The sequence below is a fragment of the Leucobacter sp. 7(1) genome (assembly GCF_900163635.1).
Lineage (GTDB): Bacteria > Actinomycetota > Actinomycetes > Actinomycetales > Microbacteriaceae > Leucobacter.
Window position 1 is genome coordinate 173,015 of record NZ_FUID01000026.1, and the last position, 57,671, is coordinate 230,685.

General features: G+C 67.2%; 40 protein-coding genes and 1 tRNA gene (2 of these 41 running past the window's edge). 29 read left to right on the top strand and 12 right to left on the bottom strand.

What is annotated here, in order from left to right; translation table 11 throughout:
* Nucleotides 1-115, bottom strand: the 5' end (the start) of a protein-coding gene (locus FM113_RS06190) for an amino acid permease (RefSeq protein WP_217895964.1). The gene continues 1,274 nt to the left of window position 1, outside the view; the window shows 115 of its 1,389 coding nt (coding positions 1-115); it begins with the start codon at nt 113-115; the stop codon falls past the left edge of the window.
* A gap of 168 nt (nt 116-283) precedes the next feature.
* Nucleotides 284-2,947 carry an aminotransferase class I/II-fold pyridoxal phosphate-dependent enzyme gene (locus tag FM113_RS06195; protein WP_254908903.1) on the bottom strand — a complete coding sequence of 888 codons (2,664 nt, stop codon included), beginning with the start codon at nt 2,945-2,947 and terminating at the stop codon, nt 284-286.
* Nucleotides 2,948-3,323: 376 nt separating this feature from the next.
* On the opposite strand from FM113_RS06195, the gene FM113_RS06200 reads away from it, so the two are divergent.
* The 3 genes from FM113_RS06200 to FM113_RS06210 are packed head-to-tail and all read left to right on the top strand — an operon-like array spanning nt 3,324 to nt 5,763.
* Entirely contained in the window at nt 3,324-3,821 is a 498-nt protein-coding gene (locus FM113_RS06200; RefSeq protein ID WP_087012583.1) for an SIP domain-containing protein, read from the top strand.
* A gap of 55 nt (nt 3,822-3,876) precedes the next feature.
* Nucleotides 3,877-5,316, top strand: a complete 1,440-nt coding sequence (locus FM113_RS06205; protein WP_087012586.1) for an NAD(P)H-quinone dehydrogenase — start codon at nt 3,877-3,879, stop codon at nt 5,314-5,316.
* 36 nt (nt 5,317-5,352) lie between these two features.
* The gene (locus FM113_RS06210) at nt 5,353-5,763 is read left to right on the top strand and encodes a cupredoxin domain-containing protein (protein WP_087012589.1); all 411 of its coding nucleotides are present in this window, start codon (nt 5,353-5,355) and stop codon (nt 5,761-5,763) included.
* Nucleotides 5,764-5,847: 84 nt separating this feature from the next.
* Here the strand turns inward: FM113_RS06210 and FM113_RS06215 are convergent, their stop codons facing one another.
* Nucleotides 5,848-7,176, bottom strand: coding sequence for a class I SAM-dependent RNA methyltransferase (locus FM113_RS06215; RefSeq protein WP_087012591.1), 1,329 nt, complete (start codon nt 7,174-7,176; stop codon nt 5,848-5,850).
* Nucleotides 7,177-7,291: 115 nt separating this feature from the next.
* Between FM113_RS06215 and FM113_RS06220 the strand changes: the two genes are divergently transcribed.
* Entirely contained in the window at nt 7,292-7,939 is a 648-nt protein-coding gene (locus tag FM113_RS06220) for a nucleoside triphosphate pyrophosphatase (RefSeq protein WP_087012593.1), read from the top strand.
* Between the two features lie 179 nt (nt 7,940-8,118).
* On the opposite strand, the gene FM113_RS06225 is transcribed toward FM113_RS06220, so the two are convergent.
* Nucleotides 8,119-9,780, bottom strand: coding sequence for a PucR family transcriptional regulator (locus tag FM113_RS06225; RefSeq protein ID WP_087012595.1), 1,662 nt, complete (start codon nt 9,778-9,780; stop codon nt 8,119-8,121).
* Nucleotides 9,781-9,941: 161 nt separating this feature from the next.
* Here FM113_RS06225 and FM113_RS06230 point away from each other — a divergent pair, with 161 nt between their 5' ends.
* From FM113_RS06230 to FM113_RS06245, 4 genes are all read left to right on the top strand, one after another.
* On the top strand, nt 9,942-11,426 hold the full coding sequence (locus FM113_RS06230) for a CoA-acylating methylmalonate-semialdehyde dehydrogenase (RefSeq protein ID WP_087012597.1): 1,485 nt from the start codon (nt 9,942-9,944) through the stop codon (nt 11,424-11,426).
* Between the two features lie 14 nt (nt 11,427-11,440).
* Nucleotides 11,441-12,829: an aspartate aminotransferase family protein gene (locus tag FM113_RS06235; RefSeq protein WP_087012598.1), complete on the top strand. Its 1,389-nt coding sequence runs from the start codon at nt 11,441-11,443 to the stop codon at nt 12,827-12,829.
* Between the two features lie 122 nt (nt 12,830-12,951).
* Nucleotides 12,952-13,410 carry a MarR family winged helix-turn-helix transcriptional regulator gene (locus tag FM113_RS06240; protein WP_087012600.1) on the top strand — a complete coding sequence of 153 codons (459 nt, stop codon included), beginning with the start codon at nt 12,952-12,954 and terminating at the stop codon, nt 13,408-13,410.
* A 44-nt stretch (nt 13,411-13,454) separates the two neighbouring features.
* The gene (locus FM113_RS06245) at nt 13,455-14,747 is read left to right on the top strand and encodes an MFS transporter (protein ID WP_087012602.1); all 1,293 of its coding nucleotides are present in this window, start codon (nt 13,455-13,457) and stop codon (nt 14,745-14,747) included.
* A 3-nt stretch (nt 14,748-14,750) separates the two neighbouring features.
* On the opposite strand, the gene FM113_RS06250 is transcribed toward FM113_RS06245, so the two are convergent.
* The 6 genes from FM113_RS06250 to FM113_RS06275 form a co-directional block, all read right to left on the bottom strand.
* Nucleotides 14,751-15,470 carry a hypothetical protein gene (locus tag FM113_RS06250; RefSeq protein WP_087012606.1) on the bottom strand — a complete coding sequence of 240 codons (720 nt, stop codon included), beginning with the start codon at nt 15,468-15,470 and terminating at the stop codon, nt 14,751-14,753.
* Nucleotides 15,471-15,740: 270 nt separating this feature from the next.
* Nucleotides 15,741-16,457 (bottom strand): CE1759 family FMN reductase, encoded by a 717-nt coding sequence (locus FM113_RS06255; RefSeq protein WP_087012608.1) that lies wholly within the window; start codon nt 16,455-16,457, stop codon nt 15,741-15,743.
* Between the two features lie 43 nt (nt 16,458-16,500).
* Nucleotides 16,501-17,001 (bottom strand): MarR family winged helix-turn-helix transcriptional regulator, encoded by a 501-nt coding sequence (locus FM113_RS06260; protein ID WP_087012610.1) that lies wholly within the window; start codon nt 16,999-17,001, stop codon nt 16,501-16,503.
* 69 nt (nt 17,002-17,070) lie between these two features.
* Nucleotides 17,071-18,255: a CE1758 family FMN-dependent luciferase-like monooxygenase gene (locus FM113_RS06265; RefSeq protein ID WP_087012612.1), complete on the bottom strand. Its 1,185-nt coding sequence runs from the start codon at nt 18,253-18,255 to the stop codon at nt 17,071-17,073.
* Nucleotides 18,256-18,512: 257 nt separating this feature from the next.
* On the bottom strand, nt 18,513-19,808 hold the full coding sequence (locus FM113_RS06270; RefSeq protein ID WP_087012614.1) for an MFS transporter: 1,296 nt from the start codon (nt 19,806-19,808) through the stop codon (nt 18,513-18,515).
* 62 nt (nt 19,809-19,870) lie between these two features.
* Nucleotides 19,871-21,085 carry a M20 family metallopeptidase gene (locus FM113_RS06275; RefSeq protein ID WP_087012617.1) on the bottom strand — a complete coding sequence of 405 codons (1,215 nt, stop codon included), beginning with the start codon at nt 21,083-21,085 and terminating at the stop codon, nt 19,871-19,873.
* Nucleotides 21,086-21,196: 111 nt separating this feature from the next.
* Between FM113_RS06275 and FM113_RS06280 the strand changes: the two genes are divergently transcribed.
* Nucleotides 21,197-22,252 carry an Lrp/AsnC family transcriptional regulator gene (locus FM113_RS06280; protein ID WP_176387095.1) on the top strand — a complete coding sequence of 352 codons (1,056 nt, stop codon included), beginning with the start codon at nt 21,197-21,199 and terminating at the stop codon, nt 22,250-22,252.
* Between the two features lie 87 nt (nt 22,253-22,339).
* On the opposite strand, the gene FM113_RS06285 is transcribed toward FM113_RS06280, so the two are convergent.
* Nucleotides 22,340-23,542, bottom strand: a complete 1,203-nt coding sequence (locus FM113_RS06285; RefSeq protein WP_087012621.1) for a pyridoxal phosphate-dependent aminotransferase — start codon at nt 23,540-23,542, stop codon at nt 22,340-22,342.
* A gap of 211 nt (nt 23,543-23,753) precedes the next feature.
* Between FM113_RS06285 and FM113_RS06290 the strand changes: the two genes are divergently transcribed.
* The 14 genes from FM113_RS06290 to FM113_RS06355 all read left to right on the top strand — a co-directional run bounded on the left by FM113_RS06290 (nt 23,754) and on the right by FM113_RS06355 (nt 44,548).
* A complete protein-coding gene (locus tag FM113_RS06290; RefSeq protein ID WP_087012623.1) occupies nt 23,754-26,189 on the top strand; it encodes a chitobiase/beta-hexosaminidase C-terminal domain-containing protein in 2,436 nt (811 codons plus the stop codon).
* 171 nt (nt 26,190-26,360) lie between these two features.
* A tRNA-Trp gene (locus tag FM113_RS06295) sits at nt 26,361-26,436 on the top strand.
* A 51-nt stretch (nt 26,437-26,487) separates the two neighbouring features.
* Nucleotides 26,488-26,760, top strand: a complete 273-nt coding sequence (secE, locus tag FM113_RS06300; RefSeq protein ID WP_087012625.1) for a preprotein translocase subunit SecE — start codon at nt 26,488-26,490, stop codon at nt 26,758-26,760.
* 57 nt (nt 26,761-26,817) lie between these two features.
* Nucleotides 26,818-27,639 (top strand): transcription termination/antitermination protein NusG, encoded by an 822-nt coding sequence (gene nusG / locus FM113_RS06305; RefSeq protein WP_087012627.1) that lies wholly within the window; start codon nt 26,818-26,820, stop codon nt 27,637-27,639.
* A 388-nt stretch (nt 27,640-28,027) separates the two neighbouring features.
* Nucleotides 28,028-28,456, top strand: coding sequence for a 50S ribosomal protein L11 (gene rplK / locus FM113_RS06310; RefSeq protein WP_087012629.1), 429 nt, complete (start codon nt 28,028-28,030; stop codon nt 28,454-28,456).
* Between the two features lie 10 nt (nt 28,457-28,466).
* Entirely contained in the window at nt 28,467-29,156 is a 690-nt protein-coding gene (gene rplA / locus FM113_RS06315; RefSeq protein WP_087012631.1) for a 50S ribosomal protein L1, read from the top strand.
* 216 nt (nt 29,157-29,372) lie between these two features.
* Nucleotides 29,373-30,560: a serine/threonine-protein kinase gene (locus FM113_RS06320; RefSeq protein WP_254908900.1), complete on the top strand. Its 1,188-nt coding sequence runs from the start codon at nt 29,373-29,375 to the stop codon at nt 30,558-30,560.
* Between the two features lie 28 nt (nt 30,561-30,588).
* On the top strand, nt 30,589-36,735 hold the full coding sequence (locus tag FM113_RS06325; protein WP_087012633.1) for an Ig-like domain-containing protein: 6,147 nt from the start codon (nt 30,589-30,591) through the stop codon (nt 36,733-36,735).
* A 46-nt stretch (nt 36,736-36,781) separates the two neighbouring features.
* Complete coding sequence (locus FM113_RS06330) at nt 36,782-37,855, top strand: MoxR family ATPase (protein WP_087012635.1); 1,074 nt, start codon at nt 36,782-36,784, stop codon at nt 37,853-37,855.
* Entirely contained in the window at nt 37,852-39,189 is a 1,338-nt protein-coding gene (locus tag FM113_RS06335; protein WP_254908901.1) for a DUF58 domain-containing protein, read from the top strand. Before FM113_RS06330 ends, FM113_RS06335 begins: the two co-directional genes overlap by 4 nt.
* Before the next feature lie 23 nt (nt 39,190-39,212).
* The gene (locus tag FM113_RS06340) at nt 39,213-41,618 is read left to right on the top strand and encodes a transglutaminase domain-containing protein (RefSeq protein WP_176387096.1); all 2,406 of its coding nucleotides are present in this window, start codon (nt 39,213-39,215) and stop codon (nt 41,616-41,618) included.
* Nucleotides 41,615-42,049, top strand: a complete 435-nt coding sequence (locus FM113_RS06345) for a hypothetical protein (protein WP_087012639.1) — start codon at nt 41,615-41,617, stop codon at nt 42,047-42,049. Before FM113_RS06340 ends, FM113_RS06345 begins: the two co-directional genes overlap by 4 nt.
* Nucleotides 42,050-42,154: 105 nt before the next feature.
* Complete coding sequence (locus tag FM113_RS06350) at nt 42,155-43,708, top strand: DUF5684 domain-containing protein (protein ID WP_087012642.1); 1,554 nt, start codon at nt 42,155-42,157, stop codon at nt 43,706-43,708.
* Nucleotides 43,709-43,855: 147 nt separating this feature from the next.
* On the top strand, nt 43,856-44,548 hold the full coding sequence (locus FM113_RS06355; protein WP_087012645.1) for an endonuclease/exonuclease/phosphatase family protein: 693 nt from the start codon (nt 43,856-43,858) through the stop codon (nt 44,546-44,548).
* Between the two features lie 45 nt (nt 44,549-44,593).
* Here the strand turns inward: FM113_RS06355 and FM113_RS06360 are convergent, their stop codons facing one another.
* Nucleotides 44,594-48,364, bottom strand: coding sequence for a S8 family serine peptidase (locus FM113_RS06360; protein ID WP_087012647.1), 3,771 nt, complete (start codon nt 48,362-48,364; stop codon nt 44,594-44,596).
* Nucleotides 48,365-48,425: 61 nt separating this feature from the next.
* Here FM113_RS06360 and FM113_RS06365 point away from each other — a divergent pair, with 61 nt between their 5' ends.
* From FM113_RS06365 to FM113_RS06390, 6 genes are all read left to right on the top strand, one after another.
* Nucleotides 48,426-49,547, top strand: a complete 1,122-nt coding sequence (locus FM113_RS06365) for a hemin ABC transporter substrate-binding protein (RefSeq protein ID WP_087012649.1) — start codon at nt 48,426-48,428, stop codon at nt 49,545-49,547.
* Complete coding sequence (locus tag FM113_RS06370) at nt 49,544-50,740, top strand: iron ABC transporter permease (RefSeq protein ID WP_087012651.1); 1,197 nt, start codon at nt 49,544-49,546, stop codon at nt 50,738-50,740. Before FM113_RS06365 ends, FM113_RS06370 begins: the two co-directional genes overlap by 4 nt.
* Nucleotides 50,740-51,633: a heme ABC transporter ATP-binding protein gene (locus tag FM113_RS06375; RefSeq protein ID WP_087012653.1), complete on the top strand. Its 894-nt coding sequence runs from the start codon at nt 50,740-50,742 to the stop codon at nt 51,631-51,633. The genes FM113_RS06370 and FM113_RS06375 overlap by 1 nt, the downstream gene beginning before the upstream one ends.
* Nucleotides 51,630-52,736 carry a hypothetical protein gene (locus tag FM113_RS06380; protein WP_087012655.1) on the top strand — a complete coding sequence of 369 codons (1,107 nt, stop codon included), beginning with the start codon at nt 51,630-51,632 and terminating at the stop codon, nt 52,734-52,736. The genes FM113_RS06375 and FM113_RS06380 overlap by 4 nt, the downstream gene beginning before the upstream one ends.
* Entirely contained in the window at nt 52,733-54,847 is a 2,115-nt protein-coding gene (locus FM113_RS06385) for an HtaA domain-containing protein (RefSeq protein ID WP_087012657.1), read from the top strand. Before FM113_RS06380 ends, FM113_RS06385 begins: the two co-directional genes overlap by 4 nt.
* An 88-nt stretch (nt 54,848-54,935) precedes the next feature.
* Nucleotides 54,936-57,671: the 5' portion of an S-layer homology domain-containing protein gene (locus tag FM113_RS06390; RefSeq protein ID WP_087012659.1), read on the top strand. Its footprint extends 192 nt past the window's final position; only the first 2,736 of its 2,928 coding nucleotides appear in the window; it begins with the start codon at nt 54,936-54,938; its stop codon lies off the right edge, out of view.

Here is a 57,671-nt window from a genome sequence, read left to right on the forward strand (position 1 = left end):
TGCCGATCGCGCCGCCGAGCGCGATCATTTGGATGTGTCGGGCCTTGAGGCTCCGTCGCAGCGTGTGCGTGGGTTGCGTGACGGCCTTGCCGGCGGTCGGCGACGTATTGGGCATGAGAACTCCAGTGTTCAGCCCCCACCTGGAGTATGGCAGCTTTCATGCTGAGGAGCCATACCGTGAGCGGTGCGGGACTGAGTGACAAAACGGGCGGGGAAGTACGGAGAGTATTCTCCCACTTCCCCGCCCTGTCGGCGGCACCGGGCCGCGGGCGCTCGCTCGGACCTACTCCGTGGCGTCGCGCAGGATCCGGTAGCCGCGGAGTGCGTCATAGCCGTGGATCTCGCGGGTGTCGAGCACCGCCATGAAATCGAGCACCTCGGCGGTAATCACCTGGCCCGGCACGAGTACCGGGAACCCGGGCGGGTACGGAGTGACAAAGCCCGCGGACACGGGGGCCGCACCCGAGGCGACGCGCGTTCGGAGCTCGTCGTGTCGCACGTGCTCGACGGCTCCGCGCTGCTGGCCGCGGAAGAACGCCGCGCGCAGATCGCCGTCGGGACGCACAGAATCGGTCGCGTAGCCCGGGGCGAACGCACTGAAGTTGGGCAGCGGCGGCATCGGGATCTCCGCGGGGAGGGGGATCTCCGGATCCCGCTGGGCCTGCACCTCTTCGAAGCGCTCCGCAAGCTTGACGAGGACCTCGATGAGATAGGCGATCGCGCTGCGAGAGGTTCCGATATTTGTCATGAACAGCACGGTATTCCGGCTTGTCTTGTTGACCTGGATGCCGTAGCGGTCCATGAGGTGTTCGTGCTTAAACGTGTCCCCGTCGACACCCGTGCGACTGATCTCGATAGTGATCCGACTGGGGTCAATGACAAACTCGTCGGTCGCCCACGTCTGCCACATCGTCGCGAGTCCATCGCGGAGCGGCATGGGCCGCCCGGTTTCGCGGTGCTCGGCCGGAATGAGGTCGTGCGCCGTGAGCACGCGGAAGGTGCGGCGCAGCAGGGGATGCCGAGCGATGGCCTGCGACAGGCTCGTTGCGAGGTCGAGCTGGCGCTGCACGAGCTCGAAGCCCTCGAGTTCGACCTGCCGGCGTCCAATGTCGAGCGACGTGAGGATCTGGTAGTTCGGGGAGGTCGAGGTGTGCGTCATGTACGCCTCGGTGAAGGGTTCTTCGGCGTCGCGCACCCAGTCCTGGTCGTACACGTGAATCATGGACCCCTGGCGCAGCGCGGTCAGGGTCTTGTGAGTGGACTGGCTCGCGTAGACCCGGATCCGTGCCTCGGGTGAGGGGAGGAGACGTTCGGTGAGCCAGACTTCGTCGGCAGCGGGCGTACCCTCCGCGTCGAAAAGCCGCGCCTGCTGTTCGCGGTAGGCCGCGGCGTGCGCCGCGGAGCCGAGCCGCTGCTCAAGGCGCTTCGCGGCCGCCATCGCCGTGCGGCGACGGGTGACCGGGTGGAACGCGGCGAATGCGAACCACGCCTCATCCCACAGGAATACAAGGTCCGGCTTGATCGCCAGGCACTCGGCCATCACACGCTCGGGATCGTAGACGATGCCGTCGAAAGTGCAGTTGGTGAGCGTCACCATCCGCACCTCTTCGAGCCGGCCGGCAGCGCGATAGTCGAGCAGTAGCTGCTTAATCTGGTCGATGGGGACGGCACCGTAGAACGCGAAATCGTTCAGCGGGTATGCCTCGAGATAGGCCGGGCGCGCGCCGGTCAGCATCACCGCGTGGTGGTGCGACTTGTGGCAGTTGCGATCCACCATCACGACGTCGTTCGGGGCCACGAGAGCCTGGTGCACGATCTTGTTTGCCGTCGACGTGCCGTTCGTGACGAAGAAGGTGTGCTTTGCGCCGTAAGCGCGGGCGGCGAGCTCCTGCGCCTTCTTGAGGGTGCGGACCGGGGCAAGGAGCGAATCAAGGCCGCCGGAAGTCGCGCTCGTTTCGGCGAGCAGCAGGTTGAGCCCGTAGAAGTCGGCGAGGTCCCGGATCCACTTCGACGAGACCACCGAGCCGCCGCGCGCCACAGGCAACGCGTGGAAGACTCCGACTGGACGGCGTGCGTGGTGCTGGATCGCAGAGAAGAAGGGCGTGTCATACAGATGGGAGACACGGCGGAGCAGGCTGAGGTGCAGTTCAAGCTGATCTTCGCGGCGGAAGACGCGGCGGAAGCGACGCGTCAAGGCACCGGCGAGGTCCTCAATGTGTGCGCCAGCCATGAGGTACAGATCCAGCTCCGGGCGGATCGCGGCGAGCGTGTCAGCAAGGCCCAGCACACGCTGCACCGACGCAAGCGAGCTGCGAGAGGGGGCCTGGCCCGGGGCGACCTCGGCACGCGCCAGGTCGATGGTTTCACGCAGATCGCGGCTGAGACGCTGGCGGGTGCGTTCGCTGAAGCCGGGGCGCACCACACATGCGAGGATGTTGGGGTTCGTGAGGATCGCCGCCACAGCGTCGTCGGCGGACGGTACAAACACGAACTCGTAGATGAAGTCATCGGCGCTCGCGCGCAGGCGCAGACCTTCCGCGCGCGTCGCGTCGCGCTCGGACGGGGTCGTCTCATCAACGATGAGGACCTCGAATCGGGGTCGCGGGTCGGCGTCAGTGGCGAGCTCGGCGCGTTCCTGCTCCTCGATGAACTCGTCGCGGGGCTCCTCCGGGACTGTATCGCCGCGCAGGCGGTTCACTACTCGACCGATGCGGTCGAGTGCCGTGCGGTAGTCGCCTGCAGCCAACAGATCGCCGATCGATGCGACATAGCGCTGTCCGAATCCTGCCCAGTACATTTCCACGGTTTCCAGGGACCGCAGTGAACGCTGGATCTCGCCGTCCGCGGCAAGTGTCTCGATATCGTCGCTGCCGTACGCCAAGCGCTTGACCGCGAAGCGGAGGTACTCCCAGGCGTCGCTGCGCATCCGCCAGGTACTCGATGGCATGCCAGGATCGCGTTCCAGGGTGGGCCCTGAGCTCGGGCTCAGAGTGGCCTGCGGGCCACGCGTCTCGGCGTGGCCGGGGAGCGGAATCGAGCCGGTGGTGGCCATGTCGATCGTGCCAAGCCCGCGCCGGAACGCGTCGGCAGACATGTCGTAGTCGGATTCGATCCTCGTCATTGGCAGGGTGTCCTTCCGACATCTTCGTTCGCAATTTCAGGTGCCGCGACCCCGGGCACCCTTGCTCGTCGATCATAGGCGTTGCACGATGCCGGCTCAGGTACGTGCTCGCAGGGTGAGAATTTTCGCCCAATATCGGATCGATGCTGATCGTTTCCAGAGAAATCACCCGATGTTGGTAAGGATGCCCTAAGCTGGGCGCGTGAATACTTTCGAACCTGGTGAGCAGCCTGAAGCCGTGACGGTCGTTGACCCCGCTGGCATCGCGTGTGTCCTCGCGGCGGGAGACGCCGCGGATCTGCCGGCCCTGCGCGACTGGCTGCGCACGCTCCCCGAATCCTCGTATGGACAGGTCTTCATTGAGGTATTCGCGCCCATCCAGATCGTCCCGCTTCCGCTCCCCGAGCACATGAGTGTCACCTGGCTCTGCCGGGAGCAGCGCGAAGCAAGCCCGCGTCCCGGGATCGGTCGCGCGCGCGGCGAGGCACTCGCCGCTGCCGTCGACGCCTGGTTCGATGAGTGGCTCTGGGCCGACAGCGATAGCGTCCGCAGTATCGAGCTGTGGACGGGTGCGCGCACGAGCCCCATCATGCAGAACTACTGGTCGGGGCTCGATCGTCGGCTGGAAAAGCGCTGGCCCGGCGGGGTCGAGCAGCGTGAGCACGCAAGCCCGGAACGCAACGCGCGCTCTGCACGCTGAACCGCACACCGCACTGGCGATCCGGCACTCCACCTGAGAGCCGTAGACTATCCGTATGGCGAAAGCGTATGAACGAAAGCATCGCATCGCGGTGCTCGGTGGCGGTCCCGGCGGCTATGAGGCGGCGCTCGCGGGCGCGCAGCTCGGAGCTGAGGTAACGCTGATTGAAAGTGCCGGCGTCGGCGGAGCAGCGGTGCTCACCGATGTGGTGCCCTCGAAGAGTCTGATTGGCACCGCGGGCGCGGTGCAGGCGGTCCGTGACTCCGGCAAGCTCGGCGTGCAGGCGTTCGTGCCGGGCGGGGACGGCAAGCCCGTGCGCCCCGAAATTGCGGTCAACCTCGCTGCGGTGAACAAGCGACTGCTCGCCATGGCGGGCGCGCAGTCCGTTGACATGCTGCGCACACTCGAAGACGCAGGCGTCCGAGTCGTGCAGGGGGAAGGACGCCTCGACGGCCCGAACGCGGTGCTCGTGTCGACCGCGGCCGCGGGCGAGGGCACCGATTTTGATCGCATTGAGGCCGACACCATTGTCGTGGCGGTCGGGGCGAGCCCGCGAGAGCTTGACTCCGCAAAGCCTGACGGCGAGCGCATCCTCACCTGGAAGCAGCTGTATGACCTCTCGGCGATTCCGGAACACCTTGTTGTTGTCGGATCCGGCGTCACCGGAGCTGAGTTTGCGAACGCATACCGTACGCTCGGTGCCGAGGTCACGCTCGTGTCAAGTCGGGAGCAGGTCCTCCCCGGCGAGGACCCCGACGCGGCAGCCGTGATCGAGCGCGAGTTCACCCGCCTCGGGATGAACGTGATGTCGCAATCGCGTGCCTCCACAGTGACGCGCACTGCTGACGGCGTCCTCGTGGAGCTCGAGGACGGCCGCACGATCGAGGCGTCTCACTGCCTCATGGCTGTGGGATCGATCCCGAACACGGCAGACCTCGGGCTTGAAGCGGCCGGCGTGAGCCTCACCGACAGTGGCCACATCCGGGTGAATAAGGTTGCGCGCACCGGGGTTCCCTCGATTTACGCCGCGGGTGATTGCACGGACTTTTACCCGCTCGCTTCCGTCGCCTCCATGCAGGGACGCACGGCGATCATGCACGCACTCGGCGACTTCGTGCGTCCGATTGACCTGCGCAACGTCGCCGCGAACGTGTTCACTTACCCGGAGATCGCGACCGTCGGGTGGAACGAGCGCAGTCTTGCGGATCACACGGACGTCGCAACGGCGATTTCTCACACGATCCCCCTGAGCGTGAATCCCCGAGCCAAGATGATCGGTTTTACCGACGGCTTCGTGAAGCTTTTTGCGTGGGAAGCCTCGGGGACCGTGATCGGCGGTGTCATCGTTGCGCATCGAGCAAGCGAACTGATCTTCCCGCTCGCCCTCGCGGTTGAGCACCGGCTCACCGTTGACCAGGTTGCCTCAGCATTCGCGGTGTACCCGTCTTTGACGGGCGCGATCACCGACGCCGCCCGCGCGCTGCACCGGCACTGAGCCCGATCCGAACGAACACCGAGCGAGGGAGTGGACATGATTCCGGAGGCCGTGCGCACACGCAGCCTGTCCAGGCGGCGGCTGATCAGCGGTTTCGCGGGGATCGTTGGGCTTGGCGCGACAGTTTCGCTGGCCGGGTGCGCCCCCGCCGGGAAACCCGAGCTCGTGCCCTCGGATGACGAAGCGCAGGCCGCGGCGACGGTGCGGGCGTTCGACAACGCCTACGATCCGCCTGAGGTCGAGATCACTGCGAACCAGGCGGTGCGGTGGGACTTCTCAGGCCCCGCAGAGCACGATGTGGTCGCGGACGACGGGAGCTTTGTCAGCGCCCTGCAGACCGAGGGCAGTTACACCCACGTCTTCACCGAGCCGGGGGAGTACCCCTACGATTGCTCGGTTCACCCCGAGATGACCGGCGTGGTCCGGGTGCGAGCGGCAACACCGTAAGTGCGAACCCCCACAGCAAAACAAAAACGGGGCGGGACCGCGATTGCTTGCGGTCCCGCCCCGTTCTTGTGCTGAGCCTGTGGCCTATGCGCGCTCGAACACTGCGAGAGTCTCGAAGTGGTGTGTGTGCGGGAAGATGTCGAAGCCGCGCAGGCTCGTGAGCTCGTAGCCCGCGTCACGCAACGTCTTCGTATCGCGCGCCAGCGCCACGGGGTCGCACGCCACGTACACAATGTTTGCCGGGGCGAGCTGGATGAGCTGCGCGGTGACCTCCCCGCCCGCACCCGAGCGGGGCGGATCGAGCACCACAGTGCCGCGGCTGAGTCGGTCTCGAACCGGTGCCGCTGCTTGCAGCAGCTCCGCGAGGTGGCGATCCACGCGCGCGGTGAGGGCGCGCGCGCCCACGAGCTCGGCGAGATTCTCAGCCGCGTCGTCGGTTGCGGCACCGTCCGACTCGATTGACGTGATCTTCAGGCCGGGACCGGCAGCTTCAGCAACGGCTGCTGCGAGGAGTCCCGCGCCGCCGTAGAGGTCAAGGTTGCCAGCCGCCGGATCAAAGCGACCATCCTCGATGAGGTCGCTCACCGCATCGCGCACCGCTGTGAACAGCAGGGCGGGGGCTTCGCGGTGTACCTGCCAGAAGCCGCCGGCACGCACAAGGAAACCCCGATCCTCAACGAGCTCCTTGACCGCGTCGTTCGCGCCCGCGCGAGTGCGCTCGCCGGCCATGCCGAGCAGCATACGGGGGTCGTCCGCAGAGGGAGCGACAAGGTCGACCGTTGCGACGCCCGGCATCAGATCCCCCAGTGGAGCGATCTGCGCAATGCCATCGTTCGCAAGCGGGAGCGAATCGACCGAGATGATCCGGCGGCTGCGGGCAGCGTACGGGCCGACTGCGCCGGTCTCCGGGTCGACGTGCAGGCGGACCCGGCTGCGGTAGCCGAGCCCGTTGGTCTCGTCGTCGCCCGGTGCCGCCTCGATGAGATCAGCGAGGGCCTCGCTGAGGTCCTCACCCTCGTCCGCAGCGAGCTCAACGCCGCCGAAGCGGCGCATCGCGTCGGTCAGCACCTCGGCCTTCAGCAGTCGCTGCCGTTCGAGCGCAATGTGGCCAAACTCGGCACCACCCGCCCGGTCTTCGGGATCGAGCGCCACACTTGCAGCGTCCCAGATGTGATCGCGACGGTCCGCGGAGGCGTCGATGACCTCGGTGGTGGTAGCGCGGGCGAAGGATTTCTTCTTCGCGTCCGTCACGCGGGCGCGCACACGCTCGCCCGGAATTGCGTCGGAGACGAAGACGACGCGGCCCTCGTGGCGGGCGACACTGATGCCGCCGTGCGCGATGCCGGTGACGTCGAGTTCGATTTCTGCGCCGACCTCGAGGGGGGTGCCGGCAGGGGTGTCAGGGAAAGCCATACTTCTATTCTCCCATCCCTTGAGGAGCAAGCGGTGCATCATGGCATGGACAGCGGGCGAACGGCCGTCACTGCATGAGACCTCACGGTGCGCGGACGCTGCGTAGGATCGATATATGCGCCTCTACCTCGCCTCCACGTCACCCGCCCGCCTCTCAGTGCTGCGGGGCGCGGGCATTGAGCCGATCTGCTTCTCGCCAGACGTCGATGAGGATGCGGCGGTGGCGGCCCGGGAGGCCGAACTGGGTCGTGCGCTCAGCGCTCCCGAGCTGACCGAGTACTTGGGGCGGCTGAAAGCGGAGGACGTTGTGGCCAGGCACGGGCACGAAATCGACGGACTTGTGCTCGGCGGCGACTCGATGTTCCTGCTCGACGGCGAAATCCTGGGCAAGCCGCACCTGCCGGAAGTAGCACTCGCGCGGTCGCGACAGCATCGTGGGCGCACCGGGGTGCTCCATTCGGGGCACTGGGTGATTGACCACACGGGCGGCACCGTGCAGGGGGCTGCGGGAGGCGTCGACACGGCGACTGTGACGCTCGCCGCCGATGTGAGCGACGCCGAGCTCGATGCCTATGTGGCGTCGGGGGAGCCGCTCGAACTGGCCGGGGGCTTTGCGATTGATGGCCTGGCTGGGGCCTTCATTGAGCGCATTGAGGGGGCACCGAGCTGCGTGATCGGCCTGTCCCTGCCGGAGCTGCGGCGCCTTGTTGTGCGCCTGGGCCATTCCTACCCTGAGCTGTGGAACGCGCCGACGGGCCTGTAGTCTGCCCTGCCCCCTGCCCCCTGCCCTGCTCTGCCCTCTGCCCTGCTCTGCCCCAACCGGGCACGCGCCCGCCCAAACTGTGTCAGATTCGCGAGACTGAGGGTTTTTCCCGGGGATTTTCATCGTGTAGGAGAAAACGCCTACCTGTGGGCGGGCGTCGGGCAGCGGTGACGGGCGCGTTACGCGTCGGCGCGAGCGAGGAGGGCGACGGCGAGCGTCGCAATCGTCGTGCCGTCGGCGAGGTCGATGTCGAGCAATTCCTCGATGAGCGCGAGGCGCTGGTAAAACACCGAGCGGGAGAGCCGGGCGCGCTGGGCTGCGAGCGAGCGATTGGTCGGGTGGTCCAGGTAGGCACGCAGCACGTCCAGGAGGTCTCCGCTATGCCCGGGCCCCGCCGCCGCGTCGTGCGCGATCAGCGGTCCGAGCGTGGCTGTCGCATACTCCTGGACTTCGGGGGTCGCCGACAGTCCGCGCACGAGATACGCGAGCGCCTGCCGCTCCGCGATCTGCACGGTCACGCGTCCGGTCCCAGCGGCGGGTCGCAGCCGTCCCGCCGCGCGCACCCGCTCGAGCGAGGTGATGAGCGAGCGGACCCCGCGCCCCGCAGCGCCGAGCCCCAGATGCGCCCGCCACGCTCCCGGAGTCGTTGACGGCAGGAGCATGTCGAGCTCGCGGGCGAGGCGTACCGCGAGTGGCGGCGGCACCTCTCCCCCCGAGGGTGCGACCCGAGGGTCGGCAGTGGGGAACGAGAGGAGGGCAAGCAGCGTGGTGCGGGATCCCGCATCGGTATCACCCTCATCGGGCACGAGAATGACTCGGCCCTCGGGAGCCACGGCGCGGCGTAGAGCCGTCTCAAGTACCGCGCGCTCGAGGGAGTCATGGGCACCGAAATCGGAGGTGCCGCGCAGCGTCGCACCGAGCACGACGCGGTCAGCGATGGGGAGTCCGGCCGCTGTGAGCTGCGTTGCGAGTTCCGTGTCTCGTCGATACCTTCCGCTGAGCAGCGTGTCGAACAGCTGTTTTGAGCTCAGCCTGAGCCAGGTCTCGCCACTGGTGTCGGCGAGCGTACCGAGGGCGAGTGCGAACGCCCCGAGTTCGAGCACCGTGCGCCGACCCGCGGGGTGTTCTGGGCCGCGGAGTGCAACAAGGCGACCAAATCTGCGGCCCTGGGCCTCGACGAACACATGCTCGGCCTCTGCGGGAAGCGTGGCATCTCCGGGGTGCGCCCAGGCGGCGAGAATGCCCTCAGGGTCGCGATCCCGCGCCGCCCACGCCACGACCCGCCCGGTTGAGTCCTCAAGCACAACTGGCGCATCAAGCGTCGCCGAGAGCCGCTCCACCACGTAGTCGACCGGGCTGCGATTGAGCCCCAACTCCGTGAGCATTGTGTGGACCTCGGCCCGCGCGGTGAGCGCCTCGTGCTGGGTCGCGAGCACACGCTGGTGAATCCGCTGAGTCAGCTGCACGAATCGCACTTCTCGATGCAGCGCAATCAGGGGAATCCCGCGCTCGCCGCAGGCGTGCACTAACGGGTCCGGGGCCGCGGTGAAATGGGTTCCGAGTTCAAGGATCACCGCGGCGGGCCCGGCCGCCGCGAGTGCGTTCGACAGCTCCGTGAGGCCCTTCGGGTCCGTCGGCCACCCCGCACCGGTTGTCAGCACAAGCTCGCCGCCATCGAGAAGCGCGATCGCGCCGGTGCCCGCCACGACGTGCGCCCAGCGAAGATGCCGACCGAGCCCGGACTGACCAGTGACGAGTTCCGGTTCGCCGGCGACAAGTTCGGGAAGCGCGAGCGCGTCCGCCACCGTGATGGGAGTGAGATCCGGCACTGAAGTTTCCATGTCATACACAGTGTACGGAAGTTCGGGAATTCCGCGATAGTTTGCCGGTCGTCTTCGTCGAGTGGCCCTGTCAGACTGGAATCACTGGGGCTCGGTGCCTCAAACACATTGCCCGGAATGATCCGGTCGATTCACGATGAGAACAGAAAGCGGGCAAGCGAATGGCACGCATCCCCCACGTAATCGGTGGCGAAAAGGTCGAGGCTGGCGAGCGGTACCAGGCCGTCTTCAACCCGGCAACCGGCGAGGCCCAGCACGAGCTGGGTATCGCGTCGGTGGAGACCGTTGAGCAGGCCATCGCCGCAGCACAGGCAGCGCTCCCGATGTGGCGCAAGACGAGCCTCACCAAGCGTGCGGACGTGTTCTTCAACCTGCGTCAGCTGCTCAAGCAGCGCACCCCCGAGCTCGCAGCGATCGTCACGAGCGAGCACGGCAAGGTGCTCTCGGACGCTGCCGGTGAGATCGCCCGCGGCCTCGAGAACGTGGAGTTCGCCTCCGGCCTGCTGCACCTCCTCAAGGGTGAGCGCGACGAGCAGGTCTCGACCGGCGTCGACGTGCACTCGATCAAGCAGCCCGTGGGTGTTGTTGCAGCGATCACGCCCTTCAACTTCCCCGTCATGGTTCCGCTGTGGATGATCGCCTCGGCAATTGCCTGCGGCAACACCGTGGTCCTGAAGCCCTCCGAGCGTGACCCCTCCGCCTCGGTGTTCATCGCCGACCTCTTCCGTGAGGCCGGCCTGCCCGATGGTGTGCTCAACGTGGTCCACGGCGACAAAGTTGCTGTGGACACGCTGCTCGACAGCCGCGACGTCAAGGCCATCAGCTTCGTGGGATCCACACCCATCGCCAAGTACATCTACGAGCGCGCAGCTGCGAACGGCAAGCGCGTCCAGGCGCTCGGTGGCGCAAAGAACCACATGATCGTGATGCCCGACGCGGATCTCAACATGTCGGCTGACGCGGCGGTCTCCGCGGCGTACGGCTCGGCCGGCGAGCGCTGCATGGCCGTTTCCGTCGTCGTGGCTGTGGGCGACATCGCTGACGAGCTCGTGGGCAAGATCGCCGACCGGATCAAGGACCTCAAGATCGGCGACGGCACTGATCCCGCATCCGAGATGGGCCCGCTCATCACCAAGGAAGCCAAGGAGCGCGTCGAGTCTTACGTCGCGGGTGCCGCGGCAGAGGGTGCCACAGTTGTCGTGGACGGCCGCGAGACCGAGTTCGCTGGCAACGGCTTCTTCACCGGTGTCTCGCTCGTCGACCACGTCAAGACCGACAGCAAGATGTACCTCGACGAGATCTTCGGCCCGGTCCTCGCAGTGGTCCGCGTCGATACCTACGAAGAGGGCGTCCGCATCATCAACGAACACCAGTTCGGCAACGGCACCGCCATCTTCACCCGCGACGGTGGCGTCGCGCGCCAGTTCGAGTTCGAGGTCGAGGCTGGCATGGTCGGCATCAACGTGCCGATCCCCGTGCCCGTCGGATCCTTCTCCTTCGGTGGCTGGAAGGATTCACTGTTCGGCGACGCGCACATCTACGGTCCGGAGTCGATCAACTTCTACACCCGCTCCAAGGTCGTCACCACCCGCTGGCCGAACCCGGACCAGTCCAAGGTCGATCTCGGCTTCCCGAGCAACAGCTAAGCGAGGATCCGGTCATGGCTGATTACATCGATCTGAACGGCGCCGAGCAGGCTTTCGGTGACACCGACGCGCAGCGCGAGGTCCGGGCGAACGACCGCCAGTACGTCTTCCACTCGTGGTCGGCGCAGGGTGCGATCAACCCGCTGCCCATCGCCAAGGGCGAGGGCGTCCGGTTCTGGGACTACGACGGGACCGAGTACCTCGATTTCTCCTCGCAGCTTGTGAACTTGAACCTGGGGCACCAGCACCCGGGCCTCATCAAGGCGATTCAGGAGCAGGCCGGTCGTCTTGCGACAATCCAGCCCGCGATGGCGAATGATGTGCGCGGGGAGCTCGCGAAGCGCATTGTGGAGCACTCCTTTGAGGGTGCGCGCTCGGTGTTCTTCACGAACGGCGGAGCTGACGCGGTCGAGTATGCGGTGCGCATGGCGCGCCACCACACCGGTCGGCAGAAGGTCTTGGCCCGCTACCGCTCGTACCACGGCTCGACCGGCACGGCCATCACCCTCACGGGTGAGCCGCGCCGTTGGGCCAATGGCACGCTCGATGCGGGAGTAGTTCACTTCACTGGCCCCTACCCCTACCGCTCGGCGTTCTACGCCGAGACCCCGGAGCAGGAGACGGAGCGCGCACTTGCGCACCTGCGCCAGACAATCGAGCTCGAGGGCCCCGGCACCATCGCCGCGATCATCCTCGAGTCGGTCACTGGCACGAACGGCATCCTGGTGCCGCCGCCAGGCTATCTCGCGGGCGTACGCGCGCTGTGTGACGAGTTCGGGATCATGCTGATCTGCGACGAGGTCATGGCCGGCTTCGGCCGGACCGGCCACTGGTTCGCCTACCAGGCGTTTGATGTGGCACCCGATCTGGTGACTTTCGCCAAGGGCGTCAACTCGGGCTACGTGCCGCTCGGCGGCGTCGTGATCAGCGAGGCGATCCACGCCACCTTCGAAAACCGTTCGTTCCCCGGCGGCCTGACCTACTCGGGCCACCCGCTGGCGTGCGCCGCTGGCGTCGCGACGTTCGACATCTTCGAGGAGGAGCAGATCCTGGAGCGCGTGCGCGATCTGGGCGAGCGGGTTGTGCGCCCGCGTCTCGAAGCGATCGCCGCGAAGCACGCCTCGGTCGGTGAGGTGCGCGGCACTGGTCTCTTCTGGGCGATTGAGCTTGTGAAGAACCAGGAAACGCGCGAGCCGCTGATCCCGTTCAACGCATCGGGCGAGGCCGCGGCCCCGTTCAACGCCGTTGTCGCAGCGTGCAAGGCCGCGGGTCTGTGGCCGTTTGCCGCGGGCAACCGCCTGCAGGTGGCGCCCCCGCTGATTATCTCCGAAGCGGACCTGATCGCCGGGCTCGACATCATCGACGCTGCGCTCGACGTGGCTGACGGGTACGTCACCGCGTAGTCAGTGGCAGGGTGCTCAGCGCCCCAAATCGCAGGGCCGGATCTCCGCTGGGGATCCGGCCCTGCGTGCTTGGAACTCATTTTACATAGGGTAGCTATGCAAATTGTGCTAGGCTCATCAATATGGCCCGTCAGGACAGCGATATTCCCGCTCAGGTGGATCGCTTGGCTTTGGATATCCTGGTCGCATCCGCTCGGTTCACGCGGACCCTGGGTCGTATTCCTGGGGTTCAGCACTCCACTGTTGCCTGGCGCGTTCTCGCGGAGCTGGCACGTGGCCCCGCATGGATCAGCGAGCTCGCGCTGCAGCAACGCGTCGCGCAGCCCACGATGACGGCGCTCGTGCAGCGCCTTGAAGCGGAGGGCTGGCTCGGGCGAACGCCGGATCCGGCGGACGGGCGAGCGACCCTGGTTTCCGTCACCGCAGCGGGAACCGCCGCGCTCGAGGACTATCGCCACACCGCCGCAGCCGCAGTTGACCCGCACCTCGCAGCGCTCAGCGACTGTGATCGGGCAACGCTCTCACGGGCCGCGGAGCTCCTGCAACAGCTCACCGAACGAATCGAGGATCCCTCCGGATAGGGGGTGGTATTCCGCCATCCCTTCGAATTCAGGAGACCTGTTCCGTGAACACCGCCGCGCCAGCCACTAGCCGTTCCTCGATCCTCCGCCAGCCGACTGCCGTCTGGGCGATCGCGTTCGCGTGCGCCGTGTCCTTTATGGGCATCGGCCTCGTCGACCCGATCCTGCCCGCAATCAGTCGTGAGCTGGGTGCCACCCCGAGTGAGACCATGCTGCTCTTCACGAGTTACCTGTTCATCACCGGGATCGCCATGTTCTTCACGAGCTGGGTATCCAGTCGTATTGGTGTGAAGCGCACACTCCTCGCTGGGCTCGTGCTCGTCGTCGTGTTTGCGGCGCTGGCCGGAACGTCCGGTTCAGTGGACGCGATCATTGGGTTCCGCGCCGGTTGGGGCTTGGGGAACGCGCTGTTCATCTCCACGGCTCTCGCCGCGATTGTCGGAGCTGCTTCCGGCGGCGCGCGGCAGGCCATCGTGCTCTATGAAGCGGCGCTCGGGATCGGGCTCGCGGCTGGGCCGCTCATTGGCGGGGCGCTCGGCGAAGTTTCCTGGCGTGGACCGTTCTTCGGGACCGCCGCGTTGATGGGGATCGCCCTGATCGCGATCCTCGTCCTGCTGCGCCGTCCGGTGCCTGCCGCTGGGACCGAAGCTGGCGGATCACCGGTGACCGAGCAAGTCTCCTTTCTCGCGAGTTTCCACGCTCTCCGAAACCCGGCGCTGCGCTCGCTCGCGCTCGTCGCGCTGTTTTACAACTTCGGTTTCTTCGTGCTGCTCGCTTACAGCCCCTACCCGATGGAGGCGGCTGCGCACGCAGCGGGAGCGGAATTTGGGGCGCATGAACTCGGCCTTGTGTTCTTCGGCTGGGGGTTGGCGCTCGCCATCACCTCGGTCCTTGTCGCGCCCGTGCTGACACGCCGGCTCGGTCTCCGACCGGTGCTGTTTAGCATGTTGGGTGGCTTGACTGTTTGCCTCGCGCTCCTTGGCGTGTTCGTGCACTCGCTGCCCGGCCTTGTGGCTGTCGTGATCGTCAGTGGCCTCCTTCTGGGCGTCATGAACACTGCGCTGACGGAGGCGGTCATGGAGGCAACGGATCTGCCGCGCAACGTCGCTTCCTCCACCTATTCGGGGGTCCGTTTCATGGGCGGTGCCGTGGCTCCGGCCGTTGCTGGACCGCTCGCTGAGGCACTCGGATCCGGTGCTCCATACTGGCTCGGGGCCGGATCCGTGTTCATTGCGATCGCGGTGCTCGCGCTCTCCGGGCGATATCTCATGCACGTGGGCCGCCCGCACGAGTCGGCGCAGCAAGAGGCCGCCGCTATCTCAGCGGGCGACGCCTAGGCACTACCCTGCCCGGGAAGGGTCACTGCCGTTGTGATGTCGCAGATGCTCGGCAATCTGCTGATGGAGACGATCGAACTGCGCCTCCCCGCGGGCGAAGCGCTTAGAGGACGTGACGTCCATGTGATCGACCCGCTCGCGGAGCCCGACGATCTGCTCCTTGAGGCCGCTGAATTCGCCGGTCATCCGAGCATCGAGACTCGCAATACTGTTCGTGTGCTTCAGATCTACCGCGCTGAGTTGAGCGCTGAGTCCCTCGAATCGGTCATGTACCCCGTCAAACCTCTGGTCGATACGGTCGAACTTGGCATCCGTGGCGTCGAACTTGGCGTCGAACTTGGCGTCGAACCGATCGATCTTGGCGTCGATGTCGGTGAATCTATGGTCGATACGTGTGAGCTGGGCATCGATGCGCTCGAACTTGATGTCAACCTCGGTGAACCTCTGGTCAATGCGATCGAACCTAGCATCGACCTCCCTGAATCTCTGGTCAATCTCCTTGAACCTCTGGTCAACCGCATTGAACCTCTGGTCGACCTCGGTGAACCTTTGGTCGACGCGATCGAACCTGGCGTGGATCTCCTCGAACTTTTCGGTCACGCCATCGATCCGAGCGTCGAGCCGCCGGGTCGAACTCCGCAGGTTCGCAATGACGAGCGTGCTGAACGCACCGAGTAGGGCGATGAGTGTTCCGGTTGAAGCGAGATACTCGGACAGGACCACAGACGACTCCTCATAGTGTGTGCGTGACCCCCTGTGAATATCGGTAACGATACGCGGGGCCGCTGTGCGAGGGAAGCGAATGCCTGGGATCTGTGGATAACTCGGGCCTGCGCGGGAAATCGCCGAAACTACGGGAACTGTGAGCGACGGATCTCACTCGAGGTCTGAGGGCGGGGACGACGCCGGGATCCTGCGCCGCGGGAGATGGATCTGCAGGTGATGAACCGCTCGGGGCAGTGAGGCCGAGCGGTGCTGCGAGGTTGAAGTCCGCTACACCCGCCCGCCTGTCGCGAGACGCATCAGATCTGAGTTGAGGTCGATGCCGAGTTCGGTACCGCCCGCGCTGCCGTAGGAGTGCTGGTACGCACCCCAACTCTCGCCGCGCACGGAGCCGCGGAAGTCGCTCGCGACGAGTGCCATGAGCTCCGAAGCCGCGCGCTCGATGCGGGTACCGAAGTCACTCCGGTTCCAGTCGTCCGGGTCCGCGAACAGGGCGGTCGGCACGGTGATTGTGCGGAGGTAGGCGAACAGGCCGCGCATCTGATCGTCCACGACGAGGGCGTGCCGGGCACTGCCAGCGGTTGCTGCCAGCACCACTGGGGTGCCGATGAGCAGGTCGTTGTCGAGCACCTGGAAGAACGCGGTGAAGAGCCCCGAGGCGCCCGCCTTGTACACGGGCGTGGACGCAATAATGCCGTCGGCGTCGCGCATGATGTCGCTCGCCTCCTGCAGCGCTGGTGAGACGTGTTGAGAGACGAGCGCTGTCGTCACATCCGCCGCGAGTGCGCGAAGATCCACCAGACGGGCCTGCACGGTGAGGCCCTGTGCCGCACCGAGGGCTGTGGCCTTCTCCGCGACGCGGCGGGCCAGCATCGTGGTCGTTGAGGGATCGCTCGTCCCAGCGCTCACGATCGCGAGCGACACGGTGCGGGTCTCGGGCTGGGGGAGTTCGGTCGCGTCGAGCGCGCCGTCAAACGGAGTGGTCATGTGTGCTTCCTCACGAGTGGTGGGTGATGTCTGGGGTGGGGCGCTACGCGGCGGGTCGTGGCGCGGGTGCCGGATCGTCGGCGGGGGTCGGTGCAGGATCCGTCACACCGACGAGCTTGCGGCACAGCCGTTCCAGCTCGCGCAGTTCGTCTGCCTCGAGATTGGAGCCGAGCTCCCGGGCGATGCTCTTGGCGTGTGCGCGGCCAATCTCCCGCTGCACCCGCGCTCCCTCGGGTGTGAGGGAGACCCGCACGGCGCGGCCGTCCTGCGCGTCGGCTGCGCGGGAGAGGAGGCCGCGGGTGGCGAGCCGATCCACCATGCGGGACAGCGCCGGCTGGCTCAGCAGGACGCTGTCCTGGATCTCACAGATCCGCATGGGGGCATCGTGTTTTGCGACAGTGTAGAGGACGTCATACTCCCGCACGCTGGCTTCGTCCCAGATGTTCTCCGCACCAAACGTCCCCATAAGGGTCGCGTGGGCGGTCATCAGTGCCTCCCACGCGTCGTTGGTGAGGCGGATATCGGTGCGGACTGCGGGAGTCATGGCGGATTCCTTCCGGATCGCTGGGGAATGCAGAGTGGGGGAGTGCTGCGGTTCGTGCTGCGGTTCGACCTAGAGGCCGAACGCGCTGCCCGGCTTTGCAGCGCTGTCCTGGTAGGGCGAGCCGCCGGTCACGTTGTCGCCGCGGTTTGCGTTCGGCCGGGGCTGACGGGGCTCGGCGTCGCCGTACTTGGCGCGCACCAGGCTCTCGTGGCTGGGAGACTCGGGGACCTCGGGGTCGCGTCCCGCCGCCATTTCGCGGCGAAGCACCGGGATGACCTCGGAGCCCAGCATATCGAGCTGCTCCAGCACAATCTTCAGGGGGAGCCCCGCGTGGTCCACGAGGAACATCTGGCGCTGGTAGTCGCCGAAGGTGTCTCGGAAGGTGAGGGTCTTGTCGATGATCTCCTGCGGGCTGCCCACGGTAAGGGGGGTTTGTTGCGTGAAGTCCTCGAGGCGCGGGCCGTGTCCGTAGACGGGGGCCTCGGCGAAGTACGGCCGGAACTTGTCGATCGCGTCCTGCGACTTCTTCGCGACAAACGCCTGGCCGCCGAGTCCGACGATCGCCTGCTTCTGGGTGCCGTGTCCGTGGTGTTCGAAGCGCTCACGGTAGAAACGAACGAGTCGAAGGAAGTGCTCGGACGGGGCGAAGAGGTGGTTCGCGAAGAATCCGTCACCGTAGTAGGCGGCCTGTTCGGCGATCTCTGGGGTGCGGATGGAGCCGTGCCACACGAAGGGGGGCACATCATCGAGTGGGCGGGGCGTGGACGTGAAGCCCTGCAGCGGGGTACGGAAGTTGCCCTCGTAGTCGACAACGTCCTCGCGCCACAGCCGGTGCAGCAGGTTGTAGTTCTCGAGGGCGAGCGGCAGCGCCGAGCGAATGTCCTTGCCGAACCACGGGTACACGGGCGCGGTATTGCCGCGGCCGAGCATGAGGTCCATCCGGCCCTTGGCCAGGTGCTGCAGCATCGCGTACTCCTCGGCGATGCGCACCGGGTCGTTTGTGGTGATCAGCGTGGTCGAGGTGCTGAGCTTGAGCTTCGAGGTCTGGGCTGCGATGTAGGCCAGGAACGTCGTGGGGCTCGAGGAGAAGAATGGCGGGTTGTGATGCTCGCCGATCGCGAAGACGTCGAAGCCGACCTCTTCGGCGTGCACCGCGATCTTCGCGAGGCCGTCGATGCGCTCGGCCTCACTCGGGGTGTAGTCCGCGACAGGGTCGCGTGTGACGTCGCTGACTGAGAAGATCCCGAATTCCATGGTGCTGCCTCCAAATATATGCGCTTGCATATAAATGTAACACGGCCCAGCTGAATCTATTCCCGAGAACCTGCCGCGGCTGCCAGGGCCTCGCCCATCGAGACGGAGATCCTTCGAAATAGCGCGATCTGGCGCGAAAATCTCCTTGTTTCTCCAGAATCTCCTGCGTTGTGGTGAACGCCGGGCCCCAACGACCGCCGGGGTGGGCCGAACTCTGAAAGTTCGACCCACCCCGGCGGCTAGTGGTACTGGCGGTGCTAGAGCTCGCGCCCCTTGGTCTCCGGCAGCAGGAAGATTGCGGTGGCCGCAGAAATCAGGAGCAGGATCACGCTGTACAGGGAGAACAGCCACGGCAGTTCGAGCTGCGCACCGAACCAGGTCTGCAGGTAGGGGGCCGTGCCGCCGAACAGGGCGACCGCGATGCTGTAGGGCACCGCCGTCCCGACCGTGCGGATGTGCGTGGGGAACAACTCCGCAAACACCGCGGGCAGGATCGCCATCGTCCCCGCGAGGAAGACGAGGACGCTCGCCGTCGCGACAAACAGGGTCCAGGGCTGGTCCGACATAAGTCGCTGCATCGGGAAATAGAGCGCGGCGGTGCCGAGCAGGCTGATCGCGAGCACAGGCTTGCGGCCGATCCGATCGGAGAGGCGGCCCCAGAGCGGAAGTGCCGCGATAAAGATGATGATGCCGCCGGCACCCGCCCAGAGCGCAGCTCCGGGATCCATGCCGAGTGTTGCGGTCGCGACGGCGGGGGCGGTGACGCCCCACACGTAGAAGGAAACCGTGGCGCCCAGCGTGAGGAGGATTACGAGCAGTGCTGCGCGTCGGGCGGGCATCAGTGGGGTCGGGCGCGCATCCGCGAGTGTTTGGAGCTTGCCGGTCTCGAAGGTTTCGGTCTCGTGCATGCCAATCCGCATGACGAGCACAAACAGGCCGAACGCGGCGGCGACAAAGAACGGGATCCGCCAGCCCCACTCCTGCATGGCCTCCACGCTCATTGCGCCGGTGAGCACCGCGCCGAACAGCGTGGCGCAGAGGATACCCGTGGTGCCAGAGATGTAGATCAGCGAGGACCAGAGCCCACGTTTGTTCGGGGCGGCGATCTCGGAGAGGTAGGTCTGGGCGGCGGGCATTTCGCCGCCGTGGGCCAGCCCTTGAACCAATCGGGCGATGAGCAGCAGCACCGCGGCCCAGGCCCCGATTGCCGCGTGGGTGGGGGTGAGGCCGATCAGGAGGCTGCCCGCCGAGGCCGCGGTCACGGCGAGAATGAGCGAGGCCTTGCGGCCGCGGCGGTCCGCGATCAGGCCAAATAGCAGCCCGCCGAGCGGACGCGCGAGGAACCCGACAGCGAAGATCGCGAACGTCTGCAACAGGGACGATACGGGGTTGTCCGCGTTGAACAGCTGCATTGCGATGAATGGGGCGAACGTGGCATAGATCTGCCAGTCAAACCATTCGAGGGCGTTGCCAAAGCTTGTCGCGAAGACAGTGCGCGCCTGAGACTTGGGGGCGGCCTTCCGGGCGGGAGGGGCGGAGGTGGTGGAGCTCATGCGTTCCTTCATTGGAGTGATGCGTGATGGGGGTGTGGGGATGATGTGGGACCCGGGCAGCGTTAGCGGCTGCCATCGGCGCTGTCCGCGTGCAACAGCGCGAGCCGGGTGAGCGCAAACTCGGTATGGAAGCGGGCGCCGTCGCTGAGTACGGCGTCGTCGTAGGCCGCGTGCGGGGAGTGGTTGTACTCGCTGCCCGCGGCGGGGGTCGCGTCAATGAAGGCGAAGACCCCGGGGACACGCTCGAGGATCTCGGCAAAGTCCTCGGAGGCGGTCTTCGGATCCTGCATCTCCTCAACCTGGTCCTCGCCAAACAGTGACTGTGCGAGTTCGAGTGCGATTGCCGCCTCCGACGCGGTATTCACGACGGGCGGGAACTCGGAACGGAATTCAACCTCGGCCCGCTGGCCGTGCGCCTCTGCGATGCCGCGGGCGAGCGCGGGGAGCGCCTCCGAGGCGAGCGCGTGGCTGGCGTGCGAGAAGCCGCGCACTGTCGCCGAGAGCTGCGCGGTGTCGGGGATGATGTTGCTCGCGGTTCCCGCTGACATCTGCCCGACCGTGACGACAACAGGATCGAGGGCGCTGAATCGGCGCGTGGTGGCTGCATGCAGTGCAAGGATCGTCTCGGCGGCGGTGGGGACCGGGTCGCTCGCGAGATGCGGGGCGGATCCGTGCCCGCCTTGGCCTACGATCTCGACGTTGAGGGTCGCAGCGAACGCCATTGCGGTGCCGGATCGAATGCCGATTCGGGCGGGGCGTAGGTCGCCGGTGAAGACGTGCACGCCGAACGCGGAGCTGACGCGCGGGCCTGCCGCATCGAGCACGCCCTCCTCGATCATGATCATGGCCCCACCCCAGCCCTCCTCGCCGGGCTGGAACATGAAGACAACGTCGCCGAGGAGTTCGGCGCGGCGTGCACAGAGTTCGCGTGCAGCGCCGACGAGCATTGCCATGTGCAGGTCGTGGCCGCAGGCATGCATGGCCCCCGCGCGCTCTGAGTGGTAGTCGGAGACCACGGCCTCGGTCACGGGGAGGCCGTCCATGTCGCTGCGGAGGAGCACCGCTGGGGCATCGTCCCTCCGATCCGGGTGTGTGCCGCGCAGCACCGCGGTGATCGAGGTGCACCCGCGCCCCAGAGTGAGTTCGAGTGGCAACCCGTTGAGTTCGTTCAGGAGTTTCCGCTGTGTGTCGGGAAGGTTGAGCCCGACCTCGGGGGCAGTGTGCAGTTCCCGCCGCAGGCGGACTAGCGCGGCTTGCGCGGCGTCATCGATGGCCATGTGTGCTCCGTTGCTCTCACGTCGGTTCGACGGTCAAAGACGCAGATGCGTCGGCCCAAGTCTGCAATATCGAACCTTGCATTCGACAGAAATACAGGATTCAATCACATCATGCGATCAATCTCAGGAAGCGATCACCTATACGAGCCCTCGATCCTTGACGACGAAGATGTGCAGCTCGTGCACGCGCTCCAGATTGCTCCCCGCGCATCCTGGACCAGCCTCGCTCCCATCCTGGGCGTGCACAGCACCACGCTCGCGGCACGGTGGAAGCGACTGTCAGACTCCGGGATCGCGTGGGTTGCGGCCCACTCCGTCAACACTCGGCTGTGCCCGGTCACGGCGTTCATTGAGGTGATGTGTGAGCTCACTCGACGCGACGAGGTGATTCGGGCGCTCACCGCGATCCCTGACGTGGTTTCGCTCGACATCTCGGCCCGACACCGGGATCTGCTCCTGGTGATTTCGGTGCCCACGATCGCGCACCTCTCTGAGCGCACCTTGCCACTCATTGCGGCGGTCGCCGGAGTGGAGCACATCGAGACTTCGATCTGTACTCGGATGCACGTCGCCGGCGACAGCTGGTCTGTGCAGTCCCTCGGTCCGGCACAGGCCCGACTTGTGTCGCAGCTGGCCGCGCGGACGCGTCCGCGAGCGCATGGCTCGGCACCGCGGGTGAGTACCGAGGTCCTGAACGCGCTTGCGATCGACGGGCGGCTCTCTGCCTCTGAGATCGCCCGCCGCCTCGAATTGAGCGAAGCGACGGTGCGACGGCAGATCCGTGCCGCGATCGATCACGGCCTTGTGAACCTGCGCTGCGAACTCGCGCAGGATGTGAGCGGTACCCCCATTACGGCCCAGTGGTTTGCAACAGTCCCGGCGAGTGAGCACGAGGCGCTCGCGCGGCGCGTGGCTCAGATCCCGGGCGTCCGCCTGTGCGCCTCGACCACGGGGCGCACGAATATCCTGCTGACGTTTTGGCTGCGATCGATCTCGGACGTGCCCAGGATCGAGGCGCTCCTCGCGGAGGCCGTCCCAGCGATTGTGTTCCGAGAGAGCGCGATTGCGCTGCGCATCGTCAAGCGCGTCGGCTGGCAGCTCGGCGACGGGGGGCGCGCTACGGGGGAGGTCGTCCCGCCGCCCTGGGATGGAACGGCCCCGCGGTGAGGGGCGAACCGGCGTGCTCGGCCCACAACGCACCGGTGGCGGTGGATCCCTGCGCAGGGATCCACCGCCACCGGTGCGTGAGCGAGGTTACTCTGAGAGCAGCGCCTGGATGCGACGCACGCCCTCGAGGATCGCGTCGTCTCCCAGCGCGTAGCTGAAGCGCAGGTAGCCGGAGGGGCCGAATGCCTCGCCGGGTACCGCGGCGACCTCGGCGTGCTCGAGGATCAGATCAGCGAGCTCGAGTGAAGTTGCCGGGGTGACGCCGCGCACCGGCTTGCCGAGCGCTGCGGACACGTCGACGTAGGCGTAGAACGCGCCCTCCGGCGTGGGGCAGTTGAACCCGGGAACCTTGTTGAGCTCCTCGACAATCAGCTTGCGCCGGCGGTCGAATGCGAGCCGCATCTCCTCGATCGGCTCCTGCGGTCCGGTCAGAGCCGCGATCGCTGCGCGCTGCGCGATGTTGTTGATGTTCGAGGTCATGTGCGACTGCAGGTTCGAGGCACCCTTGATGATGTCGGCGGGGCCGATCATCCAGCCGAGTCGCCAGCCCGTCATCGCGTAAGTCTTGGCGACACCGTTGACGAGGATCGTGCGGTCCTGCAGTGCGGGGGTTGCCTCGGCGATCGAGATCGCGCGGACCCCGTCATACGTGAGGTTCTGGTAGATCTCGTCCGCGACGACCCAGAGGCCGTGTGCCTCGGCCCAGTCGCCGATCGCCTTCGTTTCCTCGGGGGAATACACGGCACCGGTGGGGTTCGACGGCGACACGAAGAGCAGCACCTTGGTGCGCTCCGTGCGGGCGGCCTCGAGCTGCTCAACGGTGACCTTGTAGCCCTGATCCGAGCCGGCAAATACCTCAACAGGCACACCACCGGCGAGCTGCACTGCCTCCGGGTAGGTGGTCCAGAACGGGGCGGGAAGGATGACCTCGTCGCCCGGATCCAGCAGCGCCTGGAACGACTGGTAGACGGCCTGCTTGCCGCCATTCGTCACGATGACCTGAGACGGATCAATGGCCCAGCCCGAATCGCGAGCGGTCTTCTCCGCGATCGCACGCTTCAGTTCAGGAAGCCCTGCGGCGGCGGTGTACCGGAAGTTCTTGGGATCGTCGAGGGCGACGCGCGCCGCATCCACGATGTGAGCGGGGGTCGCGAAATCAGGCTCGCCCGCGGCGAAACTGATCACTGGGCGGCCCTCCGCCTGGAGCGCCTTCGCCTTGGCATCAACCTTGAGCGTGGCGGACTCCGCGATAGCGGCAATCTTTTTTGACAGACGAGAGATGTTGGTCACGAAGGCAAGTCTAGGCGGTGAGAGTGCCCCGCGGCGAATACATTCTCCGGGTGCTCCCGGCACCCAAATTGCGGTCCAGGACCGGGTGGGTAAATCGGGGGTGAAGCAAGGTTCATGGTGTGGTCACGCGCCCGTGTTCCGGCCGTCACGCTGTCTTGACAACTTGGATCGGGTGCCCGGATTTTCGGGTCCCTGCTGAGGAGGAACACGCATGTCGAAACGGAAGATCGCCGCGCTTGCGCTGAGCGGTGTCGCGCTCCTGGGGGCGCAAGCTGTATTCCCCAGTGCGGCCCCGGCCGCCGCTGTGGCCGAAACTGGGCAGGGCGTCCCCGCGGCTCCCGAGATCAGTCTGCTGAGCGGGCGTTACATCGGTCCGCAAACCGTCACACTCACCGCTGCTGCGGGCACCGAAATCAGATACACCCTCGATGGGACCCATCCCACGCGTCACAGCGCGCTGTATTCGGCACCCCTCTCGATCGACGCCAGCGCCAACGTCAGCGCGGTCGCGTTCACGGATCGGACGGCAAGCGTGCCCGCGATCAGTGGGATCCTGATCAAGACCGCCGAGGAGCCGCTTGCGCAGTTCGCGGTCATGAGCGACATCCATCTCTCCACGGGCGACGAGGTGCAGCAGCGCAAATGGGCGGGGTACTTTGACACGCTGCAGCGGATCGCCCCGAGCCCGGACGCGCTGATTTCAAACGGTGATCAGATCAACGACAACTCCTTCAACAGTGCGGCCGATCACCGGTTCCCTCGCGCGATGCTGGAGCAGAACCTCGCGCGGACCGGAATGTCCGACACGCAGGTCATGATGACGTTCGGCAATCACGACGACTACGTCACCCGCATGGCGGAGCAGTACCCCGAGGAATGGTTCCCGGGGACCACGGGCTACTACGAGAGCGCCATTGGAGAGTTTCCGGCGTTTGTCGTTAACACGGAGTCGTGGAGCGCGACGCAAGCGGCGTGGCTGTACGGTCGCCTCTCCGAGATAGCGCAGGATCCCGCGACCCAGCACCTCCCGATCTTTGTGTTTGGGCACCGCCCGATACCTGCGACAGTGTGGGACGGGGCGCAGGCCTCGAACGGCGGCCTGAAGTCCAACCTCTCCGACTTCCCGCAAGTGATGTACTTCTCCGGACACTCGCATCTCAACATCACTGATGAGCGCTCGATTCATCAGGAAGACTTCACCTCGGTCAACGAGGGCTCGATGTCCTACGGCGAGAACGACGGGAAGTTTCAGATATTCGGAGCGGGTCTCGCACGCGATGCGACGATTCCGACCGCGCAATCAGTGGTGGTGGACGTGTACGCGGATCGCGTCGAGATCGACCGCATCAACTACGCGGCGCAGCCTGGTCGCACCTACGACGACGCGGGCAACTGGACGTTCCAGGCCGATCCGCCGTTTGCGTCAACGGGGTCGCTCGCCGGCCCGAGCTGGGTGGTTGCTCGCGGCGCGACCCCCGCGGAGGTGCGGGCCAAGTTCACGTACACGAGCGCGAACCGCAACACCTCGGCACCCGCCTGGGGCGAGGGCCAGCCGACGGTGCGTCAGACGGAGTCTGGCCCTGTACTGCGGCTGCCGCAGGCTGCGGACGACCAGTTCGCGGCGGAGTACACGCTCAGCGTGCGAGACGTCGCGACGGACGAGATCACCGACCTTGTGCCCGTGAACGGGCGCATCTACTCGGACTACGTCGTCGCTCCGAAACCTGCCGTCCTCGATATCCCGCTGGCAGTCAGAGCCGGCAACAAGGTCGGGCAACCAGTGGACCGCACGCTGACAATCGGGCGCGAGTATGAAGCGACGCTTGTTGCGTTCGATTCGTACCAGAATCGGAGTGAGCCGCGAGCGTTCCGGTTCGTGGCCGGCGCGATCGACCGAACTCCGCTCGATGCCGCGGTCGCCGAGGCCGAATCCGTGATTGCTCAGACGTCCCGGGTGTTGGGGATCCTCACGCCCGCGGAGGCTGCCGACTACGAGCTGGCGATTGCCGATGTGCCAACGGCTGAGGCCGCGTTGGCCGCGCTCACCGAGTTGCTGCCCGAGGCACCCGCAACGCAGGATGCCGCTGACGCCCTGAGCTTTGCGGTGGCCGACGCAACCGCCGCGGTCCAGACGATGCTTGTGGCGGTGGATCGCGTACCGCTCGGCGCGGCGATCCATGCCGCGGAAACGGCGCTTGACGCAGCACCGAAATCCGGAGCTCGTTCGGGTGCGGCGCCGGCCGGCGTGGCCGCGGCCGAGCGGGAATTCCGGGCGCAGCTCGCCTCCGCGATAGACCTGCAGGGAACGCTGAACGTGGCGCAGCCCAAGCTTGACGCAGCGGCCGCGGCGCTCACCGAGGCGCAGGCTGCATGGGCGAAGGCGGTTGCGGAACAGCCCGGTGGGGAAACCCCCGGTGGTGAGACGCCGGGTGGAGAGAAGCCTGGTGGGAAGCAGCCGGGGACGGAACAGCCGGGGAAGGTGCCCGGAGAGGGTACTCAGACGGCCGGTGAAGGGTCGGCTGGGGCCGGCAAGCTCGCTCGGACGGGTGACGCGGGGAACGTGGGGACGGCGCTCGTGTGCGCTGCGGGACTGGCCGCTGCGGGAACGCTGCTCCTGGGGGTGCGGCGGGCGCAACGGCGTCAGTAAGCGTGCCGGGGTGTCGCTGGCGAGCGTTCGCGACACCCCGGTCACCCTCACGCCCGGTTCGACAAACCCGCCCGGGATCCCGTACAGTAGCGTGAGGTAGTTGACTTCTGCCAAAATTTCCTATGCCTGAAGGTTCGTCCTCAGGTAGGAACACGCAGAGTGAATTTCCATAGGGCGGTGGCTCAATTGGTAGAGCAGCGGTCTCCAAAACCGCAGGTTGCAGGTTCGAGTCCTGTCCGCCCTGCCACACCTGTCCGGCGCTTCGGCGCCGGACAGGTCTATTGAAAGGAACGGCGTAGTGAGCAGCAGCGAAGTTGAGGAGAGCGGCGACCTCGTCGATCGCGCCAAGGCCGATCGCGCTGCAAAGCGCAACTGGTTCAGCCGGATCATCCTGTTTATCCAGCAGGTTGTCGCCGAGCTCAAGAAGGTTGTCACGCCGACCCGCAAAGAACTCATCAACTACACCCTCGTGGTCATCGCGTTTGTCGTGATCATGATGGCGCTCGTGTGGGCGCTCGATCAGGTGTTCGGGTTCATTACCGTCTTTATCTTCGGGACGCCTCTCAGCTAGTCGCCATCCCGCGACAGCCCACGGCCCCGCATTCCCCAGTACAGAAAGCATGAGCAGATGACGAGCGAGACGAGCAACACCCCCGAGGCTGACCTCGACGCGGCACTCGACGCGCTGGCGCACACGGTTGACCCCGACGCTGATGCCGCCGTCGAGGACGCGCTTGACATCGATTCCGCGGACGAGGCCGAGGCTGCCGCCAACGCGATCGTTGACGAGGAGACCGAAGAAGAAGCGGCCGAGGCCGTCGAGGGTGAAACCGCTGAGGATCCCTACAAGGCCTTCAAGAAGGACCTGCGCCGCCGCCCGGGCAAGTGGTTTGTGATCCACACCTATGCCGGGTACGAGCGCAAGGTGAAGTCGAACCTGTGGAACCGTCGCGAGACGATGGGCGCGGTCGACGACATCTACGAGATTCAAGTCCCCATGGAAGAGGTCATGGAGGTCAAGAACGGCCAGCGCAAGATGGTGACGCGCGTGCGCATCCCCGGCTACGTGCTCGTTCGTATGAACCTGACCGAGACGACCTGGTCAGTGGTGCGCCACACGCCTGGCGTGACCGGCTTCGTGGGCAACGCTCACAACCCCGTGCCGCTGCGTATCAACGAGGCCTTCGAAATGCTGAAGAGCACCGTTGAGCTCGAGCCGGCCGCGACCGCCAAGGGCAAGGCTGCCGCAACGGCCGCTGCGCAGGGCAACGTCGAGATCGACTTCGAGGTCGGCGAGACGATCACGATCAAGTCGGGATCCTTCGAGGGCCTCCCGGGCACGATCAGCGAGATCAACCCGGCCGCGGGCAAGCTCACGGTTCTCGTGTCGCTCTTCGAGCGCGAGACTCCGGTTGAGCTTGGCTTCGATCAGGTCACCAAGATGGTCTAACTGCCGATCTGGCAGGATTGAGAAAGGGCCCCGCGCAGCGCGCGGGGCCCTTTCTCTGTGTGTGCCCGGCCTCGGCATGCCCGTCCAAACTGAGCGAAATTATCTGGAGCTACGCGTATTTCGCCAAAAACGGCTCGGGCGCGCGAATTTGCCTCGGTCGCGGTTCGTGGTCCGAGTGGGCGGCGGTAGTTGGCGGTGGCAGAACGTCGCGGTGGTGGCAGCGTGCCCGGTGTGAGCTCGAAGAGCAAGCTTCGCGGCTCTCGCGTGCAGGATCGCCGAATCTGCGGTAAGCTGCTGTGGTTGTGCGTTCGCGCGCAACGCGACCGCGTCCGGATCGGCCGGAACTGCGGGAGAGCGGGGAAACTCGCTCGAAGGAAAGGAAACAATCATGGCTAAAGCCAAGAAGGTTACCGGTCTGATCAAGCTTCAGATCGCTGCCGGCGCCGCCAACCCGGCACCCCCCGTGGGTCCCGCTCTGGGTCAGCACGGCGTCAACATCATGGAATTCTGCAAGGCGTACAACGCTGCGACGGAGTCCCAGCGCGGCAACGTGGTCCCCGTTGAGATCACCGTGTACGAGGATCGCTCGTTCACCTTCGTGCTGAAGACCCCGCCGGCCGCTGAGCTCCTCAAGAAGGCCGCTGGCGTTCAGAAGGGTTCCGGCACGCCGCACACCGTCAAGGTTGCAAAGGTTACGGCCGAGCAGGTTCGCCAGATCGCCGAGCAGAAGCAGGCTGACCTGAACGCGAACGACATCGACGCTGCGTCGAAGATCATCGCGGGCACCGCTCGCTCCATGGGCATCACGGTCGAGTAAGGGTACGAACATGGCACAGAAGTCGAAGGCGTACCGCGCCGCTGTCGAGAAGATTCAGGCAGACAAGTTCTACACTCCCGCCGAGGCAGTCGCCCTGGCGAAGGAGACCGGTTCCACCAAGACCGACTCGACCGTTGAGGTCGCCGTCAAGCTTGGCGTGGATCCCCGCAAGGCAGACCAGATGGTGCGCGGCACCGTCAGCCTGCCCCACGGCACGGGCAAGACCGCCCGCGTCATCGTGTTCGCAGTGGGCCCCGCAGCCGAAGCAGCAATCGCTGCTGGCGCTGACGAGGTTGGCGGCGACGAGCTGATCGAGAAGGTTGCCGCAGGCTACACCGACTTCGATTCGGCTGTTTCGACCCCCGAGCTCATGGGCAAGGTTGGCCGTCTCGGTAAGGTGCTGGGCCCGCGTGGTCTGATGCCGAACCCGAAGACCGGTACCGTCACCCCGGACCCGGCCAAGGCCGTGACCGACATCAAGGGCGGCAAGATCGAGTTCCGCGTCGACAAGCACGCCAACGTGCACTTCATCGTCGGCAAGGCCTCCTTCACGGCTGACCAGCTCACCGACAACATCACGTCGGTGCTCGACGAGATCTCGCGTCTGAAGCCGTCCTCGGCAAAGGGCAAGTACGTGCAGAAGGGCGCCGTTTCGACGACCTTCGGCCCGGGCATCCCGCTCGACGTTTCGGGTCTCTAAGCATCCGCAACCTGGTGAGGCCGCTCGCGGCGTCACCGTCTCTGATCCCCCGGTTCTTTACGGAACCGGGGGATCAGTGCATTCCCGGCCGCGCCGCCGGATCCGCCGGGCCACCTCGCGACACGCACTGAGGTGCTTCACGGATCGGACCTCCTAGTATGGGGGTATGCGCCCGGAAATTCCTCCCTCACCCGCACGCGGAGCCGCGGAGTAATCGTGGGTGGCCAGCGCGTCGTGGACCAGCCGAGTATTCCGGGGCTGAGCTACGTGCGTCCGCTCGGATCTGGCGGTTTTGCTCAGGTGCACCTGTATGAGCAGGACTTGCCACGTCGCTCTGTTGCGGTGAAGGTGATCGATTCGGCCCCGCAGGGCCGGGATACGTTCGAGCGCGAAGCGGACGCGATGGCGGCGCTGAGTGGGCACCCCTCGATTGTGTCGATCTATCAGGCCGGCATCGCGCTCTCGGGAAGACCGTACCTCGTGATGGAGTATTGCCCTGCATCGATGGGTGCACTCACGAAGGGGCGGCCCGCGAAGCTGTCCGAGGTGCTCGACGCCGGGGTGCGGCTTGCCGGTGCCCTGGAGACCGCGCACCGCGCGGGTGTGCTGCACCGCGACATCAAGCCGTCAAACGTATTGCTCACCACGCTGGGACGACCCGCCCTTTCGGACTTCGGGATCGCACGCCCACTTCACGATTCTGAGGTGCCCTCCGAAGAGGTGGCAATGTCGGTGCCGTGGTCCGCGCCCGAAGTGGTGCGTCTGACGAGTTCGGGCACGGTCGCGAGCGAGGTGTGGTCGCTGGCCGCAACGCTCTACACCTTCGCGGCGGGTCGCTCGCCATTCGAGGAGTCCTCCCGCGAGCGGAACACGCGTGCGAAGCTGATCGCGCGGATCGGAAAGGCCACGATCCTCCCGATTCCCGGTGCGAGCGGGTACGGGCCGTTTGACGCGGTGCTCGCGCGGGCGATGCGCCGGGCCCCCACCGAGCGCTACGCGTCGATGGGTGATTTCGGTCGCGCGCTGCAGGAGCTTCAGCGCGGCTATGGGTTCGACGTGACACCGCTCGAGATCGTCGCGGACGCCTGGGTGCCTGCGTCTGCACCGGTGTCCGACCCGGACGAGGCCGCAGCTTCCGGCCCCCGCGGGCCGGTCGTCTCCGAGCTTCCCGGGCGTCGCACAAGGGCCCAAGCGCGGGCGGAACGCGATGCTGCCCGAACCTCGTCGGCACGGCAATCGGACGGGACCCGGGGTGGGCATCAGGTCGAGACGGATGCGGACGGGGTTGCCAAAGACCGCCCTGTTTCGGCTGTTCGCGCCGGATTGATCGGCGCGGGGATCGCGCTTGCAGCTGTCACGGCCGCCGTCGGCGTGGTTTGGGCGGTCACCGGAGGGTTCGGCTGATGCCGGGCACACTGCCCAGGACTGGGCCGTGAACGCGACGCGCTGGGGCAGTCAGGCCGCGCGGGTCGCGGAACCCGCACCACGGCGTCGCGCGGCCGCCTGGATCGCGGGCGGGGTCACGGCCGCATTGGTAGTGACGATCGCGGTCTTCGCGGGAGGCTACGATGCTCGGGACACCCCGCGCGTCGAGCCCGGAGTTTGGGTGGCGCGCGACGCCGGGCAGTATGCTCGCGTGAACACCGACACCGGGGAACTTGACACGGTACGCCGTGTTGCGGAACCCAGCAGCGTGCTGCAATCGGGGGCGCAGGGTGTGCTCCTGACACATGGAAACGGGCGTGCGTGGCCGATCGCGGCTGCGCAGCCATGGGATGTGGGCGGTGCCGCGACCGAGGGTGACGCTGACGGGACGACTCCGGTGGACGGTTCTGCGGCCCGGACCACAGGGTCGAAAGATGGGGGCGACTCGGGAGACGTGACCGCGAACGGTGTGGCGATGCCGGAGGGAACCCGTGAGGTCCTTGTCGCCGGGCGGTATCTTGCGGCGCGTACGGAGTCGGGGCAGGTGCATGTGGGCACCCTGCGCTCGGCAGGCAGCACCGAGGCTGAGCACCCCGGCCTTCTTGACAGCGAGTTGGAGGCCTCCGACTGGGGTCCGCGCCTTGCGGCGCTCCGCACGCTTGCAGAGACAGCACCGGCGGATCCGGGCACCGACGCCGATACCGGGACAGGCACGGCGGACTCCTCGCAGGCACCGGCGCAACTCCCCGCCGCAGCGGCAATCGCGCTTTCGGCGGATGGCGTGCTCGCCGTGTACGCGGGAGCGGAACACACGGTCACGCGCTACGACCTGGAGCGCGGATTGGAACGGACACCCGAGGCTGCCGCCGCGGCGGTGCCCACAATGGGTTCACCGGATGCATTGACCGGAGAGCCCGTGGCATCCCCGCAGCTCGCGCTTGTCGGTTCGGACTGGGTTCTGCTCGACCCGGACGCTCAGCAGCTGATTCGCTCGGGGGCGGAGCCGCAAGACCTCGAACTCGCGCCCGGCCCGCTGCTGCAGCTCAGCAGTGGGGCGAGCCGGACGGACGCGCCGGGGTCGGCAACGCCAAGCCGCGCGGCGGATCCCGCAGCTGCCCCGGCCGATCGGCCCGCTCGGAGCGCCGTCCTGATCGCGGATTCGGAGGGCCTCGTCACGGTCGCCCGCGATGGCACCGAAACGCGCACTGCTGCGACGGGCACCCCTGCACGACCCACCGAGGTTGATGGTGTGCGGGTCGCGGCCTGGCTCGGCGCGGGATCCGGCGCGCTGTGGCGTGGTGGCGGGGACCCGCTCCCGCTGCAGTTTGACGACGCCGTGCAGGACGAGTCGGACGTGGCCCCCGTGATCCGGAGCAATGGGACGCGTGCCGTGCTCAGCGATGAGCGCACAGGGATGCTGTGGACGATTCCGGACGGCGCGTTGATCCCGTTGTCGCAGTGGAGTCTTGCAGATCCTCCGCAGGAAGTGCAGGGGACTGTTGTCGTGGAAGACGTCCCTGAGCAGGTTCCTCCCACCGCGGTGGACGACGCCTTCGGGGTGCGACCGGGGGTGCCGTCCCCGCTTCCGGTGCTGCTGAACGACTTAGACCCGAATGCGCGTGATGTTCTGACGATCGTGCCCGAGTCCCTGTCTGAATCGTCTCTGCCCGAGTCATTCGGCTCGGTCGAGCTGCTGGCGGATCGACAGTCCCTCGTGCTCCATACCGCCCCGGGTGCCGCGGGGACGGCGAGCTTCACGTACCGAATCTCGGACGGTGCGCTCGAATCCGGCACAGCAACGGTCACCGTGCGGGTCGTCAACGACGAGGAGAACTCTGCTCCCGAGTGGTGTCCGGTGTCCGGCTGTCAGCGTGAGTGGGGCGTCCCCGCGATCGTGCCAGGGGGGACGCTCGTGACTCCGGTGCTCGAGGGCTGGGTGGACCCCGAGGGTGATGTGATGACGCTCGCGGCCGCAGTTCCGGTGCGGGACGCGGACCCGATCCGCGCCTTGGTGACCGCCGATGGCCGGCTCGCGGTGCGGCACACGGATCCCGGGGCTGGGGGCGGGGACGTGGCGCTGCGGATCACGGTGCGTGACAGCCGGGGTGCGGAACGGGATCGGGAGCTGACGCTCCCTGTCCGGGCTGAGGCGATGCCCGAAGTCACGGGAACCGCGGCGACGATGACTGTGGGTGTCCCCGCGACGTTCGCGCCGCTCGACCGCGTCGCGGGCGGGTCTGGGTCGTTCGCGCTCGTCGATGTCGCACCGCAATCGGGTGAGGCAACCGCCGTCACGAATCCGGTTGGCGGCACAGTTGAAGTGACCGCGCTTGACCCGGGCGTCTCAACATTTGCGGTGACTGTGCGGGACGCGGTGACCGGTGCGGAGGCATCGGGTCCGCTTCGGGTGACGGCCTCGGAGGATGGGGCCGCGCTCGCGCTGCCGCCGCTGCGCGCATATGTGCGGCCACTCGCAGACGCCACAGTTGAGGTCTTGGATGCGATTCCGGGGGCGGAGTCACGCGCGCTGGCAGTTGTTGGTGCCTCTGTTGCCGACGGTGAACTGCAAGCCGATGTGATCGATCACGCGCAGGTCCGGGTGGCGGGTGCGACGCCCGACGGCACCCCGGGCCGGATCGGTGCCGCCGATATTACGGTTTCGGAGGGTGACGCTACCGCGCGCGGAAGACTCACGGTGTTCCAAGTGCCCGACGCGGGCGGAACCGGGGTCATCGCGGTGGCAGACGCGGCGACTGTGAGCGCCGGCTCCACGGTGGACATCCGGGTACTCGACAACGACGTCGCGGCTCCCGGGGAACGGCTCCTGCTCCATCCGGAGGTCACCGGATCCGGCGCTCCAGGAGAGCTCGCCTTCGCCGCGGGCGGCACACTGCGCTACCTCGCCCCCACCGAGCCAGGCACGTATCGTGTCGGCTACACGGTGTTCGCGGCGAGTTCTCCGGAACTCAGTGACACTGGCGAAGTCGTCGTGACGGTCTTACCGACGAGCACGAACCGGGACCCGCAGCCGCCCCCGCTGACGGCCCGCGTGACCCCGGGCGGGACGACAATCGTGCGGGTGCCAAGCTCCGGGGTGGACCCGGACGGGGACCGCGTGCGGCTCCGCGGAGTTGAATTGTCCCCGGACACTCGGGTGACCGCAAGCCTGGCGCGATCAGGGACGGGGATTGAAGTGACCGCGTCCGCGACCGCTGAGCCCGGTACGATCGCGGTGTCCTACTCGGTCACCGACGATCACGGCGGCACCGGCACGGGGATCGTGAACGTGGTCGTGACCGGGGAAGCGGGGGCTCCGCCAGTCACCCTCACAGATCAGGTGCGTCTGGTCCCGGGCGGGTCCACGGTTGTGCAGCCGCTCGAGAACGATAGCGATCCCGCTGGGGGTGAGCTGGAACTGCAGGAGGTTACCCCGAACGTGCCCGGCGGCAGCGATAGTGCGGAGTATCGCCGCCTCGTGGAGGCACTCGATACCCGAGAGTTGCGCCGGGGCAGAATCTCGGTGACCGCTGGGGAAGAACTCGGGACGGCGTCGTACCGGTACACAGTGCGTTCGAGCGCGACCTCGAGCACAGCGGATGGCCTGATCGTGGTCCAGACATCGGAGCGCGTGGGAGCACAAGCGCCGGCGGTCCGGGACACCCTCGTGAGCGTGCGGGATCGGGCCGACCTCGAAGGGCGCGGGATCGATGTGCTCCAAGGCAAGGTGCGCTGGACGGCCGGCGATCCGGCCGCGCTGAAGTTGACGCTCTGGGGAGAGCAAGGCGGAGACTACCGAGTATCCGGGAACCGGATCACCGGAAACTACGATCCGGCGGGCGATGTCGTGGTGTTCCAGGTTGACGGGACCGACGCCTCGGGGACCGATGTGACGAGCTACGGGTTCTTGGTGATCCCGCCGCTCGAGGATCTGCAATTGACGTTGCAGCGAGACCTGGAGCCGCTTGAAGTAGCGGAGGGCGACTCCGTGACGGCCGCGCTGACCGAACTCGTGGACGCGGGCCCCAGCGACCGGATCGAGCTCCGCAGCGGGGCATTCCCGACGGCCCGCCCTGCGGCCCGCTGCGAAGCCGTCGGCGACGCCGCGATCCGCTACGAGGCCGGTAGCGGCGGTCCCTGGAACGATGTCTGCCGGATGGAGGTGCGGCTCCGTGGACAGCAGAGTTGGACCGCGTTGCCGGTGCCAGTGCGCGTGATCCCTGACGCGCCGGTGGCCGAACTCCGCTCACTCACGCGCACAATCGCGCCCGGGGAAGCCGAGTCGATTGAGCTCACCGACATGGTGGAGTGGCAGGGCGATCGCACGGGCGATCCCGGTGCCCTCTCGTTCAGCGTGAGTGGCAGCGCCGCCGATTTCGACGTGGTGACCGAGGGCGCCACACTGCGCGCCACCGCACTATCTACCGCGCGGCCTGGCGGGCAACACACGCTCACCGTCACGATGACCGGCGCGGGGCGGGCCCACGCGCCGCTGACCCTCCGTGTCGGGGAGAGCCCACGGGATCTGCCGCGCGGCGGGACCGTGGCCCTACAGCGCACGGTGGGCGCGAGTTGCGGGGTGGAACTCGTGGGAATTTCCGGGGAACATGACCCGTTTGCCGGCAAGCGCGGCGGCGGCTTGGAGCTTGTCGCGGTTGACGGGAGCGCATGCCCCATCGCGCAGTTCACCGCGGTAGAGAACCGGCGGGTCGCGGTGAGTTGGCCAGACGCGACAGGTCCCGGCGGCACCTGCACTGTCGGCTTCACCGTGCGCGATGCACAGGGCCGCGTCGGAGCTGGATCGATCGAGTTCGATGCGCAGGGCCTCCCCGATACGCCGACGAGCGTCGTACAGACAGGGTTCACGGAGAGCTCCGCAACATTCCGCGTGGCACTCGGCGGCCGCCTCGCGCACCCCGCGGTGACCGAGGTGCGGCTCGCCGGGGCCGGGAACGCGCAGTGTGTCGCGGCTGGACCAGACGCCTTCGACTGCGTCGTCAGTGGGCTGCGCAGCGGCGAACGGCACAGTTTCACCGCGCGTGCCGTGAATGGGGTGGGGGAATCCGTGCCCTCCGCGCCGGTGACCGGATGGGCCTACCGCGCGCCGGAGCGCCCCACGATCACGGCGACAGCCCTCCCTGACGCGGGGAACACGGACCAGGGGCGCGGCACACTCCGCGTGACGGCGTCCGGTTCTCGAGATACCCGGGAGTTCCGGGTCTCCATCGCCGGAGTGGATCGTGGCACGATCGCAGGGCCGGAGGGCCGCGGCGACTTCGCGGGGCTCCCCGCCGGGCCGGTCCCGGTCGTGGTGACCCCGGTGACGGCGCTCGAGCTACCGCCGGTGAGCGGGGGATCTGCCACCGGTACCGCCGCGCAGACGGAGGGGCGCGTGTTCGGCGCACCAATGCTCACCGGCGCGACGCTCGCGAGCACCGGCGATCGGAGCGGCAAGATCACGGTCGTCGGCACCGGGGCCCACCACGGGGAAGCCGTGGCCTGGAGCTACGCCGTCGCCACCGACGGTGCCGACCCGAGCTGCGAAGCCGCGGGCTCATCTGCCGAGATATCTCAGCTCCAGCGAGGCAAGTGGTACCGCGGGGTCGCCTGCGCGCGCAGCCCCTACGGGGCGAGCTCTGCGACAACCGCCGCGGTGCAGATCGGAGGAGCCATCCCGGCACCGAGTGTGAGCTACACGGTGGCGACGGCCCCGGAGCATCAGGGGGGCGAGCTGCGGTATCTTCAGCTTGGTGGAGCCGCGGTCAGCGGTCAGCTCCCCGAGGCCACTCTGCGCTACAGCTCGGGCGGTGCCACGCTCTTCCTCGACGCCGAGGCACCCGGCCCGATCACTGTGCAGCAGTGCTTCGGCGAGCAGTGCTCTGAGGCCGCACCGGTGCGCTGGATCGGGGCCCCGCGCCCCGTGAACCTGGCACCGAGCGGCACCTGTGTCGACCCAGCGACCGCGGGAGGAAACCCCGCGGCGCTCGCCGCCGCCGTGAAGATATCGGGTGCCGCCCGACCCTCCGCCCAGTTCACCCTCGGCGCGGTCGCCGGGGAGACCGCCGAGATCACCGTACGCTGGGGCGGAGACTACGGCGCGCTCCAGGCCGCCACCCTCACGGTCTGCGCCGTCCCGCCGCCCGCTCCGGGCCCCTGATCCGGCACCCACCCTTTGCCCACCCGCGACACGATTTCGAGGACACATGACGACTTCGCCCCACGAGCAGCCCGCCGCGAGCGGCGCGAGCCGTGACGCCGCCGCCCCGGAATCGCTCACCCCGGATCCCCATTCACCGGCCCCCGGTCTTCCGGAGTCGATCACTCCGGAGCAAGCACGCTGGGTGCAACAGCTTGTGCAGGCCTGCGGCGATGCCGTTGCTGAGGTCATTCAGGGCAAGCGGAGAGTCATCGATCTCGTCTTCGCGAGCGCGCTCGCCGGGGGGCACGTGCTGCTCGAAGATGTCCCCGGGACCGGGAAGACTGCGCTGGCGCGCGCGCTCGCCGCAGTGATCCAGGGCACTTCCTCGCGGATTCAGTTCACCCCTGACCTACTCCCCGGCGACGTGACGGGGATATCGGTGTACGACCAGCGGGCGGGAGTCTTCGAGTTTCATGCCGGCCCGGTGTTCGCGAACGTGGTGCTCGCCGACGAGATCAACCGGGCCAGCCCCAAGACACAGTCTGCGCTGCTCGAGGTGATGGAAGAGGGGCGGGTGACGGTTGACGGCACCTCACACGATGTGGGCAGCCCCTTCCTCGTGATTGCGACGCAGAACCCCATCGAGCAGGCAGGCACCTATCGTCTCCCCGAAGCGCAGCTCGACCGCTTCATGATCAAGACCGCCATCGGGTACCCCGACGCGAGCGCGATGCTGCGGATCCTGCAGCAGCATCGGGGCACTCATGAGCCCGTGCCCGCCGTCGTATCGACCGCGATGGTGGCGCAGGCGCAAGCCTTTGTGAATCGGGTGTACGTGAGCCCCCTGGTTGCTGACTATGCGGTCCAGCTTGTCGAGGGGACCCGGCGTGCGAGTGAGGTGCGCCTGGGAGCGAGCGTGCGCGGTGCACTCGCCCTCGTCCGGATCGCGTCCGCTTGGGCGGCGAGCCAGGGACGACACTACGTGACGCCTGATGATGTGCGGGACCTCGCGCTGCCGGCGCTCGCCCACAGGCTTGTGCTCGAACCCGAGGCCGAGTTCGATGGGGTGACGGCCGAGCAGGTTGTCGGCCAGGTGATTCTGGACACCCCCGTCCCGCAGGAGAACGGCACCGCGTGACCGCGGTCCCTCCTCCCACACGCGGCGGTGAGGCGACCCGGACGGTTGCCCGCACCGAGACGAGCGCCCCACGGGCACCGCGTCGCGTCCTGTTGCGGCACGCGAGACGGCGTGCCGCGCGTGGGCTGCGTCTTGCCTGGGGTCGGATCGCACACGTTGTGACGCCCGCGGGCGGTGTTGTCGTGGTTGCCGCGGTTGTTGCCGCGTTCCTCGGGGCGATGCTCGGGTGGGTCGAAGCGTGGGCGGTTGCCGTGGCGGCCGCACTATTGATTCTCGTTGCGCTGCCATTCCTCGCGGGCGGCCGCAACTACACGATCCGGATTGCCGCGGATCGTTTGCGTGTGGTTGCCGGGGACGAGGTGCGGCTTGAGGTGGAGGTGACGCAGACCGCTCCGCGGCCCAGCCTGCCGGCGCGGGCCGAGCTCCCGGTCGGCCCCGCCCTGCGTGAGATCGCGATCCCGGCGCTTGGGGCTGGGGCGAGCACGGCGCTGCCGCTCGCGGTGCCCGCGCCGCAGCGAGGGGTGATCACCGTCGGTCCGCTCACAGTCGCACGGCGCGACCCTGTCGGGCTGCTTCGCCGGGAGCTCACCTGGCCGGACCGTCACCTCGTGCATGTCCACCCGGTAACTACGGCATTGCCGCCGACTACGGCCGGTTTGGTGCGGGATCTCGAGGGTGACCCGAGCCACCGGCTCACCGATGCCGACCTTTCGTTCCACGCGGTCCGCGAGTACGCCAACGGTGATGCGCGACGGCACATCCACTGGCGATCGACGGCGAAGACCGGAACGCTCATGGTGCGCCAGTACGAGGAGTCTCATACCGCGCGCACCGCGGTACTGTTTGATGCGAACCGCGCGGAGTATGTGAGTGCTGACGCGTTTGAGCTCGGCGTCAGTGTCGCGGCCTCGATCGGCCTGCAAGCAGTCCGTGAGGGCCGAGAACGTTTCGTCGCTGCCCAGTGGGTACCGGGACGCGAACGCTCGGCGATTGACGGCCTCGAAGAGCTCCCGGCGCGCACGCCGACACAGCTCCTTGATGCCTGGGCGCGCCTGACCGCGACGGACCAGGCACCGCCAGTGGAGCGGATCGCACGAGGGCTTGCCGAATCGCGGCGACCCCTCTCGCTTGTGGCCGTCGTGACAGGCTCGCGTGTGGATGCCGGACGGCTGCGCCGAATCGCAGCAGTCTTTCCTCCGGACGTCGCCGTCCTCATCGTGCGCTGCGAGCCGCTGGCGGACCCGGTGGCCCACCGTGGATCTGCGGGGGCTGTGTTGACTGTCGGGGCGCTCGGAGACCTGCCACATTTGCTCGTGCGACGAGGCGCGGTATGAACGCCCGGGCACAAGGTGTCCCCGTGACAGCCGGACCGGGCTCACCCCGTGCCAGTGCGGTGCTGTTGCTCGTGGCGGCGCTCGCGACGCTCACGGGCGCGGCGGCCTGGCCGATCTACCAGACCCCGCGCGTGTGGCTGCTTGTCGGAGTGGCCGCCGCGACGGCGGCCGCGCTCGTCTGGGCCGGGCAACGGTGGCGCTGGGGCGCGCTCACCGCGGCGGCACTCCTCCTTGGATTCGTGGTGCTCCTTGTGCCGCTCGCGCTCCCAGATGCTCTGGGCGGGGACCCGCAGCGCCTGCTCCGCGGGCTGGGGGACGGCTTCGGTGCCGTTGCGCTCGGGTGGAAGCAGATCCTCACACTGACCCTGCCATTGGGCACCTACCAGGCGGTCCTGGTGCCACTGTTGGTGACTGTGTATGGCGCGGTTGCCTGCGCGGTCTGGCTTGCGCGTCGTTCGGCTCGCACCGCGGTGTGGGCAGCTCTGCCGGCAATCGCCAGCGTGGCGTTCGGCACACTCCTGGGGCCCGCCGAACTCAGCGAGCCTGTCGCCGTGGGCTCCGTGATCATCGCGGCCCCGCGGGAGCTTGCCCTGTGGGGTGCGGCCGGGCTGATCATTGCGGTCTGGGTGGGGTGGACCTCCGGTGCGGAGCGTCGAGCCGCCCTGCGCCTCGGTCGGGGGCCCGGATCCCGCTCGCGGGGTCTGCGTCGCGGGGCAGTGGGTGCCGGGATCGTGCTTGTCGCACTCGCCTCGGGGGCGACACTGGCCCCCGCGCTCGCGAGCGATCCGCGGATCGTGCCGCGTGATCGGATCGACCCGGTCATTGTGGTCCGAGAGCAGGCGAGTCCGCTCGCGAGCTACCGTGTCTCGAAGCGTGATGCCGCCCTCACCGAACCACTCTTCACAATCGTGAGCAATGGAGCGCTGCCGAGCCGGTTACGCCTCGCCGTGCTCGATCACTTCGATGGGGTCGATCTCACCCCCACGGTCGGCACCGGCACCTTTACTCGGTTCCCGAGTGGCGACGCTGTGGCCGAGCCGACTCGCGTCGAAGTGACGATTGACGCGGGCTATCGCGGGATCTGGCTTCCGCTCGCTTCGAAGCTCGCGGACCCGCCACACTTTGGCGGACCGCGCGCCGCCGAGTTGAGCGATGCGTTCTACCTCGACCGCGAGACCGGTGCGGGCATCGTTGTCCCGACGCACGCCGGGCTCCGCGAGGGGGACCGTTTTGTCGCAGAACTCAGTGCAGCACCGGACCCGGTGCTCGGAGACCGTCCCGCGGTTGACGCTCCGCACATTGACCTCGCCGGACACCCGCAGCTTGATCGTTGGCTCCGGGCCCAGCAGCTCCCGGCGACGGGTTCCGGGTTCACAGAAGCTATCGAGAGGCTGCGCGAACGGGGATACCTCAGCCACGCGCTGAGCGATGATACGAACCGGGACTGGCTTGACAGTCTTGCCGCGGAATTTGGGACGCGGTTTGTCGCAAGCGCGGGTGGCCACTCGACCGCCCGGGTCGAGGAACTGTTTGCTCAGTTGAACGATCAGGAAGACACGGCGGGGGCAGCGGCCGGGGCCGGCGCATTGGTGGCCGGGGTCGGCGATGATGAGCAGTTTGCCACCGCGGCGATGCTGCTCGCCCAGGCAATGGGGTTCGACGCGCGGGTGGTGTTGGGTGTGCGGCTCGGCGACGAGGGCGTGCCCGGTGTGCCCGCCTGTGCCGAGACCTGTGCCGGCGAGCACCTTGCCGCGTGGGTCGAGGCGCGCGGTGCCGACGGGGTGTGGGCGCCGCTCGATGTCACCCCGCAGGCGGTCGCCCCGCCCCGGTCATTGGACGCGGGTGAGCGGCTGCCCGAGTTCCCCACGGTGCCAGAAGAGCGCGACGCTCCGGAACGCGATCCCGACTTCGGGGCGGGCCTCGGCGACGTTGCGCCGCAGCAGTCAAGAACCGAACGCCCGGACGTTGAAGCCGTGTCCGTGCTGCGCTGGGTCGGGTGGGGGATCGCCGTTTTGGTGCTGGCCGCGGTCACCGTGATGTTCATACCCGCCGTCAAATGGCTGCGGCGGCGGTCGCGAAACCGTGCCCGGACCCCGGAGACACGTGTGCTTGGGGCATGGGAGGAATTCCTGGACGCGCACGAAGATGCGGGGACGCCGGGACTGCGGGCCGTCACACATGCCGGGGTCTCGCGAAGTCGGCGAGATCTAGCCCAGGCCCTCCCCGGTGGCATGGGTATTGCGGATGTGGTCGATCGAGCCGTGTTCGCACCGGTAGGTCCGAGCGCTGAAGAAGCCGACGCCGTATGGGAAAGTGTGCGTGTAGAAACCCAGCTGCTGCGGTCGACGCAGTCGCGGGGGCAACGCCTCCGGTCCCGCTTCTCGCTCGCCTCGTTCGGGGTGGGCCGGACGCGAGGAGGAAAACGATGACCACCCACGATCCGGAGCAGGCTGCGACGGCCTCGAACTCCTCTCCCGCCCCGCCGGTAGCCGAACCGAGCGACGCACGCGCCGCGCAGGATCTTGCCGCCCTCATGTTTAAGCCACCTCTCGATCCGGTGCGCCGCATCGCGCCGGCGCCCGGGCCGACCCTGGCGCGCCCGCGCCCGGGTCTCTCTCCCAAGCTTCCCCACGTCTCTGGAGCGCGCCCCCTGCCCGCGGCACCAGCTGTGGTCTCTGAGGCACCCGCGCCCGCCGCCGGTCTTGACAGTGTGCCCGCGGCCGCGCGAGCGGCGCAGCGCTCGGTCATCCGGCACACACGACGGTTCCGGTGGATCGCCCTCGGGGGAGGGGCTGGAATTCTCGCAGCCGTCGCCGCAGGCGTCTGGGGGCTGAGTCGGCTCGCAGCGTCCTGGTTGTAGCGGCGGGGTGGGGTGCGCCGCGTAGAATACTGAGAGGCGAATGCCGCTTTTTTCGCCACAGGTGGAGCTTCGGGCAGCCGAACAACATGGAATGGTGGTGCACCCGTGAACCTCGATCTCAGCAGTGGAGGATTCGCCGTCCTGGGGGCGATCCTCGGCATCTGGGGGCTCGTCGCGTTTGTGTTCTTCCTGTGGTACCTGTGGGCGCTTTCGAAACTGTTCCCGTATCTGGGGCTGCCGAGCAGCCACGGCTGGATCCCGCTGTGGAACCAGTGGCAGTTGATCAACCGCGCCGGGCTCCCCGGTTGGGTCGTCCTGCTCGTTGTCGTTCCTGGACTCGTGGTCGTCGGGATTGTGTTCAGCATCATGGCGGTGCACCGGCTCAACAAGGAATTCGGAAAGGACGCCTCGTACACGGTGCTGGGTGCGTTCCTGCCCCCGATCTGGGCGATGCTGCTTGCAAGCCACATCTCTGACGGGATGTACGCGGGGGCGAGCGTCTACACGGGGCAGTCGGCCTTCCCTCCGCTCGCACCGCACCGCTCCGCGTCCGCCTGGCCCGAGCCGGTTGCGCCCGGCGAAGCGCGCCCTGTGGCACCGGGCACACAGCCCGCAACGGAACACCCGCAGGACCCGCAGGTGGCCGAAAATCCCGCGTGGCAGGGGCTGCCGCCGGTCCCGCAGCTGCCCCCTCCAGGAGTCGCACCTCCCGCAACTCCCGGCCCGCAGCCAGCGGTGAATCCCCAGGGAGCGGTGACACCTCAGGATCCGCACGCGATGAACGACTGGGGCTTTAGCCGCACGACCGAGGGCAACTTCGAGCGACTTGCCGCGGAGGAAGTCGCCGCCCGACCCGCTCCGCCGCTCGGGGCGTCCCGTGCCGCGGAGCCGTTTGCCTGGCCCGGGGATACCGCCGACCCGCCCCGCGACGCTGCGGCCGAGTACGCGGCACTTCCGAGCGCTGGCCCGAGTGCGGAACCCGTGAGGGCAGCCGACCCCGAGCCGGGGAGTGAGGCACCGGCACACGTGGCAACTGCCGCAGAGCCGGATGCAGCGGACGTCACACCTGCAGCGGCACTGCCCGTTGCCCCGGAGCCCGCAGAGCGCCTCGCGCCTGCGGTTCCCGAAGACGCTGGCCCCTCGATTTTCGACCTCGACCCGGTGGCCGCACCGATTGTGTCTGCCGAGCCGGTGCCTGCGCTGCAGGCACCGGAGCTGCCGGATCTCGCGCCCGAGACCCCCGTTCCTCCGGTGGAGACGGCGCCGACCGTGGGTGAATGGGATGACAATGTCGACGACCGTACTGTGGTTGTGTCCGCACCGATCCGATGGGGCCTGGAGCTCCCGGGCGGTGAGGTCCTCGAACTTCTCGGAGACGACCTGATTGTCGGGCGCAAACCGGAGCGGATGGACGGGGCAGAATTGCTTTCTCTCGCGGACCCCACGCGTACAGTGTCCAAGTCGCACGCGCGCCTGCGCTTCGATGGTGAGGGGTGGTCGGTGGAGGACCTGAACTCCACGAACGGACTCTCCGCCGCCGACGATTCGGGCACCCTGACCCCGCTCGCGCCGGGTCAGGCCCACGCGGTCCCAGAACGGATGGTGCTGGGTACCCTCGAGGTTCGTGTGCGACCGCTTGAGCGTGGGGAATTGCTGTAACTGGATACGGGACACCCTCGCTCCGGGGCGTCGCTGTGAGCGAAGCTGAGTGAACACCCGGCAAATGAGCTGCCCGCACTCAGCTTCGAGCGCGTAGGGTGAGGCCTGTTGGCGTGGTGATGTTCTGCGCCGGGGAAGGGCGTTCGAGTGAAGGTCATTAGCTACAACCTGCGGAAAAATCGCGCGGTCACCGAGATCGCAGCGCTTGCCGAGGATCACGAGATCGACGTGCTGTGTCTGCAGGAGGCTGAGGCCGTGGCGCTCCCCGCCGAGTTGGGCGAGCTGCGCCTCGTGCACGCCACGGAGCGGAACCGGCTCGGTCTTGCCATGTATGTGCGCGCAGATCGCTTTGAGACCCGCTCCGCGCACACTTTCCAGCTCAAGAAGTCGCTACACGACAGGCTCCTTGCCCCCGCTCACGAGCGGCTGCTGGGTGCCCGACTCCACGACCGCGCCACGAGTCAGGACCTTGTGGTCGCTTCATTCCACGCGGCCCCGTTGACCGCGCTCAATTCCTTGCGGCGGCATCAGATTCACGCCGCTCTCGGTGAGCTGCGCGCCCTCGGTCCGGGCCTGCCCGCGCTGATGGTGGGCGACTACAACTACCCGGTGTTCAAGGGGCGGCTCGACACCGAGATGCGCGACCACGGCTACGAACTGAGCCTGAGTGACAAGCGCACGTACACGCGCTACAAGATGTTCCGCGGCCACTTCGACTTCGCCACCTCGATGGGCCTCGATATCGAGAGCGTGTCCACCCTCGGCCGTGGCCTCTCGGATCATCTCCCGATCCTGATCTCTGCTGGGCTGAGCGCCGAGCGCGCGCCAGTCGCCGCCTAACGCCCGGCCCGTGCCAGCTCACCCTTCAGTGAGCTGGCACGCTGCTCAGACGGCGGGTGCGAGGCCTGGGTGAGCGGGTGCTGCCTCCACGCGCGTGCGTGGGCCGAAGAGCACAACGCCCGCGGCGGCAAGGATGAGGAGCGCCGAGCCGAGGAGCATCAGCTGTTCCGCGGTGCTGAGTTCGAATCCGCCGGTTTCGACCGGTGCGGGAAGGAGCCCGCTGAGCTGGGTGGGGTCCTCATCAACGAGTCCGGCGGGGGCCGCAGACTTCGCGGTGCCGGGCACGACGACCTCGACCCACCCGGCGAAGGAGTTGTCGGCCGCAGTGAAGGCGAACTGGTACTTGCCGCCGGTGAGGCGTGAGATATCCACGCGGAGTTCGCCGTCACTGTTGGCCCGGATCCAATCGATTGCGGTCTGCTGCGGGTAGACGTGGAGGAAGAACCAGTCGCCCGGCTTTGTCTGCGGAATCGTGATGTACGCGATCCCCTCGGCAACTCGCACGGTGACGCCGCCGGCGTTCGCCTGTGTCAGCTCCCGCGCCGACCCGACTGGCGGATCTGGTTTCGTCTCGGGCTTCGGTGCGGCCTGGTTCCCAGGCGCCCGTGCGGCCCCGCCGCCAGAGGATGCGGGCTGCTCGCCACCCGGCGTGTGGGTGGGCTGCACAACCGGGCCAGGCGCGGGAGTGGGCGTATCAGTGGGCTTCACCGGTGGCTTGACGGGTGGCTTAACGGGCGGGTCCACTGGCGGCGTGACCGGTGGCTTGACGACCGGTGGCTTGACGACCGGCGGCACCGGCAATCCGATCTCAGGTTCGGGGGCTTGAGAGGCGGCGGGGGCTGCCCAGCGCACGGTGTTGAGGAGCAGCTGCACGCCACCCGGCGACCAGTTGCGGGCGTCGATCGCCGAGGAGGTGCCGTGGAGCGCAAGGTACGCGTGCCGGTTATTCGCGCGCTGGTCAACTGCGAGCCCGGTGCCGAGAGCCTCGGTGCTCGTGCTCTGGGGCTCGACCGAGGTGTCGGTGTACTGCATCACGGTCTCGGCGATCACCGTCGGCGCGGTGCCTCGGAGTGAGTCGAACCAAGCCGCCCACTTGGTGCCCGCGGTCGCCGAGTTCTGGACGATCACTGATCCCACCCCAAATGCTTCGGGGCTCAGGAGCCCGCCCGCCAGGATCTCGTGATCGGCGGTGACGCGGTAACCAACGCTGCTTGCGGAGCGGTCGCCAGCCGAGTTCCGGGTGGCCGGGTCGCCGATGGTCCGCTGCAGCGTGGCGATGCCGCTCGCCTCGGAATCGCCGAGATCGAGCCAGATGATGCCGGATCCCGAGGCGTCCGTCGCCGCAATCGCCGCGTCGATCTGCGCCCGCGACACGGTGCCGGCGGGAGCGTCCCAGAGCACAGCGTCGTACGTGCCGAGCTCGGCGGGATCGGCTGGCACCGTGGCGCGGGATTCGGCAACGAAGCCGTTGTCGGCGAGGAGTTCGGCGGTGCTGCCGCCGGAATCACCGAGCACAAGCACTCGGCTGAGGTCTGCGAGCCGGAACGACACCGTTGTGGTGAGCGCCGCCCGCACTGGCGCGGGGGCCGAGAGTGCCTCGGCTTTGCCCTCGGCTGCGACGCGCACGCGGTACTCGCCCACGGGCATCGCGTCGAAACGGAATGCGCCGCGCGCGTCCGTTGTGGTGGTGAGTTCGATGCCGGCGATCGACACTGCGGCACCGGCCACGGGTGCAGATGTAGCGTGATCCACAACGGTTCCGCTCAACGTCCCGACCGTGATCGGGTCCAGCGGCAGCGAGAGCTCGGTGAACCCGGTTGCCGCCACGGTCACGACCGCGGTCTGCGCAGTGGTGAATCCGAAGCGCTCGGCCGTCAGGGTGTAGTTTCCGGGGGCGAGTCGGGCGGTGAAGCGGCCCTGCGCGTCTGTGTTCCAGGTCTCGCCACGGTCACCGTAGCTCACGGTCGCGTTCGCGATGGGGGCACCGGTGCTCGCGTTGACGACCGTGCCCTTCACACCCGAGTCACCCAACACCGCGCTGATGGCGGCGTGCACATCGATGCGGCCGCTGCCGTAGCCGATGTCGGGGCCCGCTGCGGGATCCGGGTGCCAGGCGGTGCGCTTGAGCGCATCCTCGATCTCGGTCACGGAGAGCCCGGCCTGCGCGGATCTGATGAGTGCGACGGCACCGGCGACGTGAGGCGTGGCCATGGAAGTGCCGCTCGACTCACCGAACTTGCCGCCCGGCATCGCCGAGAACACCTTCACGCCCGGAGCAGAGATATCTGGTTTCACATAGCGTTCGGGCCACCCGAACTCCTGCGTGATCGCGCGATCCCAGGTCAGCACACCGCCGCTTGACTGTCCGTCGACGAGATCGTCGGCGTTGGTCATGCCGACCGCAACGGCGTCGAAGTAGTTGCCGGGGGCGGAGGTTGTGCCCGCTTTGTTGCCAATGGCGACCGCGGGGAAGATTCCCGCATCGCGGACGTTGCGGATCGCGCGTGCCAGGTCCGGTTCGAAGCCGCTCGAGCCGAGTGACATATTGATGACGTCTGCCGGGCGCCCGGCGGGCGCACCCGTGCCGTCGGTGGGGGCCATGACCCACTCAAGGGCGGCGAGGATCTTTGCCGCACTGCCGCCGCCGCTCAGGACGTTGGCGGCCATGAGCTCGGCGTCCGGGGCGACGCCAATGCTCGTGCCCGAGGCGGTGCCTCCGAGTACGGTACCGGCCACGTGGGTGCCGTGCGACCCGGGATCCGTGGGCTTCGTGACCAGGGGCTTCCCGCTCCGGTCAAAGTTGATCCAGCCGCCGGGGTATGACGGGTCGCCGGTACCGCGGCCCACGAGGCGTGCGCCGATGTCCGGGTGCGTCGCGTCTACTCCAGTGTCAAGGACCGCGACGCGCACGCCCTGCCCGCGGGCACCGAAGTCGCGCCACGCGTCGTCTGCCGAGATCTTCTCGATCCCGTAGGTGACGGGGATTTCGGCGGCAGCGAGTGCTTCGGTTTCGGCATCAGCCGCGGCAGCTGCAGCATCGGCTGCAGCGACAACCGCAGGGTCGAGCGTGACTTCGTTTGGTAGTGGATCCTCGGGGATGAGGTCGTCGAGCGGCTCAATCGTAAAGTTCGGGGTGACCTCGATTGCACCGGGGAGCGCCGCGAGTCGGCTGAGCACCCGTTCGCTGGGGGCCGCGGAAACAAGTACCGCGCTCGTGATCCAAAACCGGTTCAACACTTCGACGGAACCGTCCGCGGTGAGGGCTGAAAGCTCCCGGTCGATGCGGTCCCAGCGCGCCTCCGCGTCACTTTGCAGTGCCACGGCGGCGAGTTCCGGATCGCCCTGTGCCGCCGGAGCCACGCCGGGATCGGCGAAGTACACGAGGAGTTCCACGCGGCCGGTGTGGTCGTCGACCCAGGCCTCGCTCGGCGGCTGCTCCGGCGAACCCACCTCGGTGGCCTCCGGGGAGGCAAGCGTGGTCGACGCGGAGTCGCCGATGGGTAGATCGAGCGCGTTGCGGAATGGGCTCGGCCCTGCGGTGTCAAGATATTCCGTGAGTTCCGGGCTGAGGTGTGCTGCCGCGGTGGTGTCCGGGCTCTCGAGTACCGCGTTGTGTGCCGCATTCGGCGCGATGTTCCCCGCCGTCGCCTGGTCCGCCGGGAGAGCGAAGCTCAGAGCGAGAACGGCACAAAGGAGCGGGGCAATTGCCCCGGTTCGGCCGCGCGCGGACCTGGCGCGTGCGGTCCTCGAGGGGCGGGTGGTCTGGTGTGACATGAGTCCTCGGAAACTGTCGATGACAACGATGGGGTGGAACATCTGATGAAGTTTAGGTTAGTCTAACCAAAGCTCATTCCCAAAGATCAGATGAAAGTAAGCCGTGCCTTATTCAACCTTCTCCGAACGGTCGGCGCACACTCGACGCTGGACCGTCTGCATCGCATCCGCACTGATTCTCGCGCTGAGCGGGTGCGGACTCATTGTGGGGGACGGGCCGAACGTCGCCGACGTGGCCAACGCGTCGGAGGCGAGTCCCCGCACATTCACCGGCCCCGACACGGCGCTCCTCGAATCCAGTGACATTGTTCCGATCACCACGGACCCGCAGCCGACCCTTCCGGTCGAGTTCACCGGGCTCGACGATGTGAGCGTCACGATCGACGACACGAGCCGAATCCTGGCGCTTGATGGCACCGGGAGCATCGCCTCGATCGTGTTTGGTCTCGGGTTTGGGCCGAACGTGGTGGGGCGCGATCTCACGACTGGATTTGAGTCCGCGAAGGATCTGCCGCTCGTGATGAATAACCACACGCTGAACGCGGAGTCGATCCTGGCGCTGAATCCGACCCTTGTGTTGACGGACTACAGTGTGGGTCCCTACGACGTCCAAATGCAGATCCGGAATGCCGGAATCCCCGTGGTGTTCTTCGATCCCGCTGAGGACTTCGACTCGATCCCACGCCTCATCGGGGACGTCGCAACCTCACTCGGCGTGCCCGAGCTCGGCGACGACTACATCGCCGATTACGAGCGGCGGCTCGCAGATACCCTCGCGCGTATCGACGCGGTGGTCCCTGTCGCGGACGAGGACAAGGTTCGCATGGTGTTCCTGTATATGCGAGGCCGAGCGGGTGTGTATCACCTGTTCGGGAACAACCCGGATGGGACGACCGGGGCCGCCGGCGTCATCATTGAAACCCTGGGGGGGATCGACGCCGCAGGCGAGAACGACTGGGAAAGCGGCGCGCTGACCGCGGAGGGCCTGCTGAAACTCGAGCCGGATCTGTACCTCATGCTCACCCTGGGCCTGGAGTCTGTGGGGGGAGTCGAGGGACTCATGACCGTGCCGGGCGTCGACCTAACGCCCGCGGGTGAACGGCAGCGCGTCGTCGACATGAGCGACTACGAGATGTTCACGTGGGGGCCGCGCACGCCCGAAGTTCTCACAGCCCTCGCGGAGTCCGTGTACCGCGTCAAGCTCGATGAGGTGGAACTGCCATGATCGAACGCACTGACGCTCGCGAGGATACTGACGCTCGCGAGGATACTGACGCTCGCGAGGAACTCGACACCGTCGATCTGCCCGAAGTCGCGACCGGATCGCTCGCCCTGCCCCGGGTTCTCGACTATGAGACGGAGCGGGCCAAGCTCCCCACGTCAAACGCGCGTCGCGCCACCGTACTCTTCATCGTGCTCGGGGCGGGACTTGTGGTCGCCACCCTGATCGCGGCAGCACTCGGGCAGATGCAGATCCCCGTTGTTGAGGTGATCGGGTCGCTCTGCCGCCGTGCCGGTCTGAGCTGCGGGGCGGACGCATCTCACGTCAACACCGACGCGGTGCTGTGGGAGGTCCGATTCCCGCGAGTGGTGCTCGCCGTGCTCGTCGGAGCCGCGCTGGCGTCAGCCGGGGCGATCATGCAGGGAGTGTTTGGTAACCCGCTTGCGGATCCCGGCGTCGTCGGTGTGTCCTCGGGGGCCGCGATCGGCGCAAGTCTCATGATCGTGACCGGTCTTGCCGCGGGCAGCACATTCGCGATCCCGCTGGGAGCGTTTGTGACCGGCGTGATCACGGCACTCGTGGTGTACTCGATCTCCCGGTCTCGGGGCCGGACGCAGGTCATCACACTGATCCTTGTTGGCGTCGCGGTCAACGCGTTCGCGGGTGCGGCGTTGGCCCTCATGACGTTTTCCGCGACGACGAACCAGCGCGAACAGATCGTGTTCTGGCAGATGGGAAGCCTCGCCGGCGCATTGTGGGACTCGGTGGTGACGGTGCTGCCGTTGCTCGCGGTCGGCCTGGTACTCGCCTTCGGGATCGCGGGAAAGCTCGACCTGCTGAGCCTCGGAGATGACGCCGCGCGGCACCTCGGCCTGAACATCGAACGGCTCCGGATCTTCGCGATCATCATCGTGGCCGTACTCACGGCCACCGCCGTCGCGTTTGCCGGAATTATCGGCTTTGTCGGCCTCGTGGTGCCCCACGTCATCCGAATGGTCATGGGCCCCGGCCACAAAGTGCTTGTCCCCGCGAGTGCACTGGGCGGGGCGCTCCTCCTCGTTGTCGCCGACACCTTCGCCCGAACCGCCCTGCCGTATGCCGAGCTCCCGCTCGGCATGATCACCGCGCTGGTTGGCGGACCCTTCTTCTTCTACCTCATCAAGAGCAGCAGCGCATCGCGAAACGGAGGCTGGTAATGCCCGCGAACGTATTCCGATGGCCGCGCACGCAGGTGGTCCCGCCCGCGCCAAGCGCGCCCGGCACCCCCATCCTGCGGGCACGCGGGGTGGCCGTGACGCTCGGCGGGAAATCAATCGTCGAGGCGATCGATCTGGATGTCCACGCCGGGGAAATCGTCGCCATCATCGGTCCCAACGGTGCCGGGAAGTCGACGCTACTGGGAGCGCTCGCGGGCGACTACGGGTACTCCGGGTCTATCGAGGTGCTGGGCACCGAACTGACCGACTATGCCCAGCGTGACCTGGCACTGCGACGTGCGGTGCTTCGTCAGAGCAATGCCATCAGTTTCCCGTTTTCCGTTGTCGACGTCGTGAAGATGGGGCGGGCTCCTTGGCGCACGATCAGCACCGTTGCGGAAGACGACCACGTCATCGCCCAAGAACTGCTGCGCAGCGACACCTACCGCTTCGCGGAGCGGGCGTTCCCCTCGCTCTCCGGGGGTGAGCGCGCGCGGGTTGCCCTCGCACGCGCGATGGCGCAGCGCACGCCGCTGCTCTTCCTCGACGAGCCGACCGCAGCACTCGACATCAACTATCAGGAGCAGGTGCTCGCGGTTGCACGGCGCTACGCACGCCAGGGCAACGGCGTTGTCGTGGTGCTGCACGATCTCGCCGCCGCGGCTGTCTACGCGGATCGCATCCTGCTGCTTGAAGACGGCGCGGCCCGGATGTGTGGAACGCCGCGAGAGGTGATGCAGCCGGAGCTCCTCAGTGCCGTCTACCGGCACCCGGTACGCGTGCTCACCGACACTGACGGATCACCTCTGGTGATCCCCACACGCTTTTCAGACGATCCGCCGCCGGCGGACCCCGCACCCGTGTCCCCGACTACTCAGGAGGTTCCCCGATGATTACGCGGCTGCTTTCCCCCCAACACGCGCCGCACGCGGTCAGATTCGGCGTCGCGGCCATGATTCTCACCGCGCTGCTCGCGTTCGTGATGCTCGTGGTGACCCCGCAGCCCGCCCACGCGGCCGGACGGGTGGACGTGTCGCCCGCTCCGAGCGCTGACGGTGAAACAACAGTGACGCTCTCGGGCAGCGGATTTCAGTACCTGCCCAACGCACCGGGCGGTGTCTACGTGTCGTTCGGGGTGGTGCAGGATCCCAACACGAACTCGTGGGCGCCGAGCCAGGGCGGCAAATCGGGGGAAACGTTTGGCTACGCCGCAACAGGGGGCACTACGATCCTCGTGAGCTTCGCCGGCGGCTCGTCGGCAGACGCCGCGAACGCGCTGATCGAGGCGGACGGCACCTGGACCGCTCAGATGCGGATTCCCGGGAGCTCGTTCCCCTCGATCTCCGGGAACCCTCACGCCGGTGAGGCGACCGAGGGAGCGACGATTGACTGCCTCCAGGTGCAGTGCGGGGTGATTACGTTCGGCGCGCACGGCATGGTGAACGCAAACAACGAGTCGTTCACACCGGTGAGTTTCATGACCGCCGAGGGGACGCTCGCCTCCGGAACGGCGGGGCAGAACTTCGCCGAGGGCGGTGTCGCACCGGGCACCTCGACCGCCACGGACGATGAGGCAACCTCTGTGGAGGTCCCCGGAACCGGGGAAGCTGCGCCGAGCAGCTCAGGCACCGCGTCCGAAACGAAGCCCTCGGACGCACCGGTCGCCGCTCCCGCACCGCAGACGCAGGACCTGGCGCCGCAGGAATCTGGACTCTCGAGCAGTGGACTCGTCATCGGCGTGCTGGCCTTCGCGGTTGTCGCGTTGCTCGGTGCCGTCGTCTTTGCGCTCGTGCGCCGGGCTCGTGCGGCACGGGCGGCCCAGGCCGCGACCCAGGCCGCCGCCGAGGCACAGGATCCAGCGCCGGGTGATCCGCGCTTCGATGTCCTCCCCGCAGCGGCGGGCAAGGATACCGGCGAAGCTCCGAACCCACAGACCCAGGAAACACAGATCAATGCGGCGGCGGAAGCAATCCGGCACCGGGAAGGAGCGCTGTGAACGCGCACACGAAACCAAGGCTGAGCCGCCGTTGGGCGGCGCTCGGTGCCACCGCAGCGCTCCTCGCGCCCGCGGTGATTCTCGGGGCGGGGGCCCCGGCATTCGCAGAGCCGGGAGCGGCTGCGCCGCAAGCCGCGGCAACGGAGGCTGTCGCCACCGGTGGCACTCTGGAGTGGGGAGTCCGCCAGTCGATCCGCCGGTACCTGGAACAGTTCGGGCACACCGAGGGGCGCATCGCGGCCGAGGACGGCGCGAGTTACGCGAAGGGTGACGCTGCGGCGAAGTTCCCGCTGAAATCGGGAGCAGTGGATCCCGCGGCCGGCACCGCGAAGCTCGAATTCGGCGGTGCTCTCGAAATGATCGGATTCGGGGAGTCCTGGCTGTACTTCACGGATCTTCGGCTCGATGTCGCGGATGGTGCCGCGGTTCTGACCGTCGATCTCATCGAGAGTTACAACGTCAAGACCCGCACGGACGACATCGTGTTGTCCACGTTCCCCGTGAAGAACGGTGATCTGAAGATCACCGGCGATCAGCTGAGCTTCACGAGCGAGGAAGGCCGGTTTGGCGCAGACATTGGCGTGACGCACCTGCCGTCATACGGCGGGCCGACCTACGCGGCACCGAATGACTACACGGACCCGATTACCGTAAGGCTCGGGTTTGGCACCGACGGCAGCGTTGATCCCGGTCCCGGGACCGATCCAGGAACCGACCCCGAGGTGCCCGAGACGGGCCCGTATGGGACCAGCACCGGCACGGCATACTCTGACACCGCAGCGCAGATTCGTGTTTCGCCCGGCTACGCGGTCACCGCGGACGGCAGCACGAAGCTCACGGTGAGTGGCACGGGCTTCGACCCCGGAACGGCGAGCGCGCCCGCGAACATCTACGTCGGCATCGGGACGATGGACGATCCCTCAAAGCCTGAGGCGTGGCGCCGCAGCCAGGGCGGTGTGAGCGGCCCCCCTGGCTTCGGGGACTACACCTACGGCCTGACCCGACTCGCGGTGAGCCATCATGACGACGTCGGAGAGCTCGCGGACGCGACAATCGACGCGAACGGAAGCTGGTCGTTCACAATGGAGGTGCCGGGGAAGAACATTCCTGGTTTCTTCGGCGATCAGATCGACTGCGTCGCGAAGCAGTGCGGGATCTTCGCTTTCGGCGCACACGGCAACGTGAAGGCCGTCAATGAGGCCTTTACGCCAGTGTTCTTCGACGGCCAGGACCCCACAGGGTGGCCTGATCGGGACGGCGATGACGACGGGAACACCACTCCTCCTGTGGTGGTGCCGCCTGTGGTCAAGCCCCCAGTAGTGACCCCGCCCGGAGCGAAAGAATGTACCCCGAACGGGAGCTCGACTGGTCGCAACGCCGAGGGTGCCGTGCTGGAGGTCACGCCGGCCAAGTGCCTCGGCGACACCAACCAGAAGGTGACACTGAAGGGGACCGGGTACCCGACCTCCCGCGACGGAGCGACCTTCGGCGGACTCTACGTGCTCTTTGGCTGGGTAGACCCGAGCGAGCCGAACTGGGCCCCGACGATGGGTGGGGCAAGCGGCAAGACGTTTACCTACGCGAACGACGGCAAGCCGTCCGGAACCTTCCAGCAGATGGTCAACTTCCCCGGGAACACCACGGGGCCGGGGATGCCGACGATGGACGACAAAGGGAACTGGACAATGGAGCTGCCGATCGAGAAGTCGCAGTTCACGAGCGCCCAGGCCAAAGAGGTCGACTGCATCAAGATGACCTGCGGGATCATCACCATTGGCGCGCACGGACTGCCACTCAAGGGCGGCGAGGTGTTCACCCCGATCTACTTCACCGCTGACGAGAAGGAGACCGGCACGGAGAAGCCGGACGGTGGCGATGCGAAGCCGATCGCGAACCCAAACGCAAACACCCCGACCGGCGGCGGCCAGCAGCCCGCTGCGAACACCCCGAATACCCCGAACGCTGGGGCGACTGGGCCGCTCGCGAAGACCGGTGACGAGGCACTACGCGGCCTGATGTTCGGGGGCGTGCTGATGCTCAGCGCCGCAGCGTTTGCCTTCGCGATGCTGCGCCTGCGCCGACCGACGGTCACGGCCACCACAGAGTTGTAACTGAAGTGTGGGCCGGGGGCGCAGCCACGCCCCCGGCCCACTGAACCGGCGCCTGAAGCGCCGACTCCCCAATGCAAGAAAGGGAATCATGAAAGTATCACGACCGCCGCTGGGAAGCGGCGTCCCGACGAGCCGGAGGCGACGCCTCGCCGTCGCAACAGCGCTGGGCACCGCGTCCGCGCTTGTGTTCTCTGGGTTGATCACGAGCCCGGCGCTCGCCGCACCGAACGGGGAGGCCACCGGGACGGGAACGAACTCGGTGGACTGGAGCCCCACACTGCGGGTCGCCCCGGGCTTTGAACTTGATCCGGCGAATGCGAATACCCTCAGCTTGACCGGTTCCGGTTACGCCACGACAAACGCATGGGGCGCGACCTTTGGCGGTGCCTACATCCTGTTCGGTGTGGTCAACCCCCAGAACGCCGAAGACTCAGGAAGCTGGGCACCCTCGAAACGCGGAGTGAGCGGCAAGCACTACGACTACGCCGGCGGTGCCGGTACCAACCAGATCATGGTGAACTACCCCGGCAACGTTACCGAGCCCGGATCGCCGTATATGGACGAGAACGGCGACTGGGCTGCGGAATTCACGATCCCCGGCCCGCAGTTCACTTCACAGGCAGGCAATGCGGTCGATTGCTTTGTCCAGGAGTGCGGCGTAATTACAATCGGAGCGCACGGCCAGGCGCAAGCCGGCGTTGAAGTGTTTACCCCGGTGACCTTCGCCCAGTCCGCGACGATCGTGACGCAGCCCGTTGACGCAACCGTCACCGCGGGCGGTGACGCGGTGTTCACCGCCGAGGCATCGGGTGCCCCGGCCCCGAGCGTCCAGTGGCAGTCGCGCGCTTCGGAGTCCGAGGAGTTCGCGAACATCGAGGGCGCGACGGCGACGACACTGACCCTTGCCGCCGTCGCTGCCTCCGCTACCGGGACGCAGGTGCGCTTGGTTGCGACGAATGACGCAGGAAGCGCGACGTCGAACGCCGCGACCCTCACGGTGAATGCCCCGGCAACCGCGACCACGACAACCGTCGCGGCGCAGACAGTCGGGAGCTACCCCACAGACTTCGCGGGTCAGGACGTCGCAGTATCTGCGACAGTTGCGCCCGCCGAGGCCGTGGGCACTGTCGAGTTCTTTGCGAACGGGGCGAGCCTCGGCACCGCCGACGCAGCTGCGGGTACCGCCACGCTCACCACGAAGGCTTTGACGGGTGGCGCACAGCAGGTCAAGGCCGTTTTCACTCCGGCTGACGCCACGGTGTTCGAACTCTCCGAGTCAGCAGAGCGCACCTACCGGATCGTGGATCTGGCACCAGCGGTTCCCGCGATCGCGCAGGGCGCGACGACCCGGAGCATCGCAAACGCGGAGTTCCGGTGGTCCGTCGCGAACTGGATGAGCTTCGGCAGCGGTCCCGCAAAGCAGGTGCTCAGCGGCGAGGAAGTCACGCTCGCTCCGCTCCCCGAGGGCGCAACCGCGACGGATCGTGCCAACCAGGAGTTCGTCTTCTCTGGCGGAACCGGTTCCGAGGATGCCGCGGGCAACCGTGTCGTTTCCTTCGACGGCACCGTCCGTCTGACCTCGGGGCTGATGCCGCGCTGGGATTTCAGCAACCCGAGCGTACACACGAACGCCGCGGGTGACGGGTACATCACGGCTGACGCCGCGATCACCTACTTCGGGAGCGAAGTTGGTGGTGAGGATGAAACCTTTACGCCAGGCCGGATCGTCATCTCGACGTTCCGTGGTGGTGCGTTCACTGCAGAGGGTGAGACCACTCGTCTCGCAGCGACGCCGCTCTTCGAGGGTCAGGTCGCCGCGGGCACCTGGGCGGGCGAGTTCTCCGGAGCCACGTTCACAAACGAGTTCCTGCAGTACGTCAATAGCGGCGTGCGCTCGTTCCTGCTGCAGACCGGCACGACCGGGTCGAACCTGACCAAGCCTGCGCTTCCGGTGAGCCTCTCCTTTGCCTCGACCGAGGTTGCGGCGCCGGCGCTGACCGTATCCCCGAGCGGGGAGCTGCCGCGCACGAGTACCGACGTAACGATCTCGGGCACCGGAATTGACGCCTCGGCGATGACCGCGTGGGGCACCCCCCAGCCCGCTGGCGTCTACGTGTCGCTGGGCTGGATCGCGAACGGTGGGTGGAAGCCTTCCGAGAGCGCCGCGTCGGACACCCGCGTTGCGGTTGCGACGCGCTGGGTGCAGGAGACCCAGGCCACCGAGGGTGACTACGTCCAGTGGACGCGCGGCGCGAACGACCGCGCAAGCTTCAGCTTCACGCTGCCGGGCATCACCTACACGGATGTCATGGCGAAGAAGCCCGCGGGCGACTACCGCCTGGCCGTCTACGCGATCGGTGCGGGCGGTGTGCGGCAGGCGATCAACGAACTGTCGGTCGACCTGAAGTTCGTTCCGGAAGATGGCAAGCCGCCGATCAAGCCGCCGGTGAAGGTGCCGTTTACGGATATGAAGCCGGGTGACAAGTTCTACAAGGAGATCGCTTGGATGTTTGAGGCGAAGTTGTCGACGGGGTCGAAGCAGGCAGATGGTTCGGTGAAGTACTTGCCGAAGCAGAATGTGTCGCGTGAGGCCATGGCGGCGTTCTTGTACCGTTTGGAGGGTGCGACGTATCAGGGTCCGAAGGTGTCGCCGTTTGCTGATCTGAAGCCGGGTGACAAGTTCTATAACGAGATCACGTGGATGTATGCGGAGAAGATCTCGACGGGCACGAAGCAGAAGTCGGGCAAGCCGAAGTTCATGCCGAAGAGTCAGATCACGCGTGAGGCGATGGCGGCGTTTATGTTCCGGATGGAGGGGCCGAAG

What these genes read in the sequence shown, in the direction of transcription:
- FM113_RS06195 (WP_254908903.1), bottom strand. Translation starts at nt 2,947, where the DNA reads ATGCCATCGAGTACCTGGCGGATGCGCAGCGACGCCTGGGAGTACCTC.
- rplK (WP_087012629.1), top strand. Translation starts at nt 28,028, where the DNA reads ATGGCTAAAGCCAAGAAGGTTACCGGTCTGATCAAGCTTCAGATCGCT.
- FM113_RS06210 (WP_087012589.1), top strand. Translation starts at nt 5,353, where the DNA reads ATGATTCCGGAGGCCGTGCGCACACGCAGCCTGTCCAGGCGGCGGCTG.
- FM113_RS06225 (WP_087012595.1), bottom strand. Translation starts at nt 9,780, where the DNA reads ATGGAAACTTCAGTGCCGGATCTCACTCCCATCACGGTGGCGGACGCG.
- FM113_RS06375 (WP_087012653.1), top strand. Translation starts at nt 50,740, where the DNA reads ATGCCCGCGAACGTATTCCGATGGCCGCGCACGCAGGTGGTCCCGCCC.
- FM113_RS06370 (WP_087012651.1), top strand. Translation starts at nt 49,544, where the DNA reads ATGATCGAACGCACTGACGCTCGCGAGGATACTGACGCTCGCGAGGAT.
- rplA (WP_087012631.1), top strand. Translation starts at nt 28,467, where the DNA reads ATGGCACAGAAGTCGAAGGCGTACCGCGCCGCTGTCGAGAAGATTCAG.
- FM113_RS06280 (WP_176387095.1), top strand. Translation starts at nt 21,197, where the DNA reads ATGCGATCAATCTCAGGAAGCGATCACCTATACGAGCCCTCGATCCTT.
- FM113_RS06380 (WP_087012655.1), top strand. Translation starts at nt 51,630, where the DNA reads ATGATTACGCGGCTGCTTTCCCCCCAACACGCGCCGCACGCGGTCAGA.
- FM113_RS06265 (WP_087012612.1), bottom strand. Translation starts at nt 18,255, where the DNA reads ATGGAATTCGGGATCTTCTCAGTCAGCGACGTCACACGCGACCCTGTC.
- FM113_RS06270 (WP_087012614.1), bottom strand. Translation starts at nt 19,808, where the DNA reads ATGAGCTCCACCACCTCCGCCCCTCCCGCCCGGAAGGCCGCCCCCAAG.
- FM113_RS06235 (WP_087012598.1), top strand. Translation starts at nt 11,441, where the DNA reads ATGGCTGATTACATCGATCTGAACGGCGCCGAGCAGGCTTTCGGTGAC.
- FM113_RS06360 (WP_087012647.1), bottom strand. Translation starts at nt 48,364, where the DNA reads ATGTTCCACCCCATCGTTGTCATCGACAGTTTCCGAGGACTCATGTCA.
- nusG (WP_087012627.1), top strand. Translation starts at nt 26,818, where the DNA reads ATGACGAGCGAGACGAGCAACACCCCCGAGGCTGACCTCGACGCGGCA.
- FM113_RS06290 (WP_087012623.1), top strand. Translation starts at nt 23,754, where the DNA reads ATGTCGAAACGGAAGATCGCCGCGCTTGCGCTGAGCGGTGTCGCGCTC.
- FM113_RS06220 (WP_087012593.1), top strand. Translation starts at nt 7,292, where the DNA reads ATGCGCCTCTACCTCGCCTCCACGTCACCCGCCCGCCTCTCAGTGCTG.
- FM113_RS06215 (WP_087012591.1), bottom strand. Translation starts at nt 7,176, where the DNA reads ATGGCTTTCCCTGACACCCCTGCCGGCACCCCCCTCGAGGTCGGCGCA.
- FM113_RS06330 (WP_087012635.1), top strand. Translation starts at nt 36,782, where the DNA reads ATGACGACTTCGCCCCACGAGCAGCCCGCCGCGAGCGGCGCGAGCCGT.
- FM113_RS06240 (WP_087012600.1), top strand. Translation starts at nt 12,952, where the DNA reads ATGGCCCGTCAGGACAGCGATATTCCCGCTCAGGTGGATCGCTTGGCT.
- FM113_RS06230 (WP_087012597.1), top strand. Translation starts at nt 9,942, where the DNA reads ATGGCACGCATCCCCCACGTAATCGGTGGCGAAAAGGTCGAGGCTGGC.
- FM113_RS06255 (WP_087012608.1), bottom strand. Translation starts at nt 16,457, where the DNA reads ATGACCACTCCGTTTGACGGCGCGCTCGACGCGACCGAACTCCCCCAG.
- FM113_RS06345 (WP_087012639.1), top strand. Translation starts at nt 41,615, where the DNA reads ATGACCACCCACGATCCGGAGCAGGCTGCGACGGCCTCGAACTCCTCT.
- FM113_RS06275 (WP_087012617.1), bottom strand. Translation starts at nt 21,085, where the DNA reads ATGGCCATCGATGACGCCGCGCAAGCCGCGCTAGTCCGCCTGCGGCGG.
- FM113_RS06205 (WP_087012586.1), top strand. Translation starts at nt 3,877, where the DNA reads ATGGCGAAAGCGTATGAACGAAAGCATCGCATCGCGGTGCTCGGTGGC.
- FM113_RS06260 (WP_087012610.1), bottom strand. Translation starts at nt 17,001, where the DNA reads ATGACTCCCGCAGTCCGCACCGATATCCGCCTCACCAACGACGCGTGG.